Here is a 57,259-nt window from a genome sequence, read left to right on the forward strand (position 1 = left end):
AATGTACGATACGGACTTCGATGGCTTCGCAGAGATAACGGCTAAGGTTGGAGACAGGAGCCTGATCGTCGGCGACGATCTATACACAACCAATCCTGAGAGGATAAAAAAGGGCGTGGAGAAGAGATCCACCAACGCCGTTCTGATAAAGGTTAACCAGATCGGTACGCTCAGCGCCGCAAGAGAGGCCGTAGCTGTGGCTACTTTCGCAGGGATGAAGAACATAGTCAGCCACAGATCCGGAGAAACGACCGACGACTTTCTTGCCCATCTCTCCGTCGCCTTCGGTTCGACATTCGTGAAGACCGGAGTTATAGGCGGAGAGAGAGTCGCCAAACTCAACGAGATATCGAGGATCGAAGAATGCTTAACATCATAGGTGTTGGCCTTCGAGGAACAGGAAGCATAACTTTCGATGAGTTCGACGCACTGCGTACGAGTGACCTTGTCTATATCGACCAGTACACGTCAATAGGCCAGCCGGGACTTGTGAGAAAGATCAGCGCGATGATAGACAGGGATATCGTACCGCTCACAAGGGAGGAGATTGAGAACGGATCGATCCTGCCGGAGGCTGAAACTAAGACTGTCAGCCTCATCGTGGTGGGTGATCCCCTGATGGCCACCACACACAATGAGATCAGGTACGAGGCCATGAGTAGGGGCATACCGGTCAGGATCTTCGAGAACGCTTCCATACTCAATGCTGCCATAGGTAAGGCTGGGATCATGGTCTACAAGACCGCACCGCCGGTATCGCTTCCAAAGGTGTCTGATAAATTCTTTCCGGTCAGCGTAATAGAGAAGATAAAGAGGAACATGGACATGGGTCTGCATACGCCTGTGCTGATCGACCTTGAGGATCAGGAAAACATACCTTTGCACGACGCATTGAATTCCCTCCTGCAGATGGAGAAGAAGAAGGGATACGATGGGATCATAGATGAGATATGTGTCCTCTCACGTATATCCTTCCCGGATGAGAGGATAATCTTCGGAAAGATTGCGGATTTGCTCCGGGAAGACGTTAGATCACCCTATATGTTGATCGTGCTGTCCAAGCTTGATGACAACGAGAGAAGGTTCATAACCTCATTTTCAGAACGCACTATCAGGGGATAACGAGGAATTTCATCTCTATGAAAAATGTTTAGAGGAAAAATTTTAATTAATAAAGTTATAACGTGGCATGGTGTATCGAAAAGTCAGCATATCAACCAAGGTCTTTGAAAGCACAAACGCGATAATCGCATGGGTGTCCGGAAGGCCGGTACTGCTTTCAAAGTATGACGGGAGATACTACGCCATGGATGCCGTCTGTGGGCACATGGGCTGTGCTATACTTGACAGAGTAGAGGGCAGGGAGGCGGTATGCCCGGCGCACAAGGCGAGATACGACATAACGAGCGGCAAGAAAACCGCGGATGCGATCATAAGACCAGAGGTCAAATGCGAATATGATAATTCCAGCGAAACGCTCAGAACATATCCAGTCAGAGAAAACAACGGCTTCCTTGAGGTTGACATGCCGTGATGCATTCACATGCATGACCTCACACAAGTTAATAATCGATGAAACGATCTTTGTACCATGTACTCAAAGATGGAGGGTAACTTCATAGTTGCCCGCTTCGATAAGAATACATCATTTTTTGATGATCTGGAGGAGGTGTGCAGGAAGTATAATGTGAAGGCAGGCACCGTGGTCTGGGCAATAGGAATGCTGAAGAATTTTGAGGTTGGCTACTGGAATGGCCAGGACTACGAAAAAGAGACGTTCAGGGAGCGCCTTGAGGTGGTATCCCTGCACGGTACGATAGCTGAGAACGAGCCCAGGTATCACATACACGCATCAGGAGCAAGATCGAACCATATGATCGTTGGCGGCCACCTATTTTCCGCCATCGTCGATCCGCTCATAGAGATACAGATAATGAATGTCACCGGATCGAAGATGACCAGGGTTCAGGATCCATCCGATAAACTCTACAAACTGACTATTGAATGAAAATATAATAAAATATTTTTCAGTATTTTGCAACCTGATCCATCTCAGGCCTGTTCCTCACGATGTTCGATCTTGCAGCCGCCAACCTGGCAACAGGTATCCTGTGAGGCGATGCCGACACATAGTCTAGTCCAATCTCATCACAGAACTCTATTGTGTCCGGATCTCCTCCCTGCTCGCCGCAGATGCCCACCTCCAGATCCGGCTTCGTTTTCTTTCCCCTCTCAACTGCCATTTTCATTAGCTCGCCAACGCCATCCCTGTCAACGGATGAGAACGGATCGCTCTCCAGTATTCCATTCTCGAGGTAGAAGAACATGAACTTGCCCTCGGCATCATCCCTGCTGTACCCGAATGTCATCTGAGTCAGATCGTTCGTACCGAAGGAGAAGAAATCTGCATACTGCGCAATCTTATCAGCAGTGACGCATGCCCTGGGTATCTCTATCATCGTCCCGAACTTGTACTTAACCTTCTCATGGTTCTTTACCGATCTGGCCGTCTCCTCAAGCCTTGCCCTTATCTTCTTCAGTTCGTTATGGTGACCGACGAGCGGTATCATTATCTCCGGATAGATCACACGGCCCTCGTCTATGACCCTTGCGGCTGCTTCGATTATGGCCCTTACCTGCATGTCATATATTTCCGGATAGACAAGACCGACACGGCATCCCCTGAAGCCAAGCATCGGATTGAATTCCTCCAGATCCCTGACCGTCTTGAGAAGCCGTTCCAGGTACGGAAGATCGTCCCTGTTCCCATTGCCGCTGTTAATGTCGTATATCTGCCTTATTATGTCCTCCTTATTTGGAAGAAATTCATGCAGCGGCGGATCAAGCAGTCTTATTATCACCGGATAACCCTCCATGGTGCGGAAGAACTCAACAAAGTCGTGTATCTGCATGGGTAGAAGCTGATCCAGGTATTTCTTTCGTTCTTCAGCTGTTTCGCTCATTATCATGGATCGCATTATCCCTATCCTGTCGTTGCCCAGGAACATCCTCTCTGTCCTTGCAAGGCCGATGCCCTCTGCACCGTTCTCTCTTGCAATCTTCGCTTCCTCCGGCGTGTTTGCATTGGCTCTGATCCCGAGTCTCCTGTATCTGTCCGCGATCTCCAGCAACCTTTTAGAATACTCGTCGATTGTTGGCTTCTCAACGGGCAGCTCTCCCTCGTAGAAGTAGCCTGACGTGCCGTCGATCGTTACCACGTCTCCCTCCCTCAGCTTCTTCCCGCCGATGGTCAGCGTCTTTTCGTTCGCATTCACCGACATGGACTCAACGCCAACGACAGCCGGCTTCCCCATGGCCCTGGCCACAACGGCGGCATGCGAGGTCATACCGCCCTTCTGTGTAAGGAAGCCTTCGCATACGGCCATGCCGCGCACGTCATCCGCTGTTGTCTCAGGTCTTACGAGTATCATCTTCTTGGTCTTCCCTATCTCAAGCGCACGTTCCGATGAAAATACGATCATGCCTGATGCAGCACCGGGAGAGGCTGCGAGGCCCTTTCCTAGTGGTGTTTCCCTCCCGGTCGTCTTGACCTGTGGATGCATGGTCCTGTCGAACGTGGATGGTGTTATCCGCATCAGTGCTTCTTCCTCGGATATTATGCCCTCATCGATCATGTCGATAGCTATCCTAATGGCCGCCCTTGCACTCCTCTTTCCGGTCCTGGTCTGCAGCAGGTAGAGCTTTCCACGTTCAACGGTGAATTCTATGTCCTGCATATCACGGTAATGGTGCTCCAGGATGTCGCATGTCTTCATAAGATCAGCATAAACCTGCGGCATCTCGTTCTTCATATCGTCGATGTACTTTGGCGTCCTGATGCCGGCAACCACATCCTCGCCCTGTGCGTTGGTGAGGTACTCTGCAAACACCTTTTTCTCACCGGTATTGGGATCTCTTGTGAACGCAACTCCAGTGGCGGAATCGTCGCCCATATTTCCGAATACCATAGCCACTATGCTTACCGCTGTACCCATATCGTCTCGGATTCCATTCATCTTTCTGTAGGCCACTGCCCGCTTGCTGTTCCATGAATTGAATACGGACTTTATGGATTCAACCAGCTGCGTCTGCGGATCCTGCGGGAAGACTTTACCATGCTTCCTGTATATGACGGCGTACTGATCGATTAGTCCCTGCAGATCCTGAACCGTGAATCTATCCTCATCGTAGCCCCTTGTCTTCTTGACGTACTCTATCTTCTCCCTGAACTCCTCGTGCGGGAGGCCGTAGACGATCTCGCCGAACATCTGAATGAGCCTTCTGTAGGCATCCATTGCGAAACGCCTGTTATCGGTCATGAAGGCGAGACCCTCAACGGTGCTGTCGTTGAGGCCAACGTTTAGAACAGTATCCATCATACCCGGCATGCTGACAGGTGCACCAGAACGAACTGAGACAAGCAGGGGGTTCTTCTCGTCTCCAAACACCCTTCCAACCCTGTTTTCCAGGTCGTGAAGTGCCTGCATGACCTGATCCATCATACCCTCAGGGAAGCCACCGTTCTTCAGAAAGGCAATGCATGCCTTCGTCGTTATTGTAAACCCCGGAGGCACGTTCAGCCCTATCTTTGTCATCTCAGCGAGGCCGGCACCCTTACCACCGAGGAGGTCAACCATTTCTTTTCCTCCTTCATCAAATCTATAGACAAATTTCTCTCTTTGCGCCACGCCTTCCTATTGAATGATATAAAAAGTTTTTTGCGGAAAATTTTTTGTTGAATTTTTCTCTTATACGAAAATCATTATTAAAAGAACGTTATTCGAAAGGGACGTACAAACTTTATATAACAGGTGCAATAAAGTTTATATATGGATAGACATTCGATAACGACAAGTTTTGGAAACCTGTCATACCTTGAACGGCCAGGCTCTTACCCGCTCGTATTTCTCCACGGTCTCGGTGGTTCGGGCAACAACTGGCTGAGGTTGGATAGGTTTCTGGATAGAAAATTCAGAATGATCTGCTTCGATCTGCTGGGCCATGGAAGGAGCGATAAGCCGAGGATCGAATACACCTTGGAGGTTCAGGCATCGGCGATAATGGATGCGTTAACCAAACTCGGAATAGAAAGGTTCACGCTTATTGGAAATTCCTATGGAGGATGGATATCGCTTTATATTACCCTGAAGAAGAAGCTCCCTGATTACCTAGTTCTTGTTGACAGTGCAGGACTCAATCCGACCATAGCCGAAAGGGGCAAAGAAGATCTGGACGAATTTGTTAAAAAGGTTATGTCCGTTGAGGACGGAAACGACGAATACGTCATAAGGAACATATCGGTCAACAATTCAAGGGATGAATGGAAGATGAAGGATGAGGATCTGAGATCAATAAGAGCGAAGACGATAATAATCTGGGGTACTGCAGACAACATACTTAGCATCGAATACGGGAGAAGGTTCCATGATCTCATACCTAACAGTCTCCTCTTTGAAATACCCTATGCTAAGCACACACCACAGATAACGCATCCACAAATTGTATCCAGGATAATAAATGAGAACGTCAGAATCTGATGTTCTCCACCACAGGAAACGAATAGGTTCCTGGATCCTCTTCATACCTCCTCTCACGCCCCTCCTCATACTCCGATGGATCTATTGTGATTTCGAAAATTGTTTCATGTGATATGGTCTTCCTAATCCTGAAACCAGTTCCATCCCTGTAAGGGACAACCGCGATCGAATTTCCTTCAAAGGGATCGGAACTGGAATTCACAGACACGACTGGCACTCTGTTTTCCAGTGACCTCGCTGATATATAGAGATGCCACTCCTCCACAAAGTTTGACCTTATGAGAGACGGGTTCAGGATTAAATTGCAGCCTTCCCTCATTAGAACCTTTGAATAGTACGGAAAATCTATGTCGTAGCACACTGGAATTCCTATTTTAAGATCGTCACCTGAAAACACGCGTATCGAAGATCCTGCTTTGTATCTTATTGGTTCGTCCGCGAAGAGCGATATCTTGTCCTGATGCCCAACCATCTTTCCGTAGTGGAAAAGATACGATCTGTTATAGAGCGAGGATCCCTCACGGACGCTGAAGGATCCTGGTATGAAGAAGGGTATGTTATCAATATCGATGCTGTCAAGAAGCGACAGGACCTCTTCCTCTGTGTATTCCCCAGTCACCCATTTTTCAGGGAATAGGAGGACATCTGATGATATGTCCGATATCAGCATCCTCATCGTGTCCAAAGCCTCGATCTTCTCGGTTCTCCTTGCCTGGACGCCCGTTATCTTTATCATTCCGGTTTCCATGCCTCAACCTCATATCATGGAGGAGAGCTGCTCAAGAAGCATCCTCGTCATCATCGGTTTCGGCGCATTTTCCAGGAATCTCGATCCATCCTTCCAGACAAAACGATAGTTGTTCCTGACCCTCCCGAATGGATCATGATCGTAGGTGTTGACAACAGCCAGATCGATCTTTCCGTCGAAATGCGCCATGGCATCCTCGTTAAGATCGTCGGTCAGGCGGAATGCAACAAGCTTTCCCCTGAATTTCTCCCTTACCCTGTATATCAGTTTCTCCCTCGGCTCCAGCGTTATCTTCAGAGTCTCGTCGCTGCTGTACTTCCTCTGGGATCTTTCCGCTACCCTGAAGTCTGGAAGCGCTGCGCTAACTATGACTGCATCGTATCCTTTATTGATCTCCTCCATGGTCTTATCTTCGAATTCGTCCATACTGCGTGCTTCGACATACCCAACATAACCCGGAAGATCGAACTGCGTGTTTCCCACATAGGTGATGGTGGATGCACCAAGCCTGTAGGCATTCCTGGCAAGCCACACGCCGGTGAAACCGCTCCCTGCGTTTGTTATTGAACGTACAGGGTCTATTGGCTCCTCTCCACGGCCTGATACTATCAGTATCCTCTTTCCATAGAGATCCCTGTGAACAGCCCTGCACAAGGAGTCAATTATTGCCGCGTTGCCGCTGAGCTTTGCCTTCTCGTCATCGTATATGGGATCAACAAAGGTAACGCCAAGGGACTTGAGCTTCGCAATATTCTCCTGGTTTATGGGGTTCTCCATCATGCTGCGATGCATGGCTGGAGCTACCACGGTCTTAACGCCATGGCCAAAGGCAAAGGAGAAGAAGAGTGATGGAACGCTGTCTGTTATGCCATTTGCCATCTTTCCCAGCGTGTTGTACGAGGCCGGTGCTATAAGAAGTATCTTCCTTTCCGGATTTTCTGAGAAGAGCGATATGTGTTCAATGCGGCCTGTAATCTCAGTTACCACGTCCTTCTCAGAGGCCCATTTCATCACCTCGGGACTGACCATGACGGCCGAACTCTGACTCATGCCAACAATGACCTCGGCGCCCTCACGCCTCAGATCCCTCACCAGGTCAGGAATCCTGTAAATAGATATGCTTCCAGATGTGGCGACTATCACCGTATAACCCTCCAGCATTCTGGAGTAAGAATTCTCATCATAGGGCAGCATGCATGTACATCATTCGATCATAGAAATACTATTGTCATACCATCAGTTTTCGGGATTATTCTTCAAATTTCTGTATAACCTATTTAATTTCTTTAATATTATAATTAAGACATTAATCATTTAATATTGGCAAATACGTAAAAATTCCGTTATGAAAATTGAAAAGGTTTTTAATTAATAATAATATTAGTAGTTGTGGAAGCTAATAACGGAAAGATGGAGAGGATTCAGGAGATGCTCCGCATGTTCGGACTCTCTTCCTATGAGGCTCAGGGTTTTGCAGCGCTCGTTTACCACGGTGTCGCCAATGCTGACACCATAGCCAGCACGGCCAACATTCCCAGGACGTCCGCTTACAAGGTGATGGAATCGCTTGTAAGAAAGGGGCTGGCAAAGGCCACAGAGGGCAGACCGAGGATGTTCAAACCGGCAAAGATGGAAGAGATAAGGGACTACTATGAGGAGAAACTGCAACAGCTCTTCAGGGATCTCAAGGAACTTGAGGATAATGCGCCGTCGAGAGGTGAACCGCAGCTGATATACACTATAAATGGTTCACAGAAGGTGATGGAGAAAATAGAGGAGATGATAAACCTCACGGAACATGAGATCATAATATCCACGCCAAAGATAATAGAGATCAGAAAGCTGATGAAGAAACCCATTGAAAATGCCATAAAGAGGGGGGCCAGGGTTGTATTCGTTATACCTCCAAACAAGAGGGTTCCTGCAAACGTTATAGTTTACAGGAGGGATGGCCTCATAGCCACGGATATAGTCAGCGATCAGAACAGGGCGTTGATAGCCGGCCCAGATCTGGAAACATGCGGGTACAGTGACAACCCTATGCTCAGCATGCACGTTTATCAGTTCATAAACATACTCATAAATAAGCCCGAAATCCAGGGATAGCCTTGATAGATGAAGACCTGAGATCCCTGGCGAAAAAATACGTGATAGGAGGCCACATATCCGTTGCTGGTGGGCTTCATAATGGCCCGGCGAGAGCGAGCGAATTTGGCTTTCCGACCTTCCAGTTCTTTTCCAAGAATCAGATGCGCTGGTCATCCCCACCGATGAAGGAGGAGGAAGCCATTGCATTCAAATCCGAAGTGTATAAATACGCCATTAAAAGTACGATGGTCCACGCCTCATACCTTATAAATCTCGCGTCTGCTGATCCAGAACTCTTCAGAAAGTCCAGCGATGCATTTTACGATGAGATATCCAGATCGGATATGCTTGGTTCCACGTTCCTCACTGTTCATCCAGGGTCTAACCCTGACAGGAAGGGTGGGATCGATAGAATCAGGAACGCCCTCTCCTCCGTTGGCAATCATGATGTTATGATATTAATAGAAAACACGGCTGGGCAGGGGAACGTTATTGGGACGGGACTTGAAGAGGTTTCGAGGATCATAGATGTATCGGATAAGCGGATTGGTGTGTGCATTGACACCTGCCACGCGTGGGCTTCCAGTTATGATCTCAAGGATTCCTATGAGGAGTTCATCATATCGCTCGATAGCACCATAGGCCTTGACAGAGTATTTGCGTTTCACCTGAACGATGCAAAACGTGAGAGGGGGAGCAGGATCGACCGTCACGAACTGATAGGAAAGGGAACGATCGACGGCGGGCTGATAAATCTCATAAGAGATGAACGCCTAAGGGAAAAACCAAAGATCATGGAAACGCCATTTGGCGAAGCCAGATTCGAGGAAAATCTAAGGTATATTCAATCCAAGATCGGTGAATAAGTGGAAGTCAGACCTTTCAGACCACTCATATACAGGAAGGAAATAGACGGCATGATCTCTCCACCATTCGATGCCATCACACCAAAGCAGGAGATAGAATTAAAGAGAAACCCATACAATATAACGTACCTGACTCTGCCAAAGGGTAAGGACGGTGTCTCCCATGCGAAGGTGATAATGGAGAACTGGATAGAAAACGGAGTTCTGATCAGGGCGGAGAGAGAGTGTATAATCGTGCTCAGGCAGACCTTCTGCGCGGATAAGAGGCAGATAAACAGATACGGAATAATCGCCAAGGTCCGCGTATTTCCAGAAAACGGCGATGTGATACCACACGAGATGACCTTCGAGGAGTTCGTGAGGGACAGAGAGTTGCTGATGGAGGGCATAGGCAGCCAGCTAGAACCAATATTCCTCGTCACAATCAGGAACGAACTCCCGCAGTATCTGAAGACCATAACCGACGGCCTCAGGGAGGATAACAGGTATTACGGGCCGGAGAACGTGGAGAATCACGTCTACTATATCTACGATCACAAAGAGATACAGAAGATAACCAATATGCTCAGAAACGATGTGGCCATGGTTGCCGATGGACATCACAGGCTTCAAGCTACAAAGAATATAGCGGCCAGGCAGTCAGGAACAGCAAAGGAATTCTGGAGCTACGCCATGTCCTATGTGACTTCGATACATGACGAGGGTATTATGATAGGTGGGGTACACAGGGTTGTATCCAATAGGTTCAAATTTGATGTGGATGCCGCATCGAAGTACTTTCACATAGACCAGTGCGATAGGATAGCCGGTAGCGATCCTGTGGTTTACGATGGGCACTTCTACTGCATAAGACCGCGTGAAAACATATACGACAACCCGATCGATGCCATCAATGATTTCCTGTTTTCCAAGACTACCGGTATGTCAATACTGGATCTGGAGAGGGATGTGATATACACGCATGACTATTCAGAGGTCGTGAATCTGGTGAACTCAGGAAGTTTCTCATTCGGCGTTATAATGCCAGATTGGGACAAGGATCATCTGATAAAATTACTTCTATCCAGAAAGATCCTTCCGCAGAAATCCACATACTTCTATCCCAAGATCCCTTCTGGCATCTCCATAGACAGCATATCAGAATTTTCGCTGAGCTGAATTTTTGCCAATATTGGAGTTAACAAACCTTCACCTGAAGCGGTATCAGATCTGTCCGATTAAAATGGCAGGTATCGGTGCAGACTCAGGAATAGAAATCTTTTTGTGTATCTGAACTATTCAACTGCGACGTATGGTGATGTTGCCGGCTCACCCGAAAATGATGTTGTGCTGGCCGTTTTATGTACGCCACTGTAGCTCAGTTGGTAGAGCAGCTGATTCGTAATCAGCAGGTCGGGGGATCGATGCCCTCCAGTGGCTTATCTTTTGAATTGATGGTGAAGATGAGATGAAGTTATATTACGATGGCTGATATCTGACTGTATGGATATCACTAGACTTCACGAAGCGGGTGAAAAAATCAAGGAAATGCTTAAAAAGACTGGTTATTACAGCGAACCAAATACTTACCAACCAGATCTGTCTGATGGAAAGATATCATTTTCTTATGCATATCCAATAAAGGCTTTCGAGAAATTTCTTGGCTACTACGACAGCGAAAACAGAGTAGCCTTCAACCCCTCAATCTCCATGCGCACTGACTTCTCCTTTTGCCTGGCCGCCTGCAGATACAGGAAGGACGAAGACAAGGATACCATTGTGCTTGACGGAGAGTCAGACGAAAAATACTATAGGAAGGCGAAATTTGCCCTCGATAAATTCCGCCATGAGTACTCCATCAAGGGTTCCTTCGATTTCTACATCAGGAGATACCGAAGATATCAGAGAGCCAAGGGTCTGAGCGAATCCTCGGCTGTAGCAGCAGCAGTTTCGAGGGCACTGGTCTCTACCGTTTTCGGTGATGATGCGGCAGCGGATGATGTTTTCGTTTCGAGATATGCAAGGCTGGTTTCTGGATCTGGTACAAGGGCAGCTCATGATGGGATATCCATGTGGCTCTCGTATCCTGGCATGGATATCAAAGACTGCGCCGCATTCAAGGTCGGAGAAAACCAAAAAAGAATTCATTATGGTGTCTTTCCGAAATACAGCGATATACCGACTGACAGCGCACACAGAGTGGCCATGAATTCGATATTCTACGATAGATGGGTTGAGGAGAAATTCAATAATGTACTGAGACTTATCCCCGAAAGGTTCGACATAGACGATCTCCTCAAAATAGGAGAAAGCGATATGCTGAGGCTGAATTCTGTCCTGATGTCAGAAGGGTTAGTAATCCAGACCGCAGAGAGTATAAGAATCATTCATGAGATCCTCAAATTCAAATCTAAGAATGATGGTCTGTATTTCACCGCTGATACAGGCCCCTCAATAGCAATCTTCTCTTCCGATAGATCTATAATAGATGAATTCAGGGAGAATGTGGAGGATGAATACCTAGATGGAACTTACAATTTTGATGAATATAAATCAAAAATGAGCGAATTCAGCAGAGAAGTACAGGATTATTTCATGCACATATCCACTAGGTAGAATTTCCGCAGTGATCTACTCCTCAGCTAAGCTTTGGAACTTTTTCCTTTCAGCGAAGAGACCTCCGCTTGTATTGGCATATGTAATACACCGCAGATACGATCTCCACAGGCCAGAATTCGGAACGCACCGACCCTACTCAGCTGTTTCGTTTATACTGTTTGGTTATTACAATATATAAACTTATACCGGACTTCTTCATTATCTTTTCCATAGTGGGAAACCCATGTATCTCAAGTCCGAAGGAGAGTCTTACTGCTCCCCCCAACCCCTAACTTTTCTATAAATTTGCACGTATTCCTTCGCATGTCATTTAAGCTGATGTCTACACCTGTCATTCACCCGCGATCAGTGAAGCGATTACATTTTATGAAGAAGCACTATTATCCACCATGTCATCTTTAGCCTGTAATACCCTTGCAATATCACGCATCACATTCGAAGAAGAAAGTAAACATTCTGATATAGCGGAATATGTGGTGAACCAGAATTGTCTCACAGAACCTATAAACTGACTGAAGCAGCGGATCATTATCTCGTGCAATTCGAATGCGATGTCCGCTCCATTAGCTCAGCTCCGTACAACGGTGGTTGCGGTCTAAGAAGACGCTACATCAACAGGCATGTGAATAATAACTATGCATCAGACGTTAAAGTCGAAGTTGAAGAATTCCTGATGTTGAAAGGTATCCCGGATTCTGGTACTGTAGTAACGCTCACGGCTGCAGACATATCAAAGTACGTTCGAATGTCGAAAAGAGTTGGGGATTGGTATATTGATCTTTTCCTTACTGCAGGGCTGGACAATGCGCTCTCAATCGGGAACAGGTATGGAAAGCCAGGTACAATAAACATAGCTGTGATCACGGATATGCCGTTGAACCAGTCTGCAATGGTAAATCTTATACAGTCAATAGTTGAGTCCAAGGCGCAATTCATGAATGACCATGATGTCCGTGACATCAGGACAGATAGGAGAGCACCTGGCACCTCAACAGACACAGTTTCGATCTTCGTCACCACAGCTGAGGAAAAACTGGAGTATGCTGGCAGACTCACCGATGCAGGATACTATACTTCTATGATGGTCTACAACGCCCTGGCCTTATCCCACAAAAGCAATAGGGATCGGTCTTAATATAGACATGAGGCAATTGAATTTTGTCCATCGCGATGATCCCGTAATCAATCTTTAAATAGCATGCATTCATCGTTAAATTATGGTCATCGTTCGCTATTATGCCACGTTGAGGCCAATTACAAAGAAAAAAGAAGAGACCTTCAACGGAATCAAAAAGGTATCAGATCTTCTTGAGAAGCTCAAGGCAGAGTATGGTAATGAATTCGTCAAGCAGATGTATGATGGTGATAACCTGTTCAAGAACGTGATCATACTCATCAACGGCAATAATATAACATCTCTGAACGGACTGGAGACCGAATTAAAGGACGAAGACAAGATCGATCTGTTTCCACCGGTTGCCGGTGGTTGATAAAAGATCCTGCTGATCAACGTGAACTATTTTTCTTTGCATTTATCGATGCCGTGAGTATTATGCCTGTATTTCCGTCTATGTAGATCCGCTCACCCTCCTGTATCCTGCGGACCAGCCTGGCCTTTGTAACCACCGTTTTCCCCTTTATCGATGACATCAATGACGGCCTTATGTCGGATGTAAATATGTATCCCTTGAAATCTCCGTTTGGAGTTTTTCCATCGTCTGCAACCAGTATATCGCCATTACCCGTATAAGTTGCCGTTCCAGACAGGCTTTCTCCAAAGGAATAGCCGCGACCAATGAATTTACCGACAACGGCCACCTTAACGTCGTTTGTCCCTCCGAATGTGAAGTATGGGTCGCCGCTGGTCATGACGAGTTTGCTTCCGTCTGAGAATCGGCCTGAGCCTACTATATAATCCATGATCTCTGAGAAGCTGAGATTCTCAGCGTTACCTTCCATATGAAGCGGTGATACCCCAAAGTAAATATTGAGTTTTCTTGCCAGGCTGTCGCTTACCGTGGCGGCATAAACCATCGCTTTGGGCCTCAGTGAAGAGATCATTCTTACCGTGGATCCCGTATGCGTCAATGCAACGATGCCGTCGCTTTTTATATCATCGGAGAGTATCTTTGCCGCCCTGGCCACAGAATAGGCTATCGTATTTCCCTTGAAGTAATATGAGGAATCGAATGAGACTCTTTCCTCAACATAATCTGAGACCTCCTTGAGCGTCCGAACTGCCTGAACCGGATATTTTCCTATTGCACTTTCCTCAGATAGCATTAGTGCGTCGGCATTGTCTATTATCGCGTTGGTTATGTCAGAGATCTCAGCCCTCGTCGGTGAGCTGTTATTAACCATGGACTCCAGCACCTGCGTGGCCACTATGGTGAAATCTCCATCCTCATGGGCTGTTTTAATTATGTGTTTCTGCGCCAGCACCACCTCCTTCAGTGGCAGCTCAACACCGAGATCGCCACGGGCTACCATTATACCGTCAGATGACTTCACAATATCCACTATGTTATCGAGACCGCTCTTTGTCTCTATCTTTGATATTATATATTGATCGCCACCGCTGTCCATCACAAAGTCCCGAAGGCTGTCGACGTTGTCGGCCCTCTGGACAAATGAAAGTGCAAAGAAATCCACGCCGTCTGCGATGCCCTCCTTTATGAAGGTCCGATCTCTGTCCGTTATGGTTCCAAGTTCTATGAAGCGCCCCGGTATGTTGACCCTGCTCCTGTCCCTGAGCACGCCATCGTTAAGCGCTTTTATTGTGAACGGATCCGTGGATTCAACCTCAAAGGTCACCTCGCCATCGCTCATCAGTATCCTGTCGCCCACCTGTACCGTGGATAGTGCATTCATGTTGTTCAGTACGATGTCCCTGCCCATGATATATTCCTTCCCGGAAGCTATCTTCAGAGATCCCCCGGGAAACTCCCCGGTTCTGAGTTCCGGGCCTTTAAGGTCTATCATTATTCCAACATCCTTATTCAGTGATCTGACCATCTTCGTTATGCTGCTCACATCCCTTATATCCGCATGAGCGGAATTTATCCTCACTAGCGAAAGGCCATTCTCTATCATGCCCTTCATCACATCTTGGGAACTGCTGGCTGGCCCGATGGTTGCAACTATCTTCGTCTTCATTCTGATACACCTCCATCAGAACAGATATTATTTGCATGAAGCACTACAGCTGATTGGTTCATTGCGATATTCTGGCAATCACACCTGGAGACATATCTTGAATTGCGGCAATATGGATCTTTATCTGATATGGATAATTTCCAGGGTATATGGTATACTCCTGGTACTTGTCTTTCCTGAAACGAATCCTTGGACATCATCTAAGGTTATGCGAACATCGCAATAAATCCTTTTGATCCTTCAGAATTTTTTAGCTCTCTACTGGAGTTTCCCCATCTATCATACATTACGCAGAAATCATCTCTTTCCTTTCTGCATTCCGGATCGTTTTGCCTTGCAGGCTCTATCCAACGAATATTTTTCCGGTCAATGTTCCAGATCAAGAAGATCAGTAAATAATGAAGCGGGATTTAACGCGTCCCCTATGGCAGGGAAACGTCCCGAAAACTCCCGTACAATGCTTCGAAATGCGCAATTAATCAGAAATTAATTAATAGGAACTCACGTTTCCGCATCTATGACTGAACAGAAAGCCATAGTGACGGATGCTCCCAGAGGAGGAGTGAAATATACCAGCATCGATCTTGCCGAACCTGAACACTATGATGCAAAACTCTCACCTGTTTACATAGGCATATGCGGTACGGATCGCGGTGAAGTGGCCGGTGCACTTTCCTTTACATACAACCCTGAAGGGCAGAATTTTCTCGTGCTTGGCCACGAAGCTCTTCTCCGAGTGGACGATGTAAAGGATAATGACTACATAAAGAAGGGGGATCTTGTCGTGCCTCTCGTCAGGAGGCCAGGCAAATGCGTCAACTGCAGGATAGGAAGGCAGGACAACTGCTCAATCGGCGATCCGGATAAACATGAAGCCGGTATAACCGGCCTACACGGATTCATGCGCGATGTCATATACGACGATATCGAGTACCTGGTGAAGGTTGAGGATCCCGATCTGGGTAAGACAGCCGTCCTTACCGAACCACTCAAGAATGTTATGAAGGCCTTCGAGGTCTTCGATGTAGTTTCAAAGAGATCCATATTCTTCGGGGAGGATTCCACGCTCATCGGAAAGAGAATGGTTATAATCGGAAGCGGAAGCGAGGCTTTCCTGTATTCGTTTGCAGGTATCGACCGTGGCTTTGATGTCACAATGGTCAACAGGCACGACGAAACTGAGAACAAGCTGAAGATCATGGACGAGTTCGGAGTCAAGTTCGCCAACTATCTGAAGGACATGCCAGAAAAGATAGACCTGCTCGTGGATACAAGCGGCGATCCCACGACAGTGTTCAAGTTTCTAAGGAAGGTCAACAACAATGGCGTCGTTATACTCTTCGGCACAAATGGCAAGGCACCGGGATATCCCGTTGATGGCGAGGATATAGATTACATTGTGGAGAGGAACATAACCATAGCCGGATCCGTGGACGCAGCAAAGATACACTATGTACAGGCTCTTCAGTCCCTCAGCAACTGGAACAGGAGGCACCCAGATGCCATGAAGGACCTCATCACATATGAAGCGAAGCCCACTGAGACAAACATATTCTTCCAGAAGCCCCATGGTGAGATAAAAACGGTGATAAAGTGGCAGTGAAGATGCTCACCGGAGAGGAGATAGCTGAAGAAAAGGCGAAGGTACTGCGCGAAAGGATCCAGGAACTGGATCTCCAGCCCTCTCTGAAGCTCATACAGATAGGCAACGATGAGGCTGCATCGATATACGCACGAGCAAAGATCAGGAGAGGGAAGAATGTGGGCATAAAGGTGGACCTGGAGAAATACGAGGATATATCGGTGGAGGATCTCGTCAAAAGGATAAAGGAGATAGCCGATGATCCTGACATAAACGGCCTCATGATAGAGAACCCGCTTCCAAAGGGCTTCGACTATTACGAAATAGTCAAAAATATACCGTACTATAAAGATGTGGACGCGCTCTCACCCTACAATCAGGGTCTCATCGCGCTTAACCGTGAATTTCTTGTACCTGCGACACCCCGTGCTGTGATCGATATACTTGACCATTACGGATACCACGAGAACACGGTGACCGTGATAAACAGGTCTCCGGTGGTCGGCAGGCCTCTTTCTATGATGCTCCTCAACAGGAACTACACTGTATCTGTCTGCCACAGCAAGACCCCGGACATAGCATCCATGGCCAGATCCTCAAAGATCGTTGTCGTTGCCGTTGGCAGACCTGGCTTCCTGAAGAGAGACATGGTCACCCCCGGATCCGTTGTGATCGATGTGGGCATAAATTACGTCAGCGATAAGGTTGTCGGGGACACTGATTTCAATGATATATCAAACTACGTTGAGGCCATAACACCAGTACCAGGCGGAGTTGGACCAATAACTGCAACGAACATACTTGAAAACGTGGTTAGAGCAGCTGAATTTCAGAAAAAGAATATGGGAGTATGAAACGGATGAATGGGCTGCAAATCAGAATGAGTATGCGAAAAGTACGGAGATCAATGATTAATATAATGAAGTAACGATAGCCTCAGGACGGTATTCTCATTTCTGAAACGGTGGGGTTTCTCTAGTACAGGCGAATGAAATTCCAGCAGATGACAACGAAGTTTTATAATTAATTTGTAATACGTTTATCCGTATGCCTGATTATATGCAAGAAATTGAAAGAATTTCCAATTTCCTGAGAAAGGTTCTCGGTGGAAAAAATGCCGTCATTGGCATCAGTGGCGGAATTGACAGTTCAGTCACGCTTGCCCTTTTAACAAGGTCGATAGAGAAGGAGAAGATAATAGCGGTGTTTATGCCAGACAGGAACACGCCTCAGGCCGACTACGATGACGTGAAGCAGTTGACGGAAAAGCTCGGCGTCACGTACAGGCAGGTAAGGATAGATCCAATGGTTGATTCCTTCGTGAACACCCTTGCCGCGAGCGATCGGGCGGCAATAGGAAACATAAAATCGAGAATGAGGATGATAGTACTGTACTATTTTGCCAACACAAACAACGGCATGGTTGTTGGAACAACAAACAGGACCGAACTTCTCCTCGGCTATTTCACAAAGTATGGGGATGGCGGATGCGATGTTGAGCCCATTGAGCACCTGTATAAGAGGGATATTTACGAGCTTGCGAGGATCCTGGACATACCCGAATCCATCATCGCGAAGAAGCCCACTGCCGGCCTATGGGAAGGGCAGACTGACGAGGGCGAGATCGGAATGACCTATGCGCAGATGGACGATATACTCGCCGATATATTCGACAGAGGAACATTCACGGATAAGCTTGAGTACAAGAAGATTATGGAGATGCACAGCAGATCGGACCACAAGAGGACGCTTCCATACTCGTTGAAAAAATGATTGCAGATGACGGCCATCTTTCCCTTTGGATACTATCTGGATGTGAGCCTAATACTGGTTCTTGGAGCCATGGCTCTACCCATATCCAGGAAGATGTCCGTTGTTGAGATCCCGATACTGGTTTTCCTTGGGATAATCATAGGCCCCATGCTCCACCTGATAAGTCCCACTTTCTCCGTATACCTCTTCTCTTCCTTTGCGGGTGTGGGCATTGGTATGATGGGACTTGTCATAATACTTTACAGTGAGAGCCACAACATGAACCTGAAGGTACTCAGAAGCGAGTTCTACCGCATAGCATCCCTTGATACTGTGGGCGTCATAATAACTGCCGTAGTCGCAGGTCTGGTTTTCACAGTCCTTACGGGCGCCCCCATAATAGTGGGCTTTCTCTTCGGCGCCATAGTTTCGCCTACGGATCCCGTGACATTGATCCCGCTGTTCAGACGCGTCAAGGTCAGCGAGGATATATCAGAGATACTTGTGGGGGAGAGCCTCTTCAACGATCCTGTGGGCATAATACTTGTATCCATCGGTATCGCCCTTATGGCCCCTAATTCCTCGTACGTTTCTTTGTTCTCAGCCATGACAAGGGTCATCTCATTCTATCCTTCAGTTTTGGTGTATTTCTTGATACAAGTCGCGGTGCCTTCCATCGTCGGCATAGCCATAGGGTTCAGCGTTATATACCTAGACAGGAAGATAAAGTTCGAGAACTATCTCACCGCCATGCTTCTTGGCCTGGTCATATTCGAGTTCACTGTGTTTGAGAGCATATCAATAACGCCCTTTCCAGCGATAATAGCCACAGGAACCATAGTTGGAAACTTCTCGGACAAGAACATATTCTGGTCCAGGGAACAGAATTTCCAGGAAAGCCTCTCATTCCTCAGCGCAGCCATAATATTCATACTCATCGGATCATCCTTCACGCTATCCGAAATAATATCTTACGTGCTACTTGGTGTTGCTCTGACCATTCTTCTTGTGTTCCTGGTCAGGCCGCTCGCAGTATTTCCAAGTCTTCTTATAGCTGACGCCAGAAAACCGCACATGGGGGGATACTACAAGGTGGCAGCGTTCATCTCCCTCGTCGGGCCAAGGGGAGTTGTTCCCGTCGTCCTCTCGACGCTGCCATACGTTGTTGGTAAAGAGTACAACATCCCGATCCTGGTGACATGGGGGCCGCTTATAAGCGTATCCGCCCTCTTTGTGGTGCTATTTTCCATAGTGCTGCAGACCTTATATACGCCGATAATACGCAACATATTTCTGCCCGATTCCGGGAATACTACGGAAAAATGATCTGACTTTATGCGAAACACCTTGTCAACCGCATAAAGTTTAAAATCCGCATCATGGGATTTCATTCCGTGCAGTCCCAGTATCGCACCCAGGAGGGTATCCATTATGATATCGAATCAAACAGCTATATGCGTGTTACCGAACCGGATATAAATCAGAATCTTAGGGATGCGATAAGGATGGTAATAAATGAGATAACTTCATTTTCAGGCGAGATCTCCCAGTGGACGCTGCGTGAGATAACTGCCAGATACAGGAACCTCTACAGGATAAGAGATCCATTCGTGCTGGATTACTACATAAACAGGTATCTCTCCGGGCTCAGGAGTGTGTATCCACTTTATATAAATGACGGCATCGAGAGGATAATAGCCAACGGGTACGATCGTCCCGTTATAGTTCAGGCCGGAGGCAGGTATTATGAAACGAACATAACGCTCAAGCGCGAGGATCTGGACTCCATAGCGATAAGGATCTCCCAGATGATGGGAAAGAAGATATCAAGCGGAAGCCCGATAGCATACGGTACGTTCCAGAACTTTCGCGCTCTTGTTACATTCGGCGATGATGTTACCCCAATGGGGTCATCCGTGTATCTCGAGAGAAGACGTGTCGCGGCTGAGCCAGAGGCCATGACCAGTATGAGGGATCCAATCGTGTCCGCATACCTTGCAATCGCGCTGGAGAACATGAGATCGATCATGATCATAGGGCCGGACAGCCCCATGAAGATAGCTATAATATACCATCTTATGGGCATGATCAGATCTGAGAAGAAGATAGCCTACATAGGCGATAACGGCAGAATGGAGGCGCCTAGGAACATAGTCTACATGATGCCGAGGGAAAAAACCGTTTTCAGCAGCGAGATAGGCCGCACGGATCTGATCAACACGGCGCTGCGACAGAGACCCGACTTTGTTGTGGTGAATGGTTTAACGGCGCAGGAACTCCCCTCTGCGGTGCAGGCCATAACCACAGGGCATCCGACAATATCAGCCATGGAGATAGACAGCATAGAGAATTTCTCATCGCTATTCTCTGATCCCTCATCTGGCCTCTCCAGGGATATGACAGGCCTCTTCGACATCGTGATACAATTATCTGACAACGGTGAATACGTCAGGAAAATATACGAGTACGACAGGGTAGAGGGATCCGACGTGCTTTACAACGTCCCTTTTACTGCCGACAAGCAGAGGAAGCTCGTATTCAGTGGATACAGCGGCATATTCCGCAGGATGGCGAGAGTTGTCGGAGAGGATGATTTCAGGATCATGTTCGAAAGAAAGGTTAAAGAATTTTCTGGAGGTGGCTGACGAAATGAAAGGGTCCACGGGTATCAGAACGAGGGTGGATGGAGCCATCTCGAAGATCATACCGAAATCTACCGTCAAGAGGTACGAGGATCTGATGGTCAGGGCAAGGATGAACGCCGGGGCTATGACATATCTCATATCAGCATACGAATACGCGTTCTCCGGTGCAATACTAGTTGTGTTCGTGGCTCTGATAGCCTACCTATTCTATCACCCGCTGTGGATAATCGTATCATCAGCATCGTTCCTGGTCTACGCTCTAGCCATTTACTATATATTTACGCTGCCAGAGATGAAGGTGAAGGCGATAAGGTCAAGCGTTGAGCATGTAATGCCGGACGCTCTCGCGGTTGCCTACGGACTCTCGCTTTCAGGCGTACCGGCAGACACCATGATAAGCGAGCTGTCAGGTATAAAGGAGCTGGGGGAATTCGCCAAGGAATCGCAGAGGGTGAACTCTTTCATGTATGCGATGGGCTACGACTTCCTCAGCGCTCTGGAACGCAGCGAAAAGGTCAGCGCTTCTCCCGATTTTTCCAGGTTTGTGGCCGGCATAAGGCTCTCAATAATTCTTAATTCCGATCTTACCGCCTTCCTCAGGGACAGACTGGATTACTATAGGAGGATCCAGGAGAACAGGTCGAAGCTATCTCTTGATTCGCTCGGCCTGGCTGCTGAGAGCTATGTTGCCGTTGTCATCGCGTTTCCTATACTCCTATACCTCACGGGATCAATTATATCCATAAAGAACAGCTCAGTTCTCTTCTTTGCCCTATCGATGGTGATACTGTTCTCGGCTGCAGCCGTCATGGGTTATTTCACAGACAGGATAAGGAGGGATGTATGAACAGGTGGATGTACTCGGCACTGATAGCGATGATAGGCCTCATAATAGGGGGTGTAATAAAGAACTTCGTACTAATAGCGATATTCCTCATATCAGCAGCTCTGATCTTCATAGGAACCGGATACACTGAGGCTGCAAGAGAGGCTGAGGCCAAGAACATGCAGGTACCATCCCTCGTAAGGGATATTTCAGGCTATTCCAGCTATGGCCTTTCGCTCTATTCGGTTCTCCGAATGATAAAGAATGAGGATCTGGGTCCCATAAGGGAGGAGGTGGATAAGGCGCTGACCATGATGAGAAATGGGAACACCATAGAGGAGGTATCGCAGTACCTGGAGAGAAACTCCTCGCCCGATCTGGCTCTGGTCTCTGCGGTGCTCAAGAATGCTGACAACACGGGAAGAGCTGGAGAGACGCTGCAGTTCCTTTCAACGTACATGAACGAGAGGTCGACAAGGCAGAAGAACGTAATGCAGACCTCTGAGAATTATGTTGGCCTCGTCATAGGTTCATTCCTGATATTCGTTCTCGTCATGGTCATCGTGGATTTCTACTTTCTTCGCGCAAACGGACACGGCATGGTGCTGCTATCCTCGATCGTCATGATGGCACAGTCATATGTCACCGGTTTCTATCTAGGGCTTGTCAGGTACGACAGCTTCGTGTCTGGTACGTTTTACGCCGGAATTCTCAGTCTCGTTACTGGTCTTCTTCTCGTTGCGGCGGGGTCTCTATGAGCATATATGAGGTAAAGAATAAATATCCTGACGATGCGGTCATACTGGCGCTTAGATATCTCGGCACTGCGCATGAGATCACGTTGGATGAATTTGCGGTGCAGAACGGTATAGATGCCATCACAAAGTCGCAGATAGAGAGATTTGTTGACGATTATGTCAACAGGATGGGAAAGATACAGCCGCTTGTTGATGATCCAGATATAGAGGACATAACGATTTTACCTGAGAACTACGTGTATATTTACCACAGGACGCTTGGAAGCGTGCGTACTGATATCTTCTTCACAGAATACGAGGCGGGAAGGTTTGCCAGGCACCTTGCACAGAGATCGGGAAAGACGCTGTCTGTATATAACCCGATCGTGGATATATCGCAGGGAAACTTAAGAATAAACCTCGTTCACCACGATGTTTCCAAGCCAACCATTTCCATAAGGAAGCTAAGATCGAATCCGTTCAATCCAGCAAACCTGATCGGAAACGGCACGGTCTCCCCGGAGATTATGGCATACCTGTGGGAAGCCATACAGGCAAGGCTGAACATACTCATAACTGGTTCCACGGCAAGCGGGAAAACGACTTTCCTCAATGCCATTGCGATGTTCATAGATCCGCTTATCAACGTTGTGCTGGTTGAAGACACCCATGAACTCTACCTGGAAGGGAAAAATATACTGCTAATGCAGCCCAAGCCCAATGTCAATGGGCTGTCCATGCAAGACCTTCTGGATGTGATATCCTACAGGAACCCCGAATACCTCATCGCTGGTGAGATCAGGGGTAGTGATATCGGTGCATTCTTCAACTATCTTGCTTCTGGGAGGAAGGGGATAACGACCGTGCATTCTGGAGGTCCGGCTAGCCTTATAAGAAGGCTCAGGTCGCCACCTAACTCCATACCGGATTCAAGCCTGATGAACGTGGACATCATTGTGGAGATGAAAAACGACCTCAGGAGGCATGTGGGCAAGGTTTCAGAGGTACGCATGGAGGATGGGATCCTGATCAACAACGTATATGAGTACAGCAACGGGGGCTACGAGGAATCTGGAGTTAGCTATGCTGTGAAAAAGATCGCCGGTCTGAGAAGCATGCCTGAGGCCCACGTCGAAGAGAGTATCAGGAAGAAGCGGGACTTTCTTGCCGGCCTTGACGCAAGGATCGGATCCACCGATTTCTTGATCTCCCTATCAGAATTCAAGGCAGACTGACCGACTGCAAAGGGAGAGAACCCTGCAGTGTTGATGGGTCACTTCCTCGACACGATCTTTATGACGTCTGAATCCTTCAGAACGTAATCCCTGCCAAGTATCATCTTCGTCCTGCCGTTTATAGCCCTTATGAACCCCTCACCGATATCAGTATGCACTTTGAATGCCAGATCGAGCGCTGTTGAGCCCTGAATCATAACGTATGCGTCAGGAAGAATGTTACCGGCCTTATCTGTCCACTTATTCTCATCGTATACTGGGTATACAACGATATAGTGGAGTATTTCCTTTACGACCTTCTCTATCAGATCATGGATCCTTATAACATGCGGCGTCCTGAACCACCTGTCGATCATGGCCAAGGCTTCCCTCTGCTTCTGATTCCCACCGATCACGTTGAATCCGGTAAGTACAGAATCTATCAGACCTGCGTTGCGGGCCCTCTTCACGGCCAGTTCGTATTCTGCAGAAACTATGTGTATATCTGGTATGGATCCTGTTATCCTCTCGATTGCGCCCGCATCGATCCTGTCGCCCTTGTTTCCAGCATAAACGATGGGCTTTGCGTGCTTCAGTATTGAGGACGCAAGGTTGTAGGCATCGTCTATGGTCCATATGCTCAGCCTTGCAGGAAAGAATTCGGTTTCCAGTATCTCAGCTATCTTCTTCTCGGATATTCCAAACAGGGCAAGCTTTCTCCTGAGTGCAACCTCGCGCCTTTCGCCTGCCGCCTCGCTGCGCCTGCTGAAGTGATCCCAGTCTGAATAGATCCTGTCAGCAAACCACTTCTTGATCTCATTTGTTACGAGTTCTATGCTCTTCCTTATCTCATCCACAGATCCGGAGGAAACGTCCACTATGAGCACTATGGCATCAACATCCCTGACTGCGTCAAGGAATTCGTTGCCCATTCCCCTGCCCTCGCTGGCGCCCTCTATTAGGCCAGGGACGTCTATGACCTGCACGGGCACGTACCTTATGCCGTTCTCGCAGTAACCCTCCCTTGGATTGCAGTGGGCCCCTATCTCGGTATCCGGACACTTCACCGTGAAGAATGTCATGCCTAGGTTCGGTTTGACTGTGGTGAATGGAAAATCCCCGATCTCGGCCTCATTCTGCGTGGCCGCTGAGAAAAACGTTGATTTTCCGACATTTGGTTCACCGACGAGGCCGATCTTCACCGACATATCAGGCTGATTCCTTCTTTAAAAATAAAGGTTTTTCAGAAGTATATATAAAAAGGTGTTCAGTTCGTGGCCGGAAACGCTGTTTTTCTTTCCGACCTGCTCTTGAAACCAAGAGCTGCCAGATAGTACATCGTCTTGGCAAATCCGGCAAAGTTGTCGAATTCAACCTTTGCGAACTTTTCCGTTGCCTTGCCCTTTGTCTCGCCAAGCTCCTTGAATATGCCTTCAATGCCGGAGAATACGCGCTCGTTCATGTTTCTCACAACCCACTGTACTATTGGATTCCTCATCTCGCTGGTCAGGTAGGGGAACAGTTCCTTCGTCACCCTTATGGAATGTTTCCATGAGATGTACAGTATGTCCCAGTACTTCTTCGGTATCGTATCTATCCATGGGAATTCGTTGCCCTTGAGCCTACTTGCCGTCATCGGTATTACCGGAAGCGGGAATATCCACGCCTTTAGATCCAGGTCGATCATGCGTTCAACAAGCTTTATGCTCTCCTCTATGTCTTCGTCCGTCTCATCAGGGTATCCTATGGTCATCGTGTAGCACGGATGTATATGGTTGTCCACCATGATACCCGTAGCGTCCACTATGACATCGCCCCAGTCATGCGGGGTCCATGGGAACGGCTTTCCTCTCATGTACTTGGATATTATGCGCTCGCTTCCGCTTTCAAGACCGACAACTGGTGCCTCTGCGGTATATTTATCGTATTCAGCTATCTCCGCTATTGCCTCCACGGTCTTCGGACTTGACTTAGCCCCGGGTGCCGAGATGTGCGGAAAGTATATGTGTGTGGCACCCATCCTCTTTACAGTGGTAAACAGATTGACAAGAGCCTCATGATTCACCTGGAGCTTCTTTGACCCGTAGAGCATTATGTCGTCCGTGAGCAGTTCTATGCTTCTTATGCCATGGTCTATGTTGAGCTGCACCTCCTTCACTATGTCCTCTATGGGTATGGATCTGAAGGTTTCAGGCGTTATGGAGCAGAACTGGCATCCCCTGGGGCACCCACGGGTTATCTGGACCTCCCCGAACCTCGATGGCTTTATTATTGTCGGGATCTCCTCCACCTTTGGCATGCGGCCGTACGTGACCTTCGGTATCTGCTCGTTTTTCTCAATCTTCCTGACAAGCTCAGGAAAATCTATCTCCGCTTCCCCGTCCAGCACCGCGTCAACCCAGTCAGGCATATCCATTGCAACCTGCCAGGCCCCAGGGCCGCCCACAATGACCTTAAACCCATACCTTGTCCTGAGCTTTCTTACCTTTTCACCCAGCTCCCTGAAGAACTTTGCAGTCCAGCTGTCTCCACCGCCAAATATCATGGTTAACTTTGTCGAAACAGGGCTGAGCGCGTAGGGGTCGTGCACGTTTATGCCCAGGACCTTTGTACCGGAATCAACGGTTTTCTCGAGATGCTCCGGTGGAGATACAACAACGGAGATGCCCTTCGATGCCAGTATTGCCTCCACCTTTCTTAGACCATACGGTGCGACAACAGCTTCTCCGCTTTCGTATGCCTTTATGGGCGGTGTGAAGAAGCGATCCATGAAGAAGCGTGGTACTAGCCTTGCAGGAAGACACGCAACATATCCCAGTGGTGATGATCCATTGTAATCTGTGAACGTACCCCTATCAGATGTCAATACTACTTCCCAGGACATAAGTTAACAATACATCAAAATATTTAAACCTTGCTAATTTTATTCAACAAATGAAAATATAGTTGACTCATGCTAATAGATGCCGGTTAAAGTTTACTTATAAATTTTTTATAGTTATATTTAACAATGATTTAAATGTATTGTCAAAAAACATGTCAATTTTCCGCAGACTATTCGCAATATGGAAGATGCCAATATCATGAACAAAAGATCGGGATCAAAGGGTCTAAAATGAACTGAATGGAGATCATTAAATCTTCAGGTCAGCGAATACATTTACAATATATAGCTGATCAGAAGAAGCTGTCAAGGGTGCTGTTCTTGGGTGTCTCCTTTTCCTTTGGTTTTTTCTCATCCGTCGATGGTTCAAAGCTGTCCAATCTTGCTGTCTTATGTTCCTGGCCGAGGTCTGAACGGAACACGTCTATGACTCTGCCAAGCGTCTCAGAAAGCCTCCTCGCATAGTAATCCCAGTCCGGTTTAGCGCTGAGCTCCCTGCCGTATATGTACGGTTCAACCTCCTGCGGTGTGCGCTTGGCGTTGGTGACTATCCATGACACCTTCATTCCAGGAACGAATGTCTCCCCCATCTCTATGAGCTTTTTCGCAGCCCTTATGTTGGCAAGCGATTCCTGATTGGCCCTGTAGCTGTCGAATTCCTTAACGGTTCTGGATATGACAAGGCTCTCAATGTCGATGGATGGATCGCCTGACCTGACCTTCCGTATGAGATCGTCGGCGTATCTTATCGCACCATCTATATCCCTGTTCAGTATGAAGTCTATGACCTTCGACAATGCCTGGCTCTGCAGGTCGAAGGAATCTGTCCTGCGGACCTCGTATCCCTTTATTATTATTTCGCCCTTCATGTCTTCCGGATAAACGCATCTTCCAGCATACCTCTTTTTGGCTCCATGGGAAAAGAACGGGTCAAGAACCATTTGGAAGTCCAGAGTTAGGCCCTGCTCCTTCGAGAGCCTCTCACTGAGATCCTTGCCCCTCTTGATTGCTTCCTCCGTAGATTTGCCGCCAGATGCAACAAATACGCTGTCTGTATCTCCATATATCACGGTGTTTCCGGCAGCCTGAAGCGTTGATATTATACCTTTTATGGTCTCTCTGGCAAAGGCTGTTATGGCACTTCCGATCTTGTGGTCGGTGAATCTGTAAAAGGAGGAGGCCAGAACTCCGTAGAACGTGTTCATGAGGACCTTTATTGCGTTCTGTATGCCATCATAGAATTCCCGCTCTTCACGGGACTTGGCTGCCTTCATCTTCCGCTTCACATCATCCCTATCGGCCATGAGGTCCTGGAGTATCCTTGGAATGAGGCCCTTCCTCTTCTCCGGCGAGAGGAAGCGTACCCCGGTTGGTGATTCGATATCGCCGTTGGGATCTATGGTCGTGAAACAGACGTTGTACTTTATGATCATGGATGGGTACATGCTCTTGAAATCCAGAACTATAACGTTGGAGTAAAGCCCAGCACCTATGGTGTGCACGTATCCACCCTGGATCTCCTCGGTCTTGATCTCGTGCTGGTTCATTGGAACTCCAATGTTTTCCCTGTCAGCCGCTCTGATGAGTATGGAATCGACGTAATTGCTTGTACCTACATTTGCCACATCGTCAAGAGGTAGCTTCGTCACAGACGACATGTACATCAGCCTGTTCAGCACCATCATCTTCTCGAAGATACGCAGGGTCAGGTCTGCATCCTTTATGCAGTATGCTATAACCTCATCGCGCCTGTTCTTCCATTCCTCCTCTATCTTCAGGCGGTCTATGTTATCCTTGCCTTCCCCCAGAAGCATGTTTGCAACGTAATCCAGGGATTCATGCTTCGGATGGAGTATCCTCTTTACGCTCCACCACGTATCGCTTATAAGGCGTCCATGTACACGCCAGAACTGGTTCATTATCCTTCTTGGGATCGAACCGTCTCTCCCTATCTCCATCTTTATTCCGTATCTGTCCATCCTCTTCTTTATAACAGGTATATCATAGCCATCTATGTTGTAGCCAGTTATGACGTCCGGGTCCTCTGCCCTTATGAGATCCACGAAACCATGAAGTATGTTTTGTTCGTCTCCGGAGATCGAACCAGTGACGGTTTTACCCTGAAAGCTTATCGAATAGCCTATCACCAGTATCTTTCCGTAATCCTCTATGTTCTCCCTGTTGATCTCGTTCTCAACATCAAAACTAAGAACCTTCAGGTTGGGATTGAAATCACTCACGTTCTCGATCTTATCCACGCGTATGACCATATCAGTAGTGAAAGACGTCTCTCTGTCTGATATATCCTCCCCAGTTATCCTGACACATGATCCAAGGTCAAAATCGTATATGAACCTGTGGTGGAACGGTATGTCCGCAGCAAGAACCTCGAATGGACATCTCCCTCTGTAATCCGGAACCTTCCACGGGGATCTTATGTATATCCTCTTGACATTCTCGAATTTCCCCCTTATCCAGAGCTTCTTATCCTCCATCTTGACGAATTCAGGATCATTCTGAATGGCCCTTAGATATGCCTCATCCGGATCCACAACATCAAAGTAAGGCCTGAAACCGAAGTATAGTGCCGTTACAGAATACCCATCCCTGGTTCTACCGAAGAGTTCAACAGCCACATCGCTCTGCCTGTAAGACGCAGAGACGATCCTGATCTCTATCTCCATACGAACACACCATGCGTTACATATTTATAGATATGATGGGGACAGGATTCCAGATCTGGAAACGAAATCCTGATGGGTAAAGGAGGTTAACTCAGGAGGATGCACTTCAGTTAATGCCTTCTGCACCACGGGTGTGGATGAAACAATCCAATGTGCAGCCATATGTACCTGCGAATCTTTTTCCCCAAAGTATTTTGTGCTGCTCCTCAGCTGAAGCTCTGGATCTTCATTTAACGTGAATGGTCCGCCTGCACGTGGTTATGGTCTAAAGGCGAAATATATCCACGGGCATCGATTGTGCACCAGCTCTATAATTTGATCAACGAACGTATGAATGATATTTTTAAATTTCCAAAGGGAGAAGTCAGTGTATCTCAAGTCCGAATGAAAGCTTTACAGCTTCCTCCCAAACCCATAACTTTTTTAAGAGATGGAACAATGCGAAAACGTGGGCAGAGGAAGAGTGAGATCTATTGCCGTATACGTTATAATTCTAGGTACAATAATGGTGGCCTTGCTGGCACTATTATACGCCATAAGCCTCTTCCACATAGTGCCCCTGAAGTTTTCCCATGTCCTCTACGCAATTGTCATAGGTGTGATCATATATGCGATAGTGAAGGTCACTGTGAAGTACTTCGAGCGATTCTTTGCCACTCACAAGGAATACAGACATCTCAAATATGTGACATTTATAATAAGCCTGGTTGGTTATTTTATAATAGCGCTGGCAGTACTCGCTGCGCTAGGCATAGATGTTTCCTCGGTTATACTTGGTTCCGCCTTTGTAAGCGTGGTCATAGGCCTTGCCGCACAGACCGTCCTTTCAAATGTGTTCGGCGGGCTTTTCATATCGGTTGTCAGGCCTTTCAACGTTGGCGATCAAGTGATAATAAACACATGGCAGTACGGAGCTTCCCTACCATCCTATCCTCCAAAGTACTTCTCCAGGGACTTTATGGAGGCATCGATGTACAGGGGTGTCATTCTCGACATCTCGATGAACTACACGACGCTTGGGCTTGAATCAGGCGATACCGTCAGGATACCGAACGGCATAATGGTTCAGGCAGCGATCACGATAAGAAAGGGCATGGTGACAGTTCAGGCCAGATACGAGGTACCAAAATCGGTACCGTTCGATAGCGTTGCGCAGAAGCTCAGAGAAGATATACTGTCAGAGCACAACGCAAAGAATCTTGCCATATTCATAGATGAGAGCACCCTAAACACATACATCATGCTCATAAGAGGAGATTTTCCCGGTGAGGATGCTGATCCCATCAGGAGCTCGATAATCCGGAAGGCCATGGCGATCGTGGAACCGATGAAGGCCCATTAAAGAATACAAATCAGCGATGGCCGTGTATAGCACCCGTATCGCTGAAGAATGCTGAGATATATGCAGAACCTGTCTTTTCGAAGTACACGTTGAGACATTTCCCATCATAACCCATCTCGGAACATGGATGCTGTCTGAATTCCGGATAATCCTTGGATTTATAGTCCTGTTCAAACTTCATCGACATTGTTATGGAATAGAATGGCAGTCCGTTAGAATAGGCGCAGATGGCCAGAGGAAGAGTTCCGACTTTATGTATCAACGTGAGATCGGAGAGGACAGAATCTGAACCCACCACAACGGCATCGCTCATTGAAAGTGCAAGGCACATCTCGGCATCTGTCACCAGGTAAACGTCCTTTCCTGACTCGTAAAGCGTTTTCGCCATGATCCGACCTTCCAGCATGGGACGGCTCTCAAGCACATAGACCCGCTTGATGCTGTCAGAAGATGATATGAATTCACGGACGTTATGGCTGTTGCTCATGGTGGTGATGGCTTCCGCGTCGATCCCATTCAGCGCATTTTCTATGGACTTACGCTCCTGCGTCAGCATAATATCTCGAAAATTGTCAGGGGACATATCCGGATCGGAGATCGCGATCCTGGCCGCATTCCTGACAAGGGCCATTCCAACGAAGCTTTCCAGTATAGTTTCGTAATATCTCCTCTCTGGATGCCTGTGCAGAAATGAAAAAACCCTCATCGAAAGTTCGACCGATCCCGAGGTGTTGTCGTCTATAATGCTCCTGAATTCCTCTTGATCCGATCGTGCCATATTACTCCCTGCGATCATATTAGGGTCAGTATTGCATCAGACCTATGGAATATCCAAATGCCAGTGTATCTCCAGGATTCACGAGCCTTAGACCTATACCATTGTTGAAGGCATCAACGGCGGACATCATGGGCTCAACAGCCACGGATATGCCTGCGGAGTATTTACCATTGTAGATCACGAAAAATGGCATAGCCTGTCTCGAAATCTTCAATCTGGCATATCCCGTATCAAGAACTATATCGGAATCTGCGAAGAACTGATTATCGTATTCTTTTTTATAGCTATCATCGTCGAATGTTATCCTGTCCATCTTTCCGGTTGGGAAAGGTCCATCATACTCCATAAGCCAGGCCGTTTCAGGTTCAACTATCCTCCATCTGTCCTTGAAGAGAAAATATGGATGAAATCCGGCTGCTACAGGAGACCGCCGATCACCCACATTGCTGACAGAGATTTGACAGCTGTACGATTTCGACGTTATGCTGTGCGATATTCTGACCTTTAGATCTGAAGGATAACCGACCCCTGCCTGGATATTCGCTTCCATAGTTAAAGAATCGTCCTTACTGGTCGTTACGGCTAATCTCTGGCCGAGGACAAGACCATGAATGCTGTTTTTTCCCTCATTTCTTGGAAGAGAGTAATTCCTGCCATCCAGCACATATTCTGCGTTTCTCACCCTGTTTGCATACGGAAAAAGAAACGCCGATCCGTAATGTGTCGGAGAATCATCATAAGAGGGAAGTAATATATCGACGCCATCCAACTGAAGCGAAACCAGATGAGAACCGATTTCAGACAGCAATGCCCTGCTTCCATCCGACGTTATTTCGATTGTCATAAATAAGTCAAAGCTATACCGGATATAATACTTCGCGATTACGGATTATTTAGATTTTAGGGCGATAAAACAAGATCGTCTGAACCGTACTGAATAACAGACGAATTAAATAAAACAGATCTGCCACGCGCTTCAGCGTGACAGGGTGATCTCTATAGATGAAACGTTAGAACTGCCTCTCTCGCCCTGGAGGGTCTCAGTGTCTAGTTTTATCTCCTCGTATTTTGCGTCTGGAATGAATTTGTGCCTTGTGATCTCTGCAACATCCACTGCCTTGCTGATCGTCTTTCCACGTGCCTTTATTATTATCTTATTGGCGTTGTTGTTAAACTGGGTGACCACTGCAAGCACGTAGTTCATTGTCGGTTTCTTTCCTACAAAGATTATGTTCTCCTCTGCCATTTTTGATCACTACTGATACGGATTTCTGCTTAATATATAACAGTATCGCAAATGAAAATTACCGGATGATCATGGACAATAACCATCATAGAAAAAACTGTTGATAAGCGCTTCGCAGATGCATTGGTGCCGGGATATCCCTGCCATGCACTCATTTGATGGAGTTAGCGAAAGAAAATACATAATCAATATATTTCATTACTGCTATCTTTTATCATGAGCAGAAAGACTGCCCTAATAATCGGGGCAAGTGAGACGTTTGGCTATTTCACGGCCAAAGATCTTCTGCAGAACGGCTTCAGGGTAACTATCAACGCCAGAAACAAGGAGAAACTGTCAAAAATCAAGAATGAACTCGAATCAAAGGGCGAAATCGATTATATTGCGGGTGATGTATCAGCCGAATCCACTATCAAATCCATAAGAGACCATTACAATGATTCAGGTATAGACGCGCTAATAATGGGTTTAGGAGGCTACGCATCGGACAGCATTAGGGATCCAACAAATATCAATGCGATGTTTGAGGATAACGTTATTCTTCCCTTCAACACGCTTTCGAAACTCCTCGATCTGATGGCGAACCCATCTTCAGTTGTCTTCATGAGCAGTGTGTACTCCAGCCTGATGGTCTCTGAGAATTCTTTCTCCTACTCTGGGAGCAAGGCAGCGCTGAACAGGATGGTTGCCTCAGCAGCGAAATCTCTGCTTAAAAACAGAATAAGAATAAACGCCGTGATCACGACTTCAATGGAGGAAAAACCACATTCTGAAACGGATGTTCATTTCAATCCGGGCAAACAATCGATCGATCCGGATCTCGTGGCTATGGCCGTTGTATTCCTCGCCGGTGAGAGATCAATGGGGATAACCGGATCGGTCATAACCGTTGACCAGGGATTTTCCCTGAGATGATGCGCCTGGATTATGTCATGCCCTGGCAGGCCTGGCGAGGAGGAAATATGAAACAGATCCGGATGCAAGAAGCAGAATGGAGACAGTTATCGTACCAATTAGCACATGTCCGCCCACTATCAGCATCGATCCAAGAAACACCGGTATGACTGCCACGCCAGCATTCGTAGCTACGCTGAACATTGCCGTTGAAAAACCTGCTTCTTCAGGGCGCGGGGAATAATACGTAACGGATGTCATGGCCATCGACCAGTATGCGTTTCCGAAGAATCCGAAGAAGAAGTATGAGATCCCTATAATGGGAAGCGATTTTGAAAACTCGAGTGATACGGCCATCAGCACTCCAAAAACAAGAGTAAGTGATCCTGTGGAGATCAGTCCATATCTCAGGTTCTGGTTTCTGCCGAAGAGAGAGGGAAGTATCATAGCACCGAGTGCGGATCCCAGGAAGGTCAGGCCGCCGAACAATCCTCCCACCTCGAGGGCAGTGGATTCGGTGAAGCCATGGAGCAGAAGCACGCTTGACGCTATGCTTCCGAACATGACTGAAATGGCCGATATTGTCAATCCCACGTACCAATTCTTTATCATTCCCACCCTGAATACGCCCTTGAAGCTGCGCGAAGCATAGTAGTTAGGGAATTTTCCTGCAGACAGTAAAAGAAGGATCATCAACACGAATACGGCAATCGCTGGAAGCTCCAGGGTGATATTCAAAGGAACCGCAATGAGTATGTAAGGCGTAATAAGGGATCCAACGGCCATTCCAAGGAAGAGAGATCCAACACTCATGCCTATGATCGTGTGGCTTCTCCCTGCACCAAACACCTCGGCAATGCTTCCTACAGGAGCCATTGCGAGCGGATAACCCACTGCAGCCAAAATGGAAAACGCCAGGAAAGGCAGATAGCTGTGGAAGAATGGCCTCAAGGAAAGGCCAATAAACGTGAGTATGGCGGAGGCAATTATTGAATTCTTGACCCGTCCTCTGAATGAAAGATATCCTGCAAGCAGTCCGAATGCTACCATCGTATATCCATATGCAGAAACTATCAGGATCAGATCTGACGGTGATGATCTGGTCACAGATACGAGTTCAGGTATTATGGGGGCGATCATGAACCAGCCAAAACCTATGAAGAACAGCAGCGCAATATAGAGGCTGAATATCCCATTAACCTTCAAGTCTTTCACCCGCAGATGCGTTTGATATGTCTGACAATAACAAGCTCAATGATTTCATGCTATCTACGATCGGTATTTGAATCTTTTCAGCGGTCGCCATGATATGCGCATTTTTTTGACGAAGCATGGTGGGCTGTTTGGCAGGATGTGCAGCGATAGATCAGAATGAACCCTTATACAGGATTTTCACCGATTGCTGCTTCATGGAGGCAAAAAGATCCTCATCGACCTCACCGGAAAATTCGATATAGAAGTAGTATTTCCATACACTGTCTCTCAGCGGCCTGGAGTATATCATATTCATATTGATGCCTCTGTTTGCCAGAACCCCGATTAGACTGTGAAGCGAACCCGGTCTATCTGGAATTATGCACAGCATTACATGTCTTGACCCATCCTTCCTGTATTCCCTGCCTATGAGTACAAACCTTGTTATATTAGGCGTCGCAGGATCTATTCGATCCATATTGGATAGACCATATTCAATTGCGGCTTTCTTGGAACATAACGCTGCACCTGCCTCGTCCATGGATGCAAGCCTTGCAGCCTCTGATGTACTGTTTGTCCTTACGACTTCAAGATCTCCCATACTCTCCAGATAATCTTTCGCCTCTGCTATGGCGTGTGGATGAGAATACACCCTCCTGATCCTTCCTCTGTCACATTTTGATGCTAGAAATATCTCTATAGGGATCTCGACGGAGGCCATCACGTAAATATCCTCATATCTGAAGAGACCGTCCAATGTCTCATTGACAGGCCCCTCAATGCTGTTTTCCACGGGAACTACACCATAACCTTCGTTCATGGAAACCCTTTTGAATATGGCGCTTATCGATCTTTCGGGCTTAAGATCGGATCCGAATCTCTCCGCGGCTTCATGCGAGAAACTCCCTGGTGGACCGAGATAAAATACGACTGAGATCTTCATCATGCGAGGGGCGGGATTTGAACCCGCGAACCCCTTCGGGACAGGATCTTAAGTCCTGCACTGTTGGCCTGGCTTAGTTACCCTCGCGTTTCTGCGATGCAACCACGAGATAATAATCTTTCCAGTTTCGATGAAACGAGATCTTTCAGGCGATTCTCAAATCACACGTCGAGATTGCCTGTTATCATACTCAGGAATATTAATATCCAATAACCATATGAGGTTGCATGGCATTTCCTGGTGGTAATTTTCCAACAGATGGAGAACTTGTCGAGTTTGAGACAGAGGAGGAACCAAAGTGGATCACGGTGAAGCTGAAGGATGGATCCGTGCTCCAGATAAAGATGGAAATAGTGTCTATTCTCAGAAATGGAAATGATCCTAACACCGGGATACCGAATTACATGATACAGGCAACGAACATCATAAGATTGGTGAAGGTTCCAAAAGAACTCATAGTGAAACCGAAGAAGGGTAACGAACAGGGTGGCCAGCTATACAGATGATGCCTTAATTTCATCATGAAATAACGATAATAATAAATCTAAAGATCGCCATTTCCTAAGTCAATAAAGAAGATGGTTTTACTGTTCCATCCTCGGTGCGAGCAGGAACAGCCCCTTTATCTTGGCGTCTGGGTTCTGATCCAGGTAAAACTCCACAGAAAGTGGATAATCATCCCTGAAACTCAATTTCAGAGAATCTGTTGAAGACACTGCCTTTATGAATTTCAGCAGATATTCGAGCGGATATGAGCTCTTGATGGTGGTATTGCAAGACATATCCGTTATCATGTCCTTTGGCAGGATCATCTCTGATTCCTCTGATTCGGAGTGCGAATAGGCTTTGAAACCCTCAGGAGACAGCGTGAATCTTATGGAATCTGATATATCTTCGGCAGCCCTCAGACCCCTCTCGAAATCTGACTTTCTCACGACAGCATAGTACTCAGACGTTATGTTGGGTATTTTTGGAGTTACGATCGTTGATGGATCGAGAAGAGAAATGCTCTTATTGATCGTACCAAGCTCAAACTTGAGCTTCTCACCATCCTTGGTTATGCCCACATTCTCTGAGGAACTGGCCAGCCTTATCACTGACTTGAGCCTGTCTATGTCCAGTGCTATCTCCTCCTGCCCGTCCGTGTGAAACTCAACGAACGCTTCCTTTGGCACCTCCAGCCTTATCATGGCAACATGTGCAGGATCCACTGCGGTCACATTCATACCGCTGTCATCAACCCTGAACTTTGCCTCTGATACTATTGTACTGAGTAAATCCGTTATCTCCTTGAGATTTTTAACCGAAAGGTTCAGCCTAATCATATCACAACACCATTCAGCGTCTGTTCCGCTTATTCTCAATATATTCTCGCCAGGCACCAGGAACACATGCCCCATGTGTAGGCGTCTTCACAGATCTATACGGATGATCAACCGCAAAAACAGATAATGCTACGAGATATAAATTTTTGTTTCAGCATGGGGGCACGGCCGCTGAAGACTCTATGTTTCAGTATCGGCCTTTCTTTCTGGATCCGTGCGTATGATCGCATATATCATGGCGACGATCACGATCGCTATTGCCAGAAACTGGAGAGAGAGCCGTGACATAACGGTTATGAAGTAGAAGGCAGCAGTCCCCAGTATGGAACCATAGAGTATTGAATATGCAAAAGAGTTCGATCTGTCTATGGATCTGTTGCCATTCCGGTATGAGGCCACGATGATGGATATCATCGACACAACAAAACCTGCTATAAGATAGGTATTTATGGGAATGCTGAAGGTGGCCAGCGGTAGGCTGAATTCATAACCATAGACGATGAGGGTATAGAGAGCCTCATACTCCATAAGCTCAACGTATATATATAAAGTGAAGAACGGATATCCGGTCTGGTTGAACACTATCAATGCGGCGATCATGTCCAGAAACGTGAGCGTGGAGAAAGCCATCAGCGTTATGACTGAATAGAGTTTTTTCGCAAATAAACCCTCAAGCAGCGTCACTATGCCTATGACAAGGGTGACGGACACCATAAATGGTTTATCTATCGGTGTACCCAGGATCAGGTATCTGTGAGGTATGCTCCCCGTTGAAGCGGCCAGCCATATGATGACCGATGACACAGCAATCAGCAGTGCCACAGGGTAGACGAGACTTCGGTACATCCGTCCGATAAATCTTCTGATGATTGGAAGGAAGGCAAACAGGAATAGAATGAACGGATCAGCGTATGAATAGATGCGTGGCAGCACGTATATAGCCATGAATATCGGGGGCAGCATTACACCGGTATTGATCACAATCCCAGTGATCGAATCCATATTTGCGTTTCCCATTCACTCACCTATATTGTTCATCTTGGCATAGAGGTATGAGGAGACGAGCTTTCTGTATGCATCGCGAGAGCCAACGATTTCTGTTCTGAAACCAAGGCTTCTAAGTATCTCCCTCTTCCTGTCAACGATGCTACGCTGCTTGTGGAAGAGCGTGGCTCTGAGCGTACGGTTCTCTTCACCTGTCACAACGAAATCATACGGATTTACCACGAAGAACATTGCCTTATATGATCCGATAATATCTCTGACGGATACTGGATCTTCGCCGTATTCGAATGAGCTTATGACGAATATCATGGTTGTCTTCTTGATCTTCCTCCTTAGGAAATCAATAGAATACCGCATTGAAAAGGACCCTGAAGGCCTGATGTCAGATATGACCTTCTGCAGATTTTCGATGGGGGTAGCAGTACGTTCCGGTGGAATGAAGATGTTTATGTCAGAGGATGATATGAAATAACCCACACCATCCTGGTTCTTCCTGATCTTATATGACGTCTTTATAACATCAGCCATTATGGAGTCAAACATTCTCTTCCCATCGTGGCCCTGATTCATTCCGTTTCCATAGTCTATCAGGAAGATCACGTCCATTATGCGCTCCTCCTCCATCTGTTTGACATAAAGATCGTCGCCCTTTGTTCGTCCGATCATTGACCATGCCACGTACCTTATCTCATCACCGGGAACGTATTCCCTCAGGGTCAGAAAATCATATCCCTGGCCGGCCTTCTTGTTGTAGTGTATTCCAGTATAATACAGCATATTGCTTATCCTCTCGCTCCTTGCAGCCATTATCTCGCTCAGAGCTGGCGCAACCTTCAGATCTATGGTTCTTGATACCTCGGCCCTCTCAATGGCAAACCTCATTCCGTCCTCGGTGTATACCGATACTGGGCCAAGCCTGTATCTGCCTATTGTGTTCGGTGTCACGATGAATTTCCTGACCACCCTCTCAAATGGTTTCAGGGCAAGAAAGCCCTCGAAATCACCGGCCATCCTGAATGTGTCCGATGAATAAACGTAATAATGAAACGATAGCGGTGAATTGTTCTGATTCAGGAATGCGATGGTGAACTCCTTTGGAGAGAATTTCCTGGCCTTCTCGTTCTCAGCCGATATCTCTACTTCAACGTTCCTGACCTTTCTTGCAGTTGTCAGATTGAAGATAAGGATATCTGATGAGAACACGAAGAAAAGTATTATGGAGAATATGATGTAGTATTTGTATCCCAGAAGTATCGATTCGAATATGTTGTATATGGACGCACTCAGTATCAGATAGCCAGCCTTTCTGATCATTTCGGAACCGGAACCTCTGAGAGAACACGGTCTATTATCCTCTTCACTATAAGCTTCGGATCATCTGTTTCGTCCATTATTGCCTCTGGCTTCAGTATCAGCCTGTGGTTCAGGATCTCGAATGCCATGAATGTTATATCCTCTGGTATAACGTAACTTCTGCCGCTTATCAGGGCATTGGCCCTTGCGGCCTTCATGTACTTCGCGGTTGTTCTTGGGCTGGCACCCAGGTAGACAAGATCGTTCTCACGCGTACGCCTCATCAGATCGACAAGGTACTGCTTTATCTCATCTGCAATGTAAACGTTGTCAACCTGCGACCTGAATTCTATTATCTCGTCAGGCATAAGAACAAGCGATGGATCCTCGTACTTGCCGATGGAATTCAATATACTGAGTTCGTCCTCTCTGCTCGGATACTCAAGGTAGTACCTGAACAGGAAACGGTCCATCAGCGCCTCTGCAAGCGGAAATGTCCCTTCCTGTTCTATCGGGTTCTGAGTCGCTATGACAAAGAATGGCTTTGGCAGGCTGTGCGTTTCTCCGCCTATGGTCACCTGGGTCTCCTCCATTGCTTCGAGCAGAGCCGACTGAACCTTTGGAGGTGTCCTGTTTATCTCATCCGCCAGCACAACATTGGCAAATATGGGACCCTCCTTGAACTCCATCTTCCTAGATTCTATATTGAACATTATGGTTCCGGTGACATCAGACGGAAGCATGTCAGGTGTGAACTGTATCCTCCTGAACTTCATCTTCGTATGCCTGGCAAACTCATTGGCCAGCATGGTCTTTGCGAGCCCTGGAACTCCCTCCATCAGCAGATGATTGCCTGTCAGAAGCGCTATGAACATGAAGCGCACTATCCTTCTGGATCCTATGACTCGCTTACCTATGCTCTCCTCTATACTTATCACGGTATTTCTCAGATTCTCAAGATCCTCTATAACTTCCATAATCCTCACCCAGGATCAGCTTATCCAGCTTCATCTTGCTGAGCTGATCATATATCCTGGCTATTTCGGAAAAGATGCGATCCCTCTCTTCCTTTGCCCTCTTTCTCCTCCTTCTGCTTGGGGAATTGAGCCTGTTGGTGTATTTTCTGTACAGCTTCATATAATACCTGTATTCTTCTACAAGGCCCTTCACCGACTCAAAGTCCTTTTCCACCTTCGACAGGTAGTAGTCTATATCGTTATCCCTGACGTGCGGATATTCCTGGTTTATATAGTTGGCAGGAACATCAAAAAGCTCCTTCTTCTGGTTGTCCGTTGGGTAATCATCCGGTACTGCACGTTTTGCATAGTGCCTTACAACAAAAACCATGATGAATAGCATCAGAGCTGGTATGAGAAAACGGAATATGACCAGGGGATAGGCTATTATGTTCGAGAACATGGTACTAAGTATTGACACTTCCATCATCACCACTGAAATAAAGCTTCGTTATGTCCATATAGTTATATATGCCGGTCAGGCGATCAACTATTTCGCCGTTATCCTCTATTGCGGAATCTGAATATTTGGCCTTTTCATAGTATTTGAGATAGAACTCAACTATCTTCACGAAGCAGGCGACCTTTGGCTCAGATGACGTAAGATCGATGTCTGATATGCGGTCAATGATGAATTTACCGTCCACGACGGCTTCCTCTGGTAGATCTATTCCGAGCCCCTTCAGGGTGCTAACAATGAACGATCTCTCGCCAGCCTGCGAGGTGGACTGAATACCAAAATATCGCACGTAATCATTCTTCACGTTGCTGTATCCAGATATTATGGCATCCTTCACCTTGCCCTCTGTTATGCTTTTCCTCGCAGAAACTATGGCGGGCACATCACCCACAGTCTTCACTTTTATGACCGTTTTCACTTCCTCTTTCTGCTTCTTTCTTCCGAAGCTGAACAACGTTTTTTTCTCTTTCTTTACTGGTTCGCTCTGGAAATCTATCTTTGCCTGCCTGTCCTCATCACCCATCTACATCACCTCGAGGTTCGTACGGTATTCCTGTATCGAACCACTGATCTGATATCTGAGATACTCGGATTCGAGCGAGAATGGGAATTTCAACTGGACCTGTATTTCAGAGGTCGAATTTATATACGTATCATTCAACGTCATGTAATCAGATGAAACCGGGATCACCTGAATCGGAATTTGGCTTGTATTGATCAGCATAGTTGTATTATTGGTAGAAATATTAAGACCTATAAAGGTTATATTATGTATGTATCCTGGCACAAAGCCGTTAGAGTTATATGATATATTGAATTCCTCCCAGAATTCTCCTCCGGGTAAGCTGAGCGGATAAACTCTCTCTGATGTGAAATTCTTAAAGAAATTCGTAACATTGAATACAATAACCCTCATGGTATGTGCAGCGTTGAGTACAACTGAAGTTGAATTGGCTGGATTAAGATCAGCACCGGTAAGGTAAGCTCTAAAGGAATAAGTACCAGGGGCCAGCAGATAAGCCTTCTCTGAGGTTACTGTGATATTGCTGTAAGAGATATTAATTGAGGATCCTGGATCAGAGGACAGCGAAAAATACCATGGAGTTACCGACTCATTTTCCACGGCGATTATGTAAGGTATGAGATCGTCAGGAACGCTGGTGTTGCTGGAAAGCTTGAGGCTAAAAGAATATGGCATGAATGATGAATTGCTGTACTTGAATGTGTAGTTGGATCTCGGGAGAGTATAGTTGACGAAAAGCCTGCTGCCATTATCTGCCATCTTAGGGCTTATACCAAACGCATTTCCATTGAGGCTTATGGTGGATTCTGGTATCCTCTGATCTGTAAGATTGAAGATCCTTGAATAGTTGTATAGATCGAATGACAGCGTGTACAGTGTTCTTGCCTCAAGCTGAACCGTAGCTGAAGTGTTTCCAGTTGCGTTAACCGTCAGGTTACCCCTGTACTTCAGAAAATAGAATCTCATGTAATAGTGGCCTGTGTAGTTCAGCGTGATTATATCAGTTCCATTGCTGCTGGTGTTACCCAAGTATCTATATTCCGCGGAATCGAAAACCATGAACATCTCGAACTCGGAGGAGTTTACACTCGAATCCCCGTAGAGGAATTTGAGATCCAGATGTATGACCTTATTTGCATATATGGAGCTGCCATTACTCGATGGGTAATACGCGATAGGAACAGAAAACTCCGTGTTCTGCGACAAACCTGGGCCGATGGATGATACGGGTTCAAGCATTCCTGTGATATCAGCACTGGACGTGATGTCCTCACTGAGGTTGAGCTGCTTGTATCCAGGATCGTTAACGCTGAAAGTATAGTTTCCTCCGATCAGTGATAGGCTTCCTGATCCGTTGAAAGAGAAGTTGCCGACAGGTATTCCGGCAGAGTATACGGATACATTATACGGGATAAGACCGGTGGAATTGCTTATCTTCAAAGTCACAGTATAGGATGAACCTGGCCTAGGTACGAAGTGCAGGTCATGATGGGTGGTTTCTGATCTTACCTGAACTGAGAAATTGTATGGATAGAAGCCTACAGCATCTGCGCTGAAGTTATAATAACCCGCATATAGCAATGTTATGTTATAGTAACCCTGATCGTTTGTTCTGGTCATTACGTAAAAACCTGTGCCCTGAATGGATATCAAGAATTTGATATAGGCGCTGGTGAGAGGTATCCTGTGACCGCTGGAATTGTAATATGCCTGCCCAACAAGGAGATAAGTACCAGGGGAACTTCCGTTTATGTAAGTCTGGTTTTCGGGAAGTCTGGATGTTGCTCTATTACCGCCCAGCATCGGATCGGCAACCGGCAGCGTTATGTTGACATCAGATTGGTTTGACACCGCCAGCAAACTGACGTTACCATATCCGTATCCCTCGGCAATGGCGATGAGAATAACAGGCCCGGCACTAACGTTTATGGTGTAGAAACCGCTCCTGTTTGAAGTTGCTACATATCCGTCATACATAACGGTGGCATTGCTCACCGTCTTTCCTACCTCATTCTTGACGTATCCAGATATCACTATGGATCTCGCTCCAGAAGATATAAGGGTGATGTTCTGCATCAAGCTATGACCATCTATGTTTATCATATTCGGAGATGCGTTGTCTCCAAAACCAGGCTTGTAAACACCTATTACGTAAGTTCCATTGTAAAGGCTGGCATTATAGCTGCCATCAATTCCCGACTCGACCACAACCGATGCGCCGTGGACGAATGTTATTTCGACGTTTGGTACTGCACTGCTGTTGTATAGGGTGAATCCGTGAACTATGTACTTCGCAGATGGACTGAAGCTCAGATTCAACCACACAGTACCTGATGTTATGAAGTCGAAATAATGGTAAACAGTATTGTATCCATACACGTAGAAAGCTATGTTGGCCTTGCCAGTCTTAAGGATACCGATTCTGTAATACCCGCTGGCCGAAACATTGTAATAAGTCGAATAGGGGCCGGCTGCAACCGTCAGCTCTGTATCGGATATTCTCGCAGAACTGGATCGATTGTAAAGATAGCCCTGAACCCATATTGTTGCGTTTCCAGATGGAATAAAATAGGATGAATTCAGGCCTACAGCGTATCTGTTCAAGGTCTGATTTACGAATACCACCTGCTCCTTTGGCATCTTATTTAACTTGATATGGATAGGATTGCCCGTTGGATAGCCAACGTTTGCGAATGTAAATATTGACGAGAAAATAATAATACCCAATACGGCCAGAGCTATATATTTAGGAGACAATATTGATTTACCGCAATACCATATTTAAATTTTCGTACGATGAAAACCTTCAACGTATCTGTTCCATTTAAATAATCCGAATAAAAGGAGATGATCCTGAACGCTGAAGTGAACATTTGAGGTACAATTTAGAGATAAAGGGAAGCAACGAACATCAACAAAGTATCAAAATGTTAAATAGAAGCCATTAAGTACGTCGCACTGTTGCATGATCTCATGAAGTGGATCACAAGGGAAAGAGCGATGGTAGACAGGATCGCATGTCCATGACTCGTAAAGAATTTCATAGATAGGGATGCTGAGTTTATCTTCGCCCCGGCATCGAAAGTCATGGAAATGGCAAAAGAACTCAACGCAATACCCTTTGACGTGGATGGTGCAGAACTGACGCATTACCATGATGGTACGATGGAGTACGTGAGCTTCGACGCAATCATTAAAAAATACAATCTTACCGATCCGGCACTTCTGAAGCTTGCTGAGATAGTAAGAGGAGCTGATTCGGAGATGGAAAATCCACCACCGGAGAGTTATGGCCTAAAGGCCCTGGCTAGAGGCTTCAGGTTGATCTCCAAGGATGATTTCGAAAACATGAAGCTGCAGTTTCCAGCATACGATGCACTCTACGCCTACTGTAAGGATAAGGTGCATACGATGAAGAGATGATCTGGGATTGCTTCTTTATGTTGATTTATCTGACCTTGACCGCGATACCTTTCTTCAATTCAATCATCGCTCTGGCAGGCATCTTCGCTATTCCGACACCGCGTATCTCTCCATTGTGCACCAGAACAACCTCATCCTCCTGCCTTATGTCTTCCGTGGCATCCACGACACCCATCGCATAAACATTTGACGTTGGCTTGAAGTCGTCGATTTCTACGAGAAACTTGCCGTTTTTCACGAACATATCAGCTGAAGCCTTATTTATTGTGAATTTGCCAAGATTCTCGTTGTAAACAAAGAGGATCTTACCGTCCTTAACGATCATGTCTTGATTATAGTTTCTCCTTATGGTGTATCCGGATACGAGAGGCGATATCCACTCACCGAACTGGTATCTCATCACCGAATCGTACTTTGCAATTTTCTGATTTATTCCCTTTCCACCGCTGACCTCCCTCTGTATAACTTCTCTGAGCCTCTGGAGGTTGGATGACCTGAATTCTATGACCTCATGCGGATAGGGTATTGCATCGACTATGAAATCAAGATCCTCTGGTATGAACGCTATAACCTTCCTGTACCTGTTACGATCCATATAACTGCGCATCATGCGCTTCATCATCACCTTCTCATCCTCATACCATAGCCCGATGACAGGGATATCGTAAAACCTGGCAGGATAGGTCTCTTCCAGGTCCCTCGGTACTATGCCTATGGGGGAAGTCACGATCACCTCATGGATGAATTTCCTCAGATCACCGAGCGATCCGATCACCTTCTGATGGCTCTTCGACCTTGAATAAGGTTTCCTTGCAGAGCACGGAAGTATGAGGGCTATATCAAGATCCGGCTTCGTGTACGATTCCGATATGTAATTCCTGTATCTTATCAGATCAGGCCTGTATAAGTCTTCTATTGTATTTGCCTTTATGTACGGTGTTCTGGCGGGAAACACCCCCTCGAAGTCCTGATAGTATGAGTAATCAGCGATCCTGATGATCTCAGCGGCCTTGCTGGATATAACCGTCTTCTCTATGATGTCCCTGAGTGTTCCGTTTGATATCGATCTCTGGATATCACGCATCATCTCGGATAAGAACATTGAATTTTCTGACGACACATCATGATCCGTCTTCTCTACACCGAATGGGGTGAAGCGGTATCCCATACTGCCCTCCATCTGCAGAAGGCTTTCGTCAAAAAACGATACACCCAGATACACAAGAGCCGGAATGGAGTAGGGATCGCTTATCCCTGAAATGAATATCAGTTTTGAAAAACCGTATCTTGAATGTATGCCCATTATTGTCCTTACAAGGTCCTTTGGTTTCCTTACTAGCTCGGATCCATTCGGCACGATCACGAGCTTATCGGTTTCCAGTATCTCCTGTTTTATCTTCGATGGATACAAAATTTGTCTCGGGATCCTATCCCCCATTATCTCTATGTCAGTATCGGTATAATTTATACCATGACCTTGTCCGATTATGGCCGGATATACTTTATCGTCAAGCCTGCCATATCTGGAATATCCGAAGAGAGCCAGATCTTCAATCATTTATTCACGATATTTTGACGGCATTATTTAAAGTTCGTATGCGGGATTAGATAGCCCTCCGAATTGGAAAATTCAACTGAGAATGTTCAAGAAAACGCGGGGAGTGGGATTCGAACCCACGCTCTCATAAGAGAAACAGCTTAGCAGGCTGCCGCCTTACCTCTGGGCCATCCCCGCCCTGGATTCACTGGCTGAACCTTTCCTGCAGGTCGTTGGCGATCTGTTCCAGCATCTCTTCGAAATCCTCGTTTTCGAAGGTGAAAACCTCACCGCTCGGCAGTATTATCTTTGCATAATATATATCGCCATCCTTGGAGACCTCAACCTGAGCCAGTTCCTCTGTCATACCTATCAAGCCTTAAATGATTTGCCTGTATTATACTTTTACGCAGAGTTGTTTCAGGCACTGCTGCCACAGGATCGTGTTTATATCCGGATCTGAATACCCGATCGAATGGAGTCCAGAGCCTATCTCATTCCATGCAATGAGGCGGATGCAGCCATAAGAGGCCTGATGAGATCTGGCATTATAAGGAAGGATCTGAAGATCAGAAAGATAGACGGCTTCATAGCTGTCCCGGTTAAGGATGAGGATCAGTCCATCAGGTTCGAAACGGCAAACCTTGATTTTGAAGAGAGGAGGCAGGAGAACGTAAAGGATATGATGCGCAACGCGCTAGTCAAAGAATACCGATATAATGGCCCAATTCCTGATAGGTGGGTGAGGTACGGCAACGCAGTTTTTCTTGACAAACATGTCGACGAGCGCGTTTTCCGAGTCATGAAGCGTTTTCTCGGGGTGGAATCCATATATGTTTACCGTGGGATATCTGGCCCTGAGAGGATCCCAGTCGTAGAGTTCCTCTACGGGAAGAGAGGAGATGTTGTACACACTGAAAATGGAATAAGGTTCAGGTTCGATCCGGAGAGGATAATGTTCTCGCCAGGCAACACAAACGAGAGAACAAGAATGCGTTCCATAAGCTTCAAAGGAGAAACAGTCCTTGACATGTTCAGTGGTATCGGCTATTTCACATTACCGATTGCTAAATATGGAGATCCAGCCAGAGTATTTGCGTGCGACATAAATCCAGACGCAATACACTATCTTAGGCAGAATGCTGTTATTAACGGGGTAGGTGATCTGATCCTTCCCATACTTGGAGATTCAAGGGTTACATGTCCTGAAGGCCCGTTCGATTCCATCATCATGGGAAATTTCAAATCTCTGATGTATCTGCCAGCTGCGCTGAGAAGATCCAGAGAGAACACTAGGATAGTTCTTCATCACCTGGTATCGCAGGAGAATCTGGGACGATACAGGTATGATATAATGTCCTACACCTCTTCTCTTGGGTACCTGACCGTGATAGAGGATTCGCACATCGTAAAATCATATGCCCCCAAGATGTTCCATGTATCAACGACCCTCAGGATACTGAGAATCACCGGTTAAAATATAATGGCAAGCCTTTTATACCTTGCTCCACAATACATTTCGCTGGTAGGATAAAAAATTGAGATCCCCGGCGATTTAAATTCCTCCGAGGGAATTAATGGCCAGGAATGAGATCATAGAGCTATAGATTCATTTTGGGACTATGCGAACGACGTTACTGCCCCTGACAACAACGGTACCAAGTTTTCTTGAGACGTTCTCGCTGTTCTCATCCACATCATCCAGTACCATATTCATGTACTCGTCAAATCCTGTGAGAACACCCTCAAGAACCCTGTTATCCTTAAGAAGCAGAGAAACTCTCTTGTTCACACTTTCCTCAAGCATCTTCATTGGCATCATCAAGACCATTTCACCCCTCAATTGTATTCATCATCATCAAAGTTATCCTCACGGCTCATTATGACCTGTATCAGACCACGGAGGACCTCCTTAACATCATCCAGCTCCTTCCTCATATTCTTGACTTCCCTGTTGAGCGCCTCAACATCCTTAGCCTTATCATTACCTGCATATTTCATCATCAAAACCCCCTTAATTCTGCCTGTGGGCCTCACTATGACTGCCGCCATGGGTTATCCTGTTTTCGTAATTGAATATATCTACTTGGCCATAGTCATCCGCAATCTTACGAATCTCAGTGCGCTGGCAGTTTTCACAGTACAATGTTATATTCTTCTTCACAAGTGGCTGCCTGCATCTGGAGCATACGGCACTTATCACACCGTAGTGGTTGCCATTTATGGATATTTCCGGCATATCCCCGGTCCTCACGACATATCCCCTGATCAGATCGCCAACAGCCACAAAATCTGACTGCGGTCTCCTGGACATGCCGAATGAAAGCTGCATCTCCTCATCTACCTCTCTGAGCCCGGTTCCTCTCTGAAATACCCCTACAACCCTGACGATGTACCTGTGAGAGTCGTTTTTTATAACCTGCCCATAAACGACGTCTCCCTTCTTCAAGAAGAACTCCCTCTTCCCAGTGTCTACGGATATCGTAAGATTGACGTCGTCCCTTAAGATATTGCCGAACTTGGTGGCCACGATTTCGCCGTTTTTCTCCTCTGTGTTCTTTCCTGGCAGGTACTCCTCAGTTGTGGCAATTACGTCTCCTGGAAAAGCAACCTTTTTTTCTCCTTCCATATGTATTCCTTTGTATACTTTGGCCTGTACGGCTATATCGACATATGATCATACATATTTAAGTTTTTTTCCAGTGAAAACGGAAGAGGAAGCGCAAACTGGACAGCATGCCTTCGTATATCATGCAATCCATGTTGAGGATTCAATTGCTATCATGTCTATTCTTTCCTCCTATCGTCACAATAGCGTACCTTTTCAGAACTCAATAAAAGTTAAATCATTTTTTAGCATATCCTGAATATTATGGTAAGCAGAATAAAAGTTGTCAACGACCCCGGTGAACTGGTATCCATTTTCCACGCTGCCGACAGCGATATTAAAAGAAAGCTTCTGCTCGATCTGTCTACCGGATGGATAACGCTTCCCGTCATAGAGCAGAAGTATGGTAAGGAAGGCAGAAAGGCTCTTCTCTATCTGGATAAGATTAAGATGATAGAGACGCAGTGGATAACTGGTCAGAATGGTCCAGAGAAGGCCTATCACACATATTACACAAATGTCCAGATCAACATAATGGGGTCTCTCAGTGAACTGGCCGATATAATATACGCTGCAACATTATCAGATCAACAGCTGGGCGAATATGAGGATAAGATAAAGGCCATGATGAAGAACGGAGAGGGCGTGTTCCTTGGCGACGTTTCTGATACCCTGGGCATATCTCAAACGCTGATAAGGGGTATCGTCAGGAGGTCCAGCATTCTGGAGATAAGGGGATACAAGATCGAGCTGGTGTCTGGTGCCGAATGATAACGGTACTTCGCATAAATCACAGACCATATAGGGACAAAAGGATAACTACACACGTAGCTCTCACCGCACGTGCATTCGGGGCTTCATCGATACTTGTCGATGAGAGGGACGAAACTCTTGAGAACACAATCAACGAGGTCGTTAATAATTTTGGCGGCAGCTTTTCAATAATGACCGGATGCAACTGGATCCATGAATTCAGGAATTTCCCAGGCATAAGAGTTCATCTCACAATGTATGGTCGCAGGCTGAACGATGTCATCGGAGAAATAAGGAACAGTGCGAAGGACGTAATGGTCCTTGTCGGATCAGAGAAGGTTCCTATTGAAGCTTACGAGATGGCAGACTACAACGTATCTGTGACGAATCAGCCCATAAGCGAGGTCTCAGCTCTCGCAATCTTCCTGGACAGGTACTTTCAGGGTGGTGAATTCGACCTGGAATTCAGGGGGAGACTCAACGTCCAGCCAGCCGAAAGGGGAAAAGTCGTAAAGGTGATACCGAATGAGAGAGAGTGCCTCGATCTGCTGCATAAGTATGGTGCAGATGACCGGCTGTTGGCTCATGTCCAGGCCGTGAAGGATCTTGCGGTAAAGATAGCTGAGAGAACCAATGCCGATATGAGGGTGGTTATAGCAGGATCTCTACTGCATGATATAGGGAGAACAAGGACAAACGGTATAGATCATGCTGTCGTTGGCGCAGGTATTCTCAGATCCGAGAATGTGCATGAGAGCGTGGTTTCGGTTGTGGAGAGACATATCGGTGCTGGCATAACAAAGGAAGAGGCTGCCAAACTTGGCCTGCCTGAGAAGGACTATGTTCCGGAGACTCTTGAAGAGATGATAGTGGCCCAGGCTGATAATCTCTTTGCCGGAAGCAGACGATTGAAGCTTTATGAGGTTACCGACATATACAGAAAACGTGGGTTAGATTCTGCAGCAGAGAGAATAAGCGATCTCCACAGGAAGATCAGTGCAATAGTGGGGGTAGACCTGGACGAGATACGATAGAGGGCATGGTTGAAGAATGGTTAATTACGCGTTCAAGTTTGGCTATCTGGGATCCTGTTTCACTGGTTTTCAGAGGGGTAATGGAGATCACAGTATCGAGGATACGATCATTTCCGTCCTGGAAAAGAATGGTTTCGATCATTATATCAGAACGGCGGCCAGGACAGACAGATCCGTGTCAGCGGTATCCAATGTCTTCAGCCTTGATACCAGAAGACCACCTGATGCTGTGGCCAACCTGATAAATTCCAGGGCTGAAAACATATACGTGCATTCCTACGCAGAGTTTCCTGCAGATTTCAATCCTAGGCACTGCACGTTCAAGACGTACAGGTATTATATGATGGGCGACATAGACTGCAAGTCGATCGATATAAACTTGAGGAAATTCCTGGGAACGCATGACTTTCGAAGGTTTGCAAGGGTGGACAACAGAAATACCATCAGAACCATCATGGAAGCGTCCTGCAGGAGGGATGATCAATTCGTCTATATTGAGTTCACCGCCAAAAGTTTCCTTTGGAACCAGATAAGGACCATGGTGGCATTTCTGATGGACAACATCGGATCTGAATCGGATCCATTTTCCACAGCGGACCGTTATCCGAAAGTGGCGAGGGCGGAGAATCTGATACTGTGGGACATACACTATGATGGTATCGAGTTCAAGAGCGTGAAGAAGCCCCCAAAGAGCATGGTATCAATTTATGAGAACGCTGTTATGCAGTCGGTACTTCTAAACAATATTGCCCACAGGTTTGGTATCATCTGAGGATATTCCTACTTGGCTGGCGTGTCACGCTATAATTTTATAAATACTGTACATCTTCACATCCAGATGGACTACAAGCCCAGAGCCTACAGCATAATATTCGCGAGATCACTCTATGCGCTCAACTGGTTTGACATTGCTCCAGCGCTGAAATATATCTCAGTTGATCTGAACATAAACGTTATAGAAATAGGGCTGGTTACGACGTCATTTTACATAGGCCTGGCCCTCTTCCAGCTGGTCGGGGGATCGCTTGCGCACCGCATAGGAAACCTTGTAGTTTCAATAACAGGTCTGACCATCCTTGGTGTTTCCGGTATACTTTCAGGCCTGTCCAGAAACTTCATAGAGCTTGCGACCTTCAGATTCACAGCAGGCGCAGGTTCCGCCCTCTTCTTCTCACCAGCTCTCGGTATAATTTCAGACATCGTGCCCGTAGACAGATATGGTTCGTACGTCAGCATATACAATGGCGCCTTCAGTTTCGGTGCCGGAACCGGTATATTCGCCTTCGGCTACCTTGACACGGTGTCTGGATGGCGCCTTTCACTGGTGATAGGCGGTTTGCTGCTGCTTATTGCTGATGCGGCCATGTTCCTCATGATAAGGAAGGAGAATACAAGGGTCAGAAGACCGATGAGTGAGCTCATAGCCGCCGCAAAGAAAGCCGCCATATGGATATTGCCGGTTTTAACGGTCGGAAGTGCAATATCAGAGACCATAATGGGCCAGCTGTTCGTCTATTATCTGGAGGAATACAGGCATTTTTCAGCCATAACCGCATCCGCTGCCGGATCGTTCTTTCTCTTTGTTGGCCTGCCAGGTGGGTTCATTTCGGCCTACATAATCAGGAGGTACAGCAAGAGGGTACAGGTCACTTCGCTCCTAGCCGTTATGGGTATCATATTCTTCCTGGTACCGTTCGAAGGGAATATTGTGGAGATCCTGATCACACTCTTTGCTTTCAGTGTGCTCTCCATCTATGGTTTCTCGTACCTGTACATGGAGGCAAGCATCATAAACAGGTCGGCGGTTTCGTTCTCGCTATCCATTGTCAATTTCGTCCAGATGATGATAAGTTCGGCAATCCCCTACCTGTACACATATGCTATATACAGCATATCGGTCAACGTTGGCTGGTATCTCCTCGGCATAATCTCTCTGGTACCTGCACTCTTTCTCATGGGCATGAAGCTGCAATGAGAAGAACGGCGGGAAATTACGAAGAAAGTGTCTCCAATACCAGGATCAATGTCCAAAAACAGCTGAAAATCATGAAGATAGGACGTCCTCAAGAACGTCCCTGTCCATGAGTATATGGGATATCAGGCAGAATTCATCCGGCCTGTGCGCGTTCTCCTCTATGGTTGTGAACCATACCACAGCCGGCATATCCAGCCTGCGGAAGAAGGCTGCACAGGTACCACCGCCAATACCGATCGCCCTTGGAGTCTTCCCCCTCTTCCTCTTTATGGAATCCATCAGCCTTTTAACAACCTCTGAGTCTTCGGGCGTCTTTTTTGGAGCCTGTTCCTTCTGGACCAGATCGTATGTAATCCTGGCAGGGCTCTGCTTGTGGAATTCTGCTATCGCATCGTCCACAGTTTTCAGTACATCATCAAGGTTGTACTGTGGGAGAACCCTGCAGTCGAAATAGAATGTGTCTGTTCCTGGTATCGTATTCACGTTGTCCACATTTTTCTCGTGCTTCGTCGGTTCGAAGGTGGAGTAGGGTACATTGAAGAGGTCATCCCTCGCCGTATATTTCTCATGGAGTCTCCTGTCAAGATCCAGGAGGAACTTTGAGCCCTCCCTGAAGGCATTTATGGCGTTAACCGGCATGCTTGCATGCCACTGTTTACCCTTGACGCTGAATTTTATCCACAGTATGCTCTTCTCCGCTATCTCTATCGTCATCCCATCCTCACTACCGGCATCGGGGACTATTATAAGGTCAGACTTCTTGAATATGTTCTTCTCCAAAAGATACTGAATCCCGTATTTGCTCCCCATCTCCTCATCCGCCACGAAGGCCACGCCGAATGGGATCTTTGGCTTAAGGCCCTTCATCTTCATGTCCTTCAGTATGAGAAGAGCGGTGAATACAGCCTGGCCATCGTCTTCAGTACCCCTGCCGTACATTCGATCCCCATCGACCGTCACATCGAATGGCGGCTTAGTCCAGAGTGTCTGGTCTCCAACAGGTACGGTATCTATGTGAGCAACCAGCCAGAGCACCCTATCGCCCTTTCCGGTCTTGAGAACGATATTCGATCTTATCTTTCCATATTCGTCTGTCGTATCGTATCTCTGATAATCGGAATAACCCAATTCCTTCAGTATTCTCTCGATCTCGTCTGCCCTGTCCTTCTCGCCCTCTCCACCTGAAGCTGGTGATATCGCAGGTATCCTTATTATCCTCCTTGCAACCTCAACTATGAAGTCTCTATCGGACATTGAAATAAGATCCATGATGGAGTATCACCCATACACGTTAAAATTTTCCCAGGTAGTAAAGAACATCCTCGCATTTTATGGATCGTGGCCTCAGCATAAACTGACGAAGAAGTCTTCAACCGGCAAAATTTTAACCCTCGTTTGTGTTGCCACTGCAATGTTCAGAAAGCCTGAGTATGCCTATATATACAGAGGTGTAAGTGCCATGGTCGCTTTCACAATACTCACTGATCTGTTCCAGGCGCTGATTCACACATATTTAACATTCACCGCGATCAATTTCATAGCACTTTACCTCAACACCTTTGCGCTTGGCATACTCTTTGCTCTCCTCATAACTTACGGCTTTCTGGAGGGATCCAGATCCGTGGAGGCCTCTGCCATCCTGCTTCTGGCCTACTTCGTACTTGATTATACAAGGTCACTTATACCCTTAAATGCCGATCCGTACAGCAGGGCGATCTACGGCCTAATTCTACTTATACTTCCGATACTGTCCAGGACTCTGGCCCTATTCTACTACAGAAATGTGCTGACCAGATTCCTCACGACACTATTTTTCATCATCGGATCGGCATCGGCTTTGCTGGCCTATCATGGTCTGATATATGTACATCATCCAATGAGGCATGCAGAGGAACTGTTGCTGATACTCTATCTTATCGTGGCCTTCATATCATCCGTGACCATCTACCATTATTCGAAGAGGCAGGTTCTTCTGTATGAGAAGCAGGTCGCGAGATACTGAGGTTCAGATCACCATATCAATGAGAGGAGTCTTCTGATATCGTTCCCCAGCGGTATCTCCCCTTGCCTTCCCTTACCTCCGATTATGTAAGAACGTGCGGAGTTGATGTGTATCATACCATTCTCCATAGAATCACCAACAGAGATTGTCTCATCCATCGAAATGTGGAGCGCGGATTGAAGTGATTTCACAGCAAGGTTCTTTCTCTCTGGGATCACCTGTATCTTCCCCCATGGCTGGATGAAACCATCTTCGTCCGTTGCGATTACGTTCGATATGTTGTAATCTATCCTCATTTTCTCGGTGAGGATATCGCAAAGCCAGGATATTCCACCGGAGACAACAGCCGTGATCACACCAGCATCCTTCAGCCTATTGATCACGGTCGATGCACCGTCCCTTATCCTTATCCCACGGAGTATGGACATCACATCATCCTTCCTGAGGCGAGGATGCATTTTCAACCAGGCCGTGACATCGCTTTGGAAGAATTCCTCATAGGAAATGAAGCCGTTCCTGTAAAGCCTGAAATTCCTGTGGTTATCAGTATGGAATCTTCTGTGAACGTACTCCCAGCTGCTTGGTTCTTCCGTAAGCGTACCATCCATATCGAAAATGGCCAGTCTTATCATTATTGCATCATTCCCTGAGATCCAGAGACCACAGCTAACGTGTTTCGGATTAGATATTTACGCCGATTATTTAATCCTAACAAACGGTATCGCATGACCCTAAATCATATGAGAAATATGACTCCGGAGACGATCTAGGTTGTGGTGCCCGGATTTCTCAGTATGATTTTGAAAACACCGCTAGCCGCCCCTCTTTTCCACACACTACGCATTTGCCGGTTTCGTTCGAACCTACCATGAATCCCAGAGCGGATTTCTCGGTCTCACTCTCTATCCTGTCAGAGCACTCCTTGGAACCGCACCAGAATGCGGTTATTAGCCCCTCGTTGGTAAAGTCCTCAAGCTTAGAGGCCCTGAACACATGATCCCTGAACACCTTCTGCGCGTCATCCATCATCTTCTCTCTTATCCTTATAAGCGCATCCGGTACCTCATAGATCACCTTCGATCTCTCTATGGTCACCTTACCCGGTATGTTTCTCATCGATAATGTCAGAGTGCGGTTCTTAACCTCCCTCTCGCCAACCTCTATCCTCAACGGCACACCCCTCATTTCCCAGTCATTGAATTTGTAGCCGGGGGTATAGTTTTCCCTATCGTCAACCTTAACCCTTATGTTTATCGTGCTGAGCGTGTTCTCAACATCCCTCGCATATTCCAGGACACCACTGCCCGGGATCGGGATTATTATTACCTGGATGGGTGCCACGTCCGGTGGAAGGACCAGGCCCTTATCATCACCGTGTATGCCTATTATGGCTGCCAGCAGTCTCTCGCTCATGCCATATGTCGTTTGATGCACGTAGTCAAAGCTTCCGTCCTCCTTCAGATATTTTATATCGTAATTCTTTGAGAAGTTTGTCCCATACTGGTGTATAGTTCCGATCTGGAGGGACCTGCCAGACGGTAGGACCGTATCAAATGCAATTGTGTACTTCGCTCCTGGGAATTTATCCCAATCTGGCCTCTGATCATAGAAGTATGGAAGGCACAGCTGGCTGGATATCTCACGCCATATCTCCTTGTATTGATCCATCTGCGCCTCGGCGTCCTCGTATGTTGCATGCGCAGTGTGGGCTTCGAAAAAGTGTATCTCCCTTATTCTTATGAAGGATCTGGTATGCTTCGTCTCATACCTGTAAACGCTTACTATCTGGTAGATCTTCAGGGGAAGATCAGCATGCGATCTCACCCAGAGCGAGAACATTGGATACATGGCGGATTCGCTGGTTGGCCTCAGGGCAAGCTCCTCCTCAAGATTCTCTTTCCCGCCCTTGGTGACCCAGTAGATCTCATTCTCAAAGCCCCTTATATGTTCGAATTCAACCTCCAGCATGCTCCTTCCAATGAGGATCGGGAAGTTTACCTCCTGGAAGTTCTTCTTGTCCACCGCCTTCCGCACTATTGAATCTATAAGGCTCATTATCTTCCATCCATAGGGCAGCCAAACGTTCATGCCCTTGACAGGATATCTCTTATCGCTGAGCTCAGCAAGCGTGATTATCTCATTGTACCATTCACTGAAATTCTCCTTCTTGTTCTCCATTTTACTTAGAATTTAAGAACGATATTTAAATTTCTTCGTGGCGTTGCAGGCCGATCCGATACACTGTAACCGTATCACGTTGAATGATATCCACCGTGAACTGCATCCACTTGTGAACCACTCCTCAGCCTGAGCGGAGCTTTCTTTCAGCGTAGAATCATCTTCCTGTAGGGGTATATACCGTAGAGGCTATGGATCTCCGCAGGTATCGATTGTGCACCAGCCCTACTGCGATGGATTTAGGAGTGTTGAATATGGACTTTTCCATTGGAGGAAGTGCATGTATCCCATCGCTGAAGCTATTTAGAATTACAGCTTTCCCCAGACCTTCAACACTTCCTTTAAAATCTGAATTCATGAAATATGGATGCCAGGACGAACTTACGGAAAATCACAAAATTTATGCCCCACGA

55 protein-coding genes, 3 tRNA genes and 1 pseudogene (1 of these 59 running past the window's edge) are annotated in these 57,259 nt (G+C 46.7%); 30 read left to right on the forward strand and 29 right to left on the reverse strand.

Annotated features, from left to right (window positions below; genetic code table 11):
* The 4 genes from F6Q11_RS01155 to F6Q11_RS01170 form a co-directional block, all read left to right on the forward strand.
* Positions 1-379, forward strand: partial view of a phosphopyruvate hydratase gene (locus tag F6Q11_RS01155; protein WP_297025891.1) — the final stretch only. The gene continues 827 nt to the left of window position 1, outside the view; the window shows 379 of its 1,206 coding nt (coding positions 828-1,206); its start codon lies off the left edge, out of view; it ends in the stop codon at positions 377-379.
* The gene (gene dph5 / locus F6Q11_RS01160) at positions 364-1,122 is read left to right on the forward strand and encodes a diphthine synthase (RefSeq protein ID WP_297025892.1); all 759 of its coding nucleotides are present in this window, start codon (positions 364-366) and stop codon (positions 1,120-1,122) included. The genes F6Q11_RS01155 and dph5 overlap by 16 nt, the downstream gene beginning before the upstream one ends.
* 67 nt (positions 1,123-1,189) lie before the next feature.
* Positions 1,190-1,534 carry a Rieske (2Fe-2S) protein gene (locus tag F6Q11_RS01165; RefSeq protein WP_297025893.1) on the forward strand — a complete coding sequence of 115 codons (345 nt, stop codon included), beginning with the start codon at positions 1,190-1,192 and terminating at the stop codon, positions 1,532-1,534.
* Between the two features lie 57 nt (positions 1,535-1,591).
* Positions 1,592-2,008, forward strand: coding sequence for a PPC domain-containing DNA-binding protein (locus tag F6Q11_RS01170; protein WP_297025894.1), 417 nt, complete (start codon positions 1,592-1,594; stop codon positions 2,006-2,008).
* A gap of 19 nt (positions 2,009-2,027) precedes the next feature.
* On the opposite strand, the gene ppdK is transcribed toward F6Q11_RS01170, so the two are convergent.
* Positions 2,028-4,688 carry a pyruvate, phosphate dikinase gene (gene ppdK / locus F6Q11_RS01175; protein WP_297025895.1) on the reverse strand — a complete coding sequence of 887 codons (2,661 nt, stop codon included), beginning with the start codon at positions 4,686-4,688 and terminating at the stop codon, positions 2,028-2,030.
* Positions 4,689-4,829: 141 nt separating this feature from the next.
* Between ppdK and F6Q11_RS01180 the strand changes: the two genes are divergently transcribed.
* The gene (locus tag F6Q11_RS01180; protein WP_297025896.1) at positions 4,830-5,537 is read left to right on the forward strand and encodes an alpha/beta fold hydrolase; all 708 of its coding nucleotides are present in this window, start codon (positions 4,830-4,832) and stop codon (positions 5,535-5,537) included.
* On the opposite strand, the gene F6Q11_RS01185 is transcribed toward F6Q11_RS01180, so the two are convergent.
* Entirely contained in the window at positions 5,527-6,285 is a 759-nt protein-coding gene (locus F6Q11_RS01185) for a carbon-nitrogen hydrolase family protein (protein ID WP_297025897.1), read from the reverse strand. The genes F6Q11_RS01180 and F6Q11_RS01185 overlap by 11 nt on opposite strands.
* A 9-nt stretch (positions 6,286-6,294) precedes the next feature.
* Positions 6,295-7,479, reverse strand: a complete 1,185-nt coding sequence (gene coaBC / locus F6Q11_RS01190; RefSeq protein ID WP_297025898.1) for a bifunctional phosphopantothenoylcysteine decarboxylase/phosphopantothenate--cysteine ligase CoaBC — start codon at positions 7,477-7,479, stop codon at positions 6,295-6,297.
* 195 nt (positions 7,480-7,674) lie between these two features.
* On the opposite strand from coaBC, the gene F6Q11_RS01195 reads away from it, so the two are divergent.
* From F6Q11_RS01195 to F6Q11_RS01225, 7 genes are all read left to right on the forward strand, one after another.
* Entirely contained in the window at positions 7,675-8,391 is a 717-nt protein-coding gene (locus tag F6Q11_RS01195; RefSeq protein ID WP_297025899.1) for a TrmB family transcriptional regulator, read from the forward strand.
* A gap of 2 nt (positions 8,392-8,393) precedes the next feature.
* Positions 8,394-9,239 (forward strand): deoxyribonuclease IV, encoded by an 846-nt coding sequence (locus tag F6Q11_RS01200; protein WP_297025900.1) that lies wholly within the window; start codon positions 8,394-8,396, stop codon positions 9,237-9,239.
* Positions 9,240-10,397: a DUF1015 family protein gene (locus F6Q11_RS01205; RefSeq protein ID WP_297025901.1), complete on the forward strand. Its 1,158-nt coding sequence runs from the start codon at positions 9,240-9,242 to the stop codon at positions 10,395-10,397.
* A gap of 188 nt (positions 10,398-10,585) precedes the next feature.
* Positions 10,586-10,658: transfer RNA gene (locus tag F6Q11_RS01210), tRNA-Thr, on the forward strand.
* A 63-nt stretch (positions 10,659-10,721) separates the two neighbouring features.
* Positions 10,722-11,834 (forward strand): mevalonate 3,5-bisphosphate decarboxylase, encoded by a 1,113-nt coding sequence (locus tag F6Q11_RS01215; RefSeq protein WP_297025902.1) that lies wholly within the window; start codon positions 10,722-10,724, stop codon positions 11,832-11,834.
* Between the two features lie 490 nt (positions 11,835-12,324).
* On the forward strand, positions 12,325-12,972 hold the full coding sequence (locus F6Q11_RS01220; RefSeq protein ID WP_297025903.1) for an adenosylcobinamide amidohydrolase: 648 nt from the start codon (positions 12,325-12,327) through the stop codon (positions 12,970-12,972).
* A gap of 82 nt (positions 12,973-13,054) precedes the next feature.
* On the forward strand, positions 13,055-13,327 hold the full coding sequence (locus tag F6Q11_RS01225) for a ubiquitin-like small modifier protein 1 (protein ID WP_297025904.1): 273 nt from the start codon (positions 13,055-13,057) through the stop codon (positions 13,325-13,327).
* A gap of 16 nt (positions 13,328-13,343) precedes the next feature.
* Here the strand turns inward: F6Q11_RS01225 and pyk are convergent, their stop codons facing one another.
* The gene (pyk, locus tag F6Q11_RS01230; RefSeq protein WP_297025905.1) at positions 13,344-14,993 is read right to left on the reverse strand and encodes a pyruvate kinase; all 1,650 of its coding nucleotides are present in this window, start codon (positions 14,991-14,993) and stop codon (positions 13,344-13,346) included.
* Positions 14,994-15,510: 517 nt separating this feature from the next.
* Between pyk and gdh the strand changes: the two genes are divergently transcribed.
* The 8 genes from gdh to F6Q11_RS01270 all read left to right on the forward strand — a co-directional run bounded on the left by gdh (position 15,511) and on the right by F6Q11_RS01270 (position 23,770).
* A complete protein-coding gene (gene gdh / locus F6Q11_RS01235) occupies positions 15,511-16,596 on the forward strand; it encodes a glucose/galactose 1-dehydrogenase (protein WP_297025906.1) in 1,086 nt (361 codons plus the stop codon).
* Positions 16,587-17,429 (forward strand): bifunctional 5,10-methylenetetrahydrofolate dehydrogenase/5,10-methenyltetrahydrofolate cyclohydrolase, encoded by an 843-nt coding sequence (locus F6Q11_RS01240; protein ID WP_297025907.1) that lies wholly within the window; start codon positions 16,587-16,589, stop codon positions 17,427-17,429. Before gdh ends, F6Q11_RS01240 begins: the two co-directional genes overlap by 10 nt.
* 205 nt (positions 17,430-17,634) lie before the next feature.
* Positions 17,635-18,348: an NAD+ synthase gene (locus F6Q11_RS01245; protein WP_297025908.1), complete on the forward strand. Its 714-nt coding sequence runs from the start codon at positions 17,635-17,637 to the stop codon at positions 18,346-18,348.
* A gap of 6 nt (positions 18,349-18,354) precedes the next feature.
* Positions 18,355-19,653, forward strand: coding sequence for a sodium:proton antiporter (locus F6Q11_RS01250; protein ID WP_297025909.1), 1,299 nt, complete (start codon positions 18,355-18,357; stop codon positions 19,651-19,653).
* 68 nt (positions 19,654-19,721) lie between these two features.
* Positions 19,722-20,972 (forward strand): type II/IV secretion system ATPase subunit, encoded by a 1,251-nt coding sequence (locus tag F6Q11_RS01255; RefSeq protein ID WP_297025910.1) that lies wholly within the window; start codon positions 19,722-19,724, stop codon positions 20,970-20,972.
* Positions 20,973-20,976: 4 nt separating this feature from the next.
* Positions 20,977-21,819, forward strand: coding sequence for a type II secretion system F family protein (locus F6Q11_RS01260; protein WP_297025911.1), 843 nt, complete (start codon positions 20,977-20,979; stop codon positions 21,817-21,819).
* Positions 21,816-22,556, forward strand: coding sequence for a type II secretion system F family protein (locus tag F6Q11_RS01265; protein ID WP_297025912.1), 741 nt, complete (start codon positions 21,816-21,818; stop codon positions 22,554-22,556). The genes F6Q11_RS01260 and F6Q11_RS01265 overlap by 4 nt, the downstream gene beginning before the upstream one ends.
* A complete protein-coding gene (locus F6Q11_RS01270) occupies positions 22,553-23,770 on the forward strand; it encodes a type II/IV secretion system ATPase subunit (RefSeq protein ID WP_297025913.1) in 1,218 nt (405 codons plus the stop codon). Before F6Q11_RS01265 ends, F6Q11_RS01270 begins: the two co-directional genes overlap by 4 nt.
* 38 nt (positions 23,771-23,808) lie before the next feature.
* Here the strand turns inward: F6Q11_RS01270 and ychF are convergent, their stop codons facing one another.
* The 3 genes from ychF to F6Q11_RS01285 form a co-directional block, all read right to left on the reverse strand.
* A complete protein-coding gene (ychF, locus tag F6Q11_RS01275) occupies positions 23,809-24,957 on the reverse strand; it encodes a YchF-related putative GTPase (RefSeq protein ID WP_297025914.1) in 1,149 nt (382 codons plus the stop codon).
* A gap of 59 nt (positions 24,958-25,016) precedes the next feature.
* Positions 25,017-26,633 carry a radical SAM protein gene (locus F6Q11_RS01280; RefSeq protein ID WP_297025915.1) on the reverse strand — a complete coding sequence of 539 codons (1,617 nt, stop codon included), beginning with the start codon at positions 26,631-26,633 and terminating at the stop codon, positions 25,017-25,019.
* 293 nt (positions 26,634-26,926) lie between these two features.
* A complete protein-coding gene (locus tag F6Q11_RS01285) occupies positions 26,927-29,317 on the reverse strand; it encodes a DNA-directed DNA polymerase (protein WP_297025916.1) in 2,391 nt (796 codons plus the stop codon).
* 448 nt (positions 29,318-29,765) lie between these two features.
* Here F6Q11_RS01285 and F6Q11_RS01290 point away from each other — a divergent pair, with 448 nt between their 5' ends.
* The gene (locus F6Q11_RS01290) at positions 29,766-30,659 is read left to right on the forward strand and encodes a mechanosensitive ion channel family protein (protein WP_297025917.1); all 894 of its coding nucleotides are present in this window, start codon (positions 29,766-29,768) and stop codon (positions 30,657-30,659) included.
* 10 nt (positions 30,660-30,669) lie between these two features.
* Here F6Q11_RS01290 and F6Q11_RS01295 read toward each other — a convergent pair whose 3' ends face one another.
* The 3 genes from F6Q11_RS01295 to albA form a co-directional block, all read right to left on the reverse strand.
* Positions 30,670-31,437, reverse strand: a complete 768-nt coding sequence (locus tag F6Q11_RS01295) for a hypothetical protein (RefSeq protein ID WP_297025918.1) — start codon at positions 31,435-31,437, stop codon at positions 30,670-30,672.
* 25 nt (positions 31,438-31,462) lie between these two features.
* Entirely contained in the window at positions 31,463-32,281 is an 819-nt protein-coding gene (locus tag F6Q11_RS01300) for an aldose 1-epimerase (RefSeq protein ID WP_297025919.1), read from the reverse strand.
* 132 nt (positions 32,282-32,413) lie between these two features.
* On the reverse strand, positions 32,414-32,683 hold the full coding sequence (gene albA, locus F6Q11_RS01305) for a DNA-binding protein Alba (protein WP_010901321.1): 270 nt from the start codon (positions 32,681-32,683) through the stop codon (positions 32,414-32,416).
* Positions 32,684-32,899: 216 nt separating this feature from the next.
* On the opposite strand from albA, the gene F6Q11_RS01310 reads away from it, so the two are divergent.
* Positions 32,900-33,598 carry an SDR family NAD(P)-dependent oxidoreductase gene (locus tag F6Q11_RS01310; protein ID WP_297025920.1) on the forward strand — a complete coding sequence of 233 codons (699 nt, stop codon included), beginning with the start codon at positions 32,900-32,902 and terminating at the stop codon, positions 33,596-33,598.
* A gap of 15 nt (positions 33,599-33,613) precedes the next feature.
* Here F6Q11_RS01310 and F6Q11_RS01315 read toward each other — a convergent pair whose 3' ends face one another.
* From F6Q11_RS01315 to F6Q11_RS01325, 3 genes are all read right to left on the reverse strand, one after another.
* Positions 33,614-34,783, reverse strand: coding sequence for an MFS transporter (locus F6Q11_RS01315; protein WP_297025921.1), 1,170 nt, complete (start codon positions 34,781-34,783; stop codon positions 33,614-33,616).
* A 160-nt stretch (positions 34,784-34,943) separates the two neighbouring features.
* On the reverse strand, positions 34,944-35,717 hold the full coding sequence (locus tag F6Q11_RS01320) for a prephenate dehydratase domain-containing protein (protein WP_297025922.1): 774 nt from the start codon (positions 35,715-35,717) through the stop codon (positions 34,944-34,946).
* Positions 35,717-35,801, reverse strand: a tRNA-Leu gene (locus F6Q11_RS01325). Before F6Q11_RS01325 ends, F6Q11_RS01320 begins: the two co-directional genes overlap by 1 nt.
* A 140-nt stretch (positions 35,802-35,941) precedes the next feature.
* Here F6Q11_RS01325 and F6Q11_RS01330 point away from each other — a divergent pair.
* Positions 35,942-36,220, forward strand: coding sequence for a hypothetical protein (locus tag F6Q11_RS01330; RefSeq protein ID WP_010901325.1), 279 nt, complete (start codon positions 35,942-35,944; stop codon positions 36,218-36,220).
* Between the two features lie 78 nt (positions 36,221-36,298).
* On the opposite strand, the gene F6Q11_RS01335 is transcribed toward F6Q11_RS01330, so the two are convergent.
* The 7 genes from F6Q11_RS01335 to F6Q11_RS01365 all read right to left on the reverse strand — a co-directional run bounded on the left by F6Q11_RS01335 (position 36,299) and on the right by F6Q11_RS01365 (position 43,976).
* Positions 36,299-37,039, reverse strand: a complete 741-nt coding sequence (locus tag F6Q11_RS01335) for a DNA polymerase sliding clamp (protein WP_297025923.1) — start codon at positions 37,037-37,039, stop codon at positions 36,299-36,301.
* Positions 37,040-37,219: 180 nt separating this feature from the next.
* Positions 37,220-38,056 carry a hypothetical protein gene (locus tag F6Q11_RS01340; RefSeq protein ID WP_297025924.1) on the reverse strand — a complete coding sequence of 279 codons (837 nt, stop codon included), beginning with the start codon at positions 38,054-38,056 and terminating at the stop codon, positions 37,220-37,222.
* The gene (locus tag F6Q11_RS01345; protein WP_297025925.1) at positions 38,057-39,358 is read right to left on the reverse strand and encodes a DUF58 domain-containing protein; all 1,302 of its coding nucleotides are present in this window, start codon (positions 39,356-39,358) and stop codon (positions 38,057-38,059) included. It abuts the gene before it with no gap.
* On the reverse strand, positions 39,355-40,314 hold the full coding sequence (locus F6Q11_RS01350; RefSeq protein WP_297025926.1) for a MoxR family ATPase: 960 nt from the start codon (positions 40,312-40,314) through the stop codon (positions 39,355-39,357). The genes F6Q11_RS01345 and F6Q11_RS01350 overlap by 4 nt, the downstream gene beginning before the upstream one ends.
* A complete protein-coding gene (locus tag F6Q11_RS01355; protein WP_297025978.1) occupies positions 40,292-40,780 on the reverse strand; it encodes a hypothetical protein in 489 nt (162 codons plus the stop codon). The genes F6Q11_RS01350 and F6Q11_RS01355 overlap by 23 nt, the downstream gene beginning before the upstream one ends.
* On the reverse strand, positions 40,761-41,336 hold the full coding sequence (locus tag F6Q11_RS01360) for a hypothetical protein (protein WP_297025927.1): 576 nt from the start codon (positions 41,334-41,336) through the stop codon (positions 40,761-40,763). Before F6Q11_RS01360 ends, F6Q11_RS01355 begins: the two co-directional genes overlap by 20 nt.
* Positions 41,337-43,976 (reverse strand): carboxypeptidase-like regulatory domain-containing protein, encoded by a 2,640-nt coding sequence (locus F6Q11_RS01365; RefSeq protein WP_297025928.1) that lies wholly within the window; start codon positions 43,974-43,976, stop codon positions 41,337-41,339.
* 333 nt (positions 43,977-44,309) lie between these two features.
* Between F6Q11_RS01365 and F6Q11_RS01370 the strand changes: the two are divergent.
* Positions 44,310-44,759: pseudogene (locus tag F6Q11_RS01370) on the forward strand (chromate resistance protein ChrB domain-containing protein).
* A gap of 25 nt (positions 44,760-44,784) precedes the next feature.
* Here F6Q11_RS01370 and F6Q11_RS01375 read toward each other — a convergent pair.
* The 3 genes from F6Q11_RS01375 to F6Q11_RS01385 all read right to left on the reverse strand — a co-directional run bounded on the left by F6Q11_RS01375 (position 44,785) and on the right by F6Q11_RS01385 (position 46,663).
* Complete coding sequence (locus tag F6Q11_RS01375; RefSeq protein WP_297025929.1) at positions 44,785-46,317, reverse strand: DUF5591 domain-containing protein; 1,533 nt, start codon at positions 46,315-46,317, stop codon at positions 44,785-44,787.
* Positions 46,318-46,412: 95 nt separating this feature from the next.
* Positions 46,413-46,494, reverse strand: a tRNA-Ser gene (locus tag F6Q11_RS01380).
* A gap of 7 nt (positions 46,495-46,501) precedes the next feature.
* Positions 46,502-46,663 (reverse strand): hypothetical protein, encoded by a 162-nt coding sequence (locus tag F6Q11_RS01385; RefSeq protein WP_297025930.1) that lies wholly within the window; start codon positions 46,661-46,663, stop codon positions 46,502-46,504.
* Positions 46,664-46,771: 108 nt separating this feature from the next.
* Here F6Q11_RS01385 and F6Q11_RS01390 point away from each other — a divergent pair, with 108 nt between their 5' ends.
* On the forward strand, positions 46,772-47,773 hold the full coding sequence (locus tag F6Q11_RS01390) for a class I SAM-dependent methyltransferase family protein (protein ID WP_297025931.1): 1,002 nt from the start codon (positions 46,772-46,774) through the stop codon (positions 47,771-47,773).
* A gap of 132 nt (positions 47,774-47,905) precedes the next feature.
* Here the strand turns inward: F6Q11_RS01390 and F6Q11_RS01395 are convergent, their stop codons facing one another.
* The 3 genes from F6Q11_RS01395 to F6Q11_RS01405 are packed head-to-tail and all read right to left on the reverse strand — an operon-like array spanning position 47,906 to position 48,925.
* A complete protein-coding gene (locus F6Q11_RS01395) occupies positions 47,906-48,127 on the reverse strand; it encodes an LSM domain-containing protein (RefSeq protein WP_241761805.1) in 222 nt (73 codons plus the stop codon).
* Positions 48,128-48,135: 8 nt separating this feature from the next.
* Entirely contained in the window at positions 48,136-48,300 is a 165-nt protein-coding gene (locus F6Q11_RS01400; RefSeq protein WP_297025932.1) for a hypothetical protein, read from the reverse strand.
* 10 nt (positions 48,301-48,310) lie between these two features.
* The gene (locus F6Q11_RS01405; protein WP_297025933.1) at positions 48,311-48,925 is read right to left on the reverse strand and encodes an exosome complex RNA-binding protein Csl4; all 615 of its coding nucleotides are present in this window, start codon (positions 48,923-48,925) and stop codon (positions 48,311-48,313) included.
* A 243-nt stretch (positions 48,926-49,168) separates the two neighbouring features.
* Here F6Q11_RS01405 and F6Q11_RS01410 point away from each other — a divergent pair, with 243 nt between their 5' ends.
* The 4 genes from F6Q11_RS01410 to F6Q11_RS01425 all read left to right on the forward strand — a co-directional run bounded on the left by F6Q11_RS01410 (position 49,169) and on the right by F6Q11_RS01425 (position 52,666).
* A complete protein-coding gene (locus F6Q11_RS01410) occupies positions 49,169-49,675 on the forward strand; it encodes an ArsR family transcriptional regulator (protein WP_297025934.1) in 507 nt (168 codons plus the stop codon).
* On the forward strand, positions 49,672-50,691 hold the full coding sequence (locus F6Q11_RS01415; protein WP_297025935.1) for a tRNA (cytidine(56)-2'-O)-methyltransferase: 1,020 nt from the start codon (positions 49,672-49,674) through the stop codon (positions 50,689-50,691). Before F6Q11_RS01410 ends, F6Q11_RS01415 begins: the two co-directional genes overlap by 4 nt.
* 16 nt (positions 50,692-50,707) lie before the next feature.
* A complete protein-coding gene (locus tag F6Q11_RS01420) occupies positions 50,708-51,463 on the forward strand; it encodes a hypothetical protein (RefSeq protein ID WP_297025936.1) in 756 nt (251 codons plus the stop codon).
* 66 nt (positions 51,464-51,529) lie between these two features.
* A complete protein-coding gene (locus F6Q11_RS01425; RefSeq protein ID WP_297025937.1) occupies positions 51,530-52,666 on the forward strand; it encodes an MFS transporter in 1,137 nt (378 codons plus the stop codon).
* 69 nt (positions 52,667-52,735) lie between these two features.
* On the opposite strand, the gene F6Q11_RS01430 is transcribed toward F6Q11_RS01425, so the two are convergent.
* On the reverse strand, positions 52,736-53,935 hold the full coding sequence (locus F6Q11_RS01430) for a M20 family metallo-hydrolase (protein ID WP_297025938.1): 1,200 nt from the start codon (positions 53,933-53,935) through the stop codon (positions 52,736-52,738).
* A gap of 142 nt (positions 53,936-54,077) precedes the next feature.
* Here F6Q11_RS01430 and F6Q11_RS01435 point away from each other — a divergent pair, with 142 nt between their 5' ends.
* Entirely contained in the window at positions 54,078-54,668 is a 591-nt protein-coding gene (locus F6Q11_RS01435; RefSeq protein ID WP_297025939.1) for a hypothetical protein, read from the forward strand.
* Positions 54,669-54,676: 8 nt separating this feature from the next.
* Here the strand turns inward: F6Q11_RS01435 and F6Q11_RS01440 are convergent, their stop codons facing one another.
* Entirely contained in the window at positions 54,677-55,300 is a 624-nt protein-coding gene (locus tag F6Q11_RS01440) for an HAD-IB family phosphatase (RefSeq protein WP_297025940.1), read from the reverse strand.
* Positions 55,301-55,457: 157 nt separating this feature from the next.
* A complete protein-coding gene (gene proS / locus F6Q11_RS01445; RefSeq protein ID WP_297025941.1) occupies positions 55,458-56,846 on the reverse strand; it encodes a proline--tRNA ligase in 1,389 nt (462 codons plus the stop codon).
* Positions 56,847-57,259 lie beyond the last annotated feature (413 nt).

This window comes from Thermoplasma sp. (assembly GCF_008709555.1).
Lineage (GTDB): Archaea > Thermoplasmatota > Thermoplasmata > Thermoplasmatales > Thermoplasmataceae > Thermoplasma.

What these genes read in the sequence shown, in the direction of transcription:
- dph5 (WP_297025892.1), top strand. Translation starts at nt 364, where the DNA reads ATGCTTAACATCATAGGTGTTGGCCTTCGAGGAACAGGAAGCATAACT.
- F6Q11_RS01165 (WP_297025893.1), top strand. Translation starts at nt 1,190, where the DNA reads ATGGTGTATCGAAAAGTCAGCATATCAACCAAGGTCTTTGAAAGCACA.
- F6Q11_RS01170 (WP_297025894.1), top strand. Translation starts at nt 1,592, where the DNA reads ATGTACTCAAAGATGGAGGGTAACTTCATAGTTGCCCGCTTCGATAAG.
- F6Q11_RS01180 (WP_297025896.1), top strand. Translation starts at nt 4,830, where the DNA reads ATGGATAGACATTCGATAACGACAAGTTTTGGAAACCTGTCATACCTT.
- F6Q11_RS01185 (WP_297025897.1), bottom strand. Translation starts at nt 6,285, where the DNA reads ATGGAAACCGGAATGATAAAGATAACGGGCGTCCAGGCAAGGAGAACC.
- coaBC (WP_297025898.1), bottom strand. Translation starts at nt 7,479, where the DNA reads ATGCTGCCCTATGATGAGAATTCTTACTCCAGAATGCTGGAGGGTTAT.
- F6Q11_RS01215 (WP_297025902.1), top strand. Translation starts at nt 10,722, where the DNA reads ATGGATATCACTAGACTTCACGAAGCGGGTGAAAAAATCAAGGAAATG.
- F6Q11_RS01225 (WP_297025904.1), top strand. Translation starts at nt 13,055, where the DNA reads ATGGTCATCGTTCGCTATTATGCCACGTTGAGGCCAATTACAAAGAAA.
- pyk (WP_297025905.1), bottom strand. Translation starts at nt 14,993, where the DNA reads ATGAAGACGAAGATAGTTGCAACCATCGGGCCAGCCAGCAGTTCCCAA.
- gdh (WP_297025906.1), top strand. Translation starts at nt 15,511, where the DNA reads ATGACTGAACAGAAAGCCATAGTGACGGATGCTCCCAGAGGAGGAGTG.
- F6Q11_RS01245 (WP_297025908.1), top strand. Translation starts at nt 17,635, where the DNA reads ATGCAAGAAATTGAAAGAATTTCCAATTTCCTGAGAAAGGTTCTCGGT.
- F6Q11_RS01250 (WP_297025909.1), top strand. Translation starts at nt 18,355, where the DNA reads ATGACGGCCATCTTTCCCTTTGGATACTATCTGGATGTGAGCCTAATA.
- F6Q11_RS01260 (WP_297025911.1), top strand. Translation starts at nt 20,977, where the DNA reads ATGAAAGGGTCCACGGGTATCAGAACGAGGGTGGATGGAGCCATCTCG.
- F6Q11_RS01265 (WP_297025912.1), top strand. Translation starts at nt 21,816, where the DNA reads ATGAACAGGTGGATGTACTCGGCACTGATAGCGATGATAGGCCTCATA.
- F6Q11_RS01270 (WP_297025913.1), top strand. Translation starts at nt 22,553, where the DNA reads ATGAGCATATATGAGGTAAAGAATAAATATCCTGACGATGCGGTCATA.
- ychF (WP_297025914.1), bottom strand. Translation starts at nt 24,957, where the DNA reads ATGTCGGTGAAGATCGGCCTCGTCGGTGAACCAAATGTCGGAAAATCA.
- F6Q11_RS01280 (WP_297025915.1), bottom strand. Translation starts at nt 26,633, where the DNA reads ATGTCCTGGGAAGTAGTATTGACATCTGATAGGGGTACGTTCACAGAT.
- F6Q11_RS01285 (WP_297025916.1), bottom strand. Translation starts at nt 29,317, where the DNA reads ATGGAGATAGAGATCAGGATCGTCTCTGCGTCTTACAGGCAGAGCGAT.
- F6Q11_RS01295 (WP_297025918.1), bottom strand. Translation starts at nt 31,437, where the DNA reads ATGGCACGATCGGATCAAGAGGAATTCAGGAGCATTATAGACGACAAC.
- F6Q11_RS01300 (WP_297025919.1), bottom strand. Translation starts at nt 32,281, where the DNA reads ATGACAATCGAAATAACGTCGGATGGAAGCAGGGCATTGCTGTCTGAA.
- albA (WP_010901321.1), bottom strand. Translation starts at nt 32,683, where the DNA reads ATGGCAGAGGAGAACATAATCTTTGTAGGAAAGAAACCGACAATGAAC.
- F6Q11_RS01310 (WP_297025920.1), top strand. Translation starts at nt 32,900, where the DNA reads ATGAGCAGAAAGACTGCCCTAATAATCGGGGCAAGTGAGACGTTTGGC.
- F6Q11_RS01320 (WP_297025922.1), bottom strand. Translation starts at nt 35,717, where the DNA reads ATGATGAAGATCTCAGTCGTATTTTATCTCGGTCCACCAGGGAGTTTC.
- F6Q11_RS01330 (WP_010901325.1), top strand. Translation starts at nt 35,942, where the DNA reads ATGGCATTTCCTGGTGGTAATTTTCCAACAGATGGAGAACTTGTCGAG.
- F6Q11_RS01335 (WP_297025923.1), bottom strand. Translation starts at nt 37,039, where the DNA reads ATGATTAGGCTGAACCTTTCGGTTAAAAATCTCAAGGAGATAACGGAT.
- F6Q11_RS01340 (WP_297025924.1), bottom strand. Translation starts at nt 38,056, where the DNA reads ATGGGAAACGCAAATATGGATTCGATCACTGGGATTGTGATCAATACC.
- F6Q11_RS01345 (WP_297025925.1), bottom strand. Translation starts at nt 39,358, where the DNA reads ATGATCAGAAAGGCTGGCTATCTGATACTGAGTGCGTCCATATACAAC.
- F6Q11_RS01350 (WP_297025926.1), bottom strand. Translation starts at nt 40,314, where the DNA reads ATGGAAGTTATAGAGGATCTTGAGAATCTGAGAAATACCGTGATAAGT.
- F6Q11_RS01355 (WP_297025978.1), bottom strand. Translation starts at nt 40,780, where the DNA reads ATGGAAGTGTCAATACTTAGTACCATGTTCTCGAACATAATAGCCTAT.
- F6Q11_RS01360 (WP_297025927.1), bottom strand. Translation starts at nt 41,336, where the DNA reads ATGGGTGATGAGGACAGGCAGGCAAAGATAGATTTCCAGAGCGAACCA.
- F6Q11_RS01365 (WP_297025928.1), bottom strand. Translation starts at nt 43,976, where the DNA reads ATGCCAAAGGAGCAGGTGGTATTCGTAAATCAGACCTTGAACAGATAC.
- F6Q11_RS01375 (WP_297025929.1), bottom strand. Translation starts at nt 46,317, where the DNA reads ATGATTGAAGATCTGGCTCTCTTCGGATATTCCAGATATGGCAGGCTT.
- F6Q11_RS01385 (WP_297025930.1), bottom strand. Translation starts at nt 46,663, where the DNA reads ATGACAGAGGAACTGGCTCAGGTTGAGGTCTCCAAGGATGGCGATATA.
- F6Q11_RS01390 (WP_297025931.1), top strand. Translation starts at nt 46,772, where the DNA reads ATGGAGTCCAGAGCCTATCTCATTCCATGCAATGAGGCGGATGCAGCC.
- F6Q11_RS01395 (WP_241761805.1), bottom strand. Translation starts at nt 48,127, where the DNA reads ATGGTCTTGATGATGCCAATGAAGATGCTTGAGGAAAGTGTGAACAAG.
- F6Q11_RS01400 (WP_297025932.1), bottom strand. Translation starts at nt 48,300, where the DNA reads ATGATGAAATATGCAGGTAATGATAAGGCTAAGGATGTTGAGGCGCTC.
- F6Q11_RS01405 (WP_297025933.1), bottom strand. Translation starts at nt 48,925, where the DNA reads ATGGAAGGAGAAAAAAAGGTTGCTTTTCCAGGAGACGTAATTGCCACA.
- F6Q11_RS01410 (WP_297025934.1), top strand. Translation starts at nt 49,169, where the DNA reads ATGGTAAGCAGAATAAAAGTTGTCAACGACCCCGGTGAACTGGTATCC.
- F6Q11_RS01415 (WP_297025935.1), top strand. Translation starts at nt 49,672, where the DNA reads ATGATAACGGTACTTCGCATAAATCACAGACCATATAGGGACAAAAGG.
- F6Q11_RS01420 (WP_297025936.1), top strand. Translation starts at nt 50,708, where the DNA reads ATGGTTAATTACGCGTTCAAGTTTGGCTATCTGGGATCCTGTTTCACT.
- F6Q11_RS01425 (WP_297025937.1), top strand. Translation starts at nt 51,530, where the DNA reads ATGGACTACAAGCCCAGAGCCTACAGCATAATATTCGCGAGATCACTC.
- F6Q11_RS01430 (WP_297025938.1), bottom strand. Translation starts at nt 53,935, where the DNA reads ATGGATCTTATTTCAATGTCCGATAGAGACTTCATAGTTGAGGTTGCA.
- F6Q11_RS01435 (WP_297025939.1), top strand. Translation starts at nt 54,078, where the DNA reads ATGTTCAGAAAGCCTGAGTATGCCTATATATACAGAGGTGTAAGTGCC.
- F6Q11_RS01440 (WP_297025940.1), bottom strand. Translation starts at nt 55,300, where the DNA reads ATGATAAGACTGGCCATTTTCGATATGGATGGTACGCTTACGGAAGAA.
- proS (WP_297025941.1), bottom strand. Translation starts at nt 56,846, where the DNA reads ATGGAGAACAAGAAGGAGAATTTCAGTGAATGGTACAATGAGATAATC.